This window comes from Streptomyces sp. NPDC058646, assembly GCF_042716875.1.
GTDB lineage: Bacteria > Actinomycetota > Actinomycetes > Streptomycetales > Streptomycetaceae > Streptomyces.
Map to the genome: position 1 here is coordinate 1 of NZ_JBHXRK010000021.1, position 56,781 is coordinate 56,781.

The window sequence follows — 56,781 nt, forward strand, 5'->3', positions numbered from 1 at the left end:
GCCCGGTTACATTCCGAACCCGGAAGCTAAGCCTTTCAGCGCCGATGGTACTGCAGGGGGGACCCTGTGGGAGAGTAGGACGCCGCCGAACAATCTTTCAAAGGACCCTTGGTCCAGCGTTCAACGCTGGACCAAGGGTCCTTTTGTTTTTCACCTCTTTACGCCGAAGCGCGGCCATGGGTTGGTTGCGCGAGAATGACTAGCGGTACCCCGAAGACAGGAGTCACACCCATGTCCAACTCTCCCGACGATCGTCCGGAGCGCGAGCCTCGGCGCAACGACGGCGGTGACAGGGGCGGCTACCGCGGGGGCCGTGACGACCGTGGCGGCGACCGTCCCCCGTTCCGCCGTGACGACCGTGGCGGCCGTCCTGCCGGTGGCGCTGGCGGCGGCTTCCGCCGCGATGACCGCGGTGGGCGTCCGGCCGGTGCCGGCGCCGGCGGCGGCTTCCGTCGCGACGACCGTGGTGGCGACCGTCCCTCGTACCCGCGTCGCGATGACGACCGCGGTGGACGTCCGGCCGGTGCCGGCGGCGGTGGTTTCCGCGGCCGTGACGACCGTGGTGGGGACCGTCCGTCCTTCCCGCGCCGTGACGACCGTGGTGACCGTCCCTCGGGTGGTGGCGGCGGCTTCCGTCGCGACGACCGTGGTGGGGACCGTCCCTCGTACCCGCGTCGCGATGACGACCGCGGTGGACGTCCGGCCGGCGGTGGCGGTGGTTTCCGCGGCCGTGACGACCGTGGTGGCGACCGTCCGTCCTTCCCGCGTCGTGACGACCGTGGTGGGGAGCGTCCGTCCTTCCCGCGCCGCGATGACCGTGGTGACCGTCCCTCGGGTGGTGGCGGCGGCTTCCGCCGTGACGACCGTGGTGGCGACCGTCCCTCGTACCCGCGCCGCGACGACGACCGCGGTGGACGTCCCTCGTACCCGCGTCGTGATGACGACCGCGGTGGGTTCCGTGGTGGCCGTGACGACCGTGGTGGCGACCGTCCCTCCTACCCGCGCCGCGATGACCGTGGTGGGGACCGTCCGTCCTTCCCGCGTCGTGACGACCGTGGTGGGGAGCGTCCGTCCTTCCCGCGTCGTGACGACCGTGGTGACCGTCCCTCGGGTGGTGGCGGCGGCTTCCGCCGTGACGACCGTGGCGGGGACCGTCCCTCGTACCCGCGTCGTGATGACGACCGCGGTGGGTTCCGTGGCGGCCGTGACGACCGTGGCGGCGACCGTCCCTCCTACCCGCGTCGTGACGACCGTGGTGGGGACCGTCCGTCCTTCCCCCGTCGTGATGACCGGGGCGACCGTCCTTCGGGTGGTGGCGGCGGCTTCCGCCGTGACGACCGTGGCGGCGACCGTCCCTCGTACCCGCGTCGTGATGACGACCGCGGTGGGTTCCGTGGCGGCCGTGACGACCGTGGCGGCGACCGTCCCTCCTACCCGCGCCGCGATGACCGTGGTGGGGACCGTCCGTCCTTCCCGCGTCGTGACGACCGTGGCGGGGACCGTCCCTCGTACCCGCGTCGTGATGACGACCGCGGTGGGTTCCGTGGTGGCCGTGACGACCGTGGTGGCGACCGCCCGTCCTTCCCGCGTCGTGACGACCGCGGTGGGGACCGCCCCTCGTACCCGCGTCGCGACGACCGCGGCGGCGACCGTGGCGGGTTCCGTGGTGGGCGTGACGATCGCGGTGGTGACCGCGGTGGCTACCGCGGCGGTCGCGATGAGCGCGGCGGCGACCGCGACTACCGTGCGGACCGCGACCGGGACCCGGTCAAGCGGCTTCCGATCGACGAGGACGTCACCGGCCTCGAGATCGACGCCGACGTGCGTCAGGAGCTCCTGAGCCTGCCCAAGGGCCTGGCCGAGGAAGTCTCCAAGAACCTCGTCATGGTCGCCCGGCTGATCGACGAGGACCCCGAGCAGGCGTACGCGTACTCGCGCATCGCCCTGCGGCTGGCCTCCCGTGTCGCTGCCGTCCGCGAAGCCGCCGGCTTCGCCGCGTACGCGACGCAGAAGTACAGCGAGGCGCTCGCGGAGTTCCGCGCCGCCAAGCGGATGACCGGTTCCGTCGAGCTGTGGCCCGTCATGGCCGACTGCGAGCGCGGCCTCGGCCGCCCGGAGCGGGCGCTGGCCATGGCCGGTGAGCCCGAGGTGCAGAAGCTGGACAAGGCCGGCCAGGTCGAGATGCGTCTGGTCGCCGCCGGTGCGCGCCGGGACATGGGGCAGCTCGAAGCCGCCATCGTGACCCTGCAGAGCCCGGAGCTGGCCTCCAGCTCCGTCCAGCCGTGGACCGCGCGCCTGCGGTACGCCTACGCCGACGCCCTGCTGGCGGCCGGCCGTGAGGACGAGGCGCGCGAGTGGTTCGCCAAGACCCTCGAGGCCGACAAGGACGGGGCGATGGACGCCTCGGACCGCCTCGCCGAGCTGGACGGGGTCGAGTTCGTCGACGCCTCGATGGACGACGGGGACGACGACGAGGATGCCGCGGAGGTCGCGGCGGCCGAGCGGGCGTCCGACGTGGCGGAGTACTACGACGAGGACGACGACGAGTACGAGCCCCTGGAGCAGTCCGAGGCCGACGTCGACGTCGAGGACGACATCGAGGCCGAGGCCGACATCGATGACGACATCGAGGACGAGGACGACGTCGAGGACGGCTTCGACGCCGATGCCGACACGGACCTCACCGACGAGGTCGTCGTCCCCGTGGACGACGACGAGCGGGACGCGGGCCGCGACAAGGCCTGAGTGACGTGAGAAAGGGCGGTACCCCCTCGGGGGTGCCGCCCTTTCGCATGTCCGGGGGAGGTCAGTCCAGGCTGCGCAGGACCAGGCCGGTGGCCGGCTTCGGGCCGAAGGAGGTGGACTTGCGGGGCATGGTGACGCCCTGGCGGGCGAGGTCCCGGACGACCTCCTCCCGTACGGGGTGCAGCAGGACGGCGGTCCCGTTGTGCCGCTCGGCCATGGCGACCGTGGCGGCGGCGTCGTGGATGTACGCGATGTGGTCGGGGGCGTCGGGGACGTCCCACAGGGCGTCGAGCAGGGTCGCGTGCAGCACGGTGGCGTCCAGCCGGCGCCAGGCTTCAGGGCGGTCGTGGCGGACAGTGCGGTCGAGGAGCGCCGGGGCGGGGTCGGTGACCAGGTGGAAGCCGCCGTCGCCCGTGAGGAGGAAGGCGTTGCCCCGCTCCGACGCGTCCGCGAGGACCTCCAGGGCGAGCGGCAGCGGCCCGTCCACGGGGCGCACCCGGAACTGGCCGTCGAGGGCGGCCAGGGCGTCCGCGACGGGCAGGCGCCGCAGCATCCGGTGGATGGCGCGGACCTGGAGCGGGTAGCGGGCGGTGTCCACGAGGAGGACCAGGCCGAAGTCCCAGGCGGTGGGGGAGGCGTGTTCCTCCTGCAGGCGCAGGTACGTCGCCCAGCGGTGGTGGCCGTCGGCGATGAGCGCCTGGCGGTCGCCGAGGTCGGCGGTGACGGCGGCCAGTTCCGCGGGGTCCGTGACGGCCCACAGGCGGTGGCGGAAGCCGTCCTCGGTGGTGGTCTCCAGCAGGGGGCTGCGCCGGGCCGCGGCCGCGACGACCTGGGCCGCGGCGGCGTCGGGCTCCTCGCTGCGGTAGGTGAGGAGGAGGGGTTCGAGGTTGGCGGAGGTGGCGCGCATCAGGCCGGCCCGGTCGGTGACCACGTCCGGCATCACGTCCTCGTGGGGGAGGACGACGCCCGCGTCGGCGCTGGACAGGGCCAGGGCGCCGATGAGGCCGCGCTGGAGCATGCCGGCCTTGCTCTGCTCGTACACGTAGAGCGCGGGTTCGGGGTCGGCGCTGAGGACGCCCGCGGCGAGCCAGTCGCGCAGGGTGCGCGCGGCCTGTTCGTTGCGGGCGGCGGGGGTGGCCGCCTGCGGGAGGATCAGGCGGACGATGTTGTGCGGGTCGGCGGATTCGAGGTAGTCGACTCCGTCGGGTCGCACGACCACGTCGTACGGCGGCGAGGTGACGGCTGCCAGACTGCCGACTCGCTCGGGGACGTAGCGCAGGCCAGGGAACGGGAGCAGGCGCAATCCGTGGTCCGCGGCGCCAGATGTGGTCATTGGTGCATGGTAAGACCCGCATTGCGGTGCGGGATGATCGGGTAGTACGGAAATCGGACAAGATCGATGCCACGAGGAGAGGCCAGATGACCCGGCAGAGCAGGACCAGTCCCGCGGCGAGTGAGCGGAATCTGCACCAGGCGTACGACACCGCCCTGCTGGACCTCGACGGGGTGGTGTACGCGGGCGGCGAGGCCATCGCGTACGCGGTGGAGTCCCTCGCCACGGCCCGTGCGGAGGGGATGCACCTCGCGTACGTGACCAACAACGCGCTGAGGACGCCGGACTCGGTCGCCGGGCACCTGACCGAGCTGGGCATCCCGACCGAGGCGGGCGAGGTCATCACCTCGGCGCAGGCGGTGGCCCGGCTGATCGCGGAGCAGGTGGCGCCGGGCTCGAAGGTGCTGGTGATCGGTGGCGAGGGGCTGCGGGTCGCCCTGCGCGAGCGGGACCTGGTGCCGGTGGAATCGGCCGAGGAGGACGGGCTCGCGGCGGTCGTGCAGGGGTACGGGGGGCCGGATCTGGCGTGGGGGCGGTTCGCGGAGGCCTCGTACGCGATCAACCGGGGGGTGCCCTGGTACGCATCCAACACCGACCTGACGATTCCGGGGGCGCGGGGGATCGCGCCGGGCAACGGGGCCGCGGTGGAAGTCGTGCGCATCGCCACGGGTGCGGAGCCCCAGGTGGCGGGCAAGCCGCTGCCACCGATGCACCGGGAGACGGTGCTGCGGACCGGGGCGAAGCGGCCGCTGGTGGTGGGGGACCGGCTGGACACCGACATCGAGGGCGCCTTCAACGGCGAGGTGGACTCGCTGCTGGTGCTGACCGGGGTGACCGACGCGCGGCAGCTGCTGCGGGCCGAGCCCCGGCACCGGCCGACCTATGTCGACCGGGACCTGAGGGGTCTGCTGACCGGGCAGCCGCCGGTACGGGAGCACGCCGGCGGCCGGCAGTGCGGTGGCTGGATCTCGACGGTGGTAGGAGGTGAGCTGGAGCTGCGCACGCTCGCGGAGGCGGGCGAGACGGAGGCGGCGGACGCGGCCCCGGCCGACGCCGATCCGATGGACGGGCTGCGGGCGCTGTGTGCGGCGGCCTGGACGGCGGCCGGGAACGGGGTCTGCGGACTGGACGCGGAGAAGGCGCTGGCCAGGCTGGGGCTCTGAGCGCCCAGAAGGACGAAAATCGGACAGGATAGGTTAGCCTAACCTGCGTGTTGCTCACGAGTCCCCCCGAACCCGAACAGGGCGCGGCGTCCGTCGCGGACGCCCGCCCGCGCCGTGTCGCGCGTACCGCCGGTCTGCCGGCGGCCCTCGCCGCGCTGGCCCTGGTCGCGGTGGCGAGCATCGCCGTGGGCGCCAAGCAGATGCCGCTCGACCAGGTCTGGCACGGCCTGTTCGCCTACGCGGGGACGCCGTCCGACGTGGTGGTGCGCGACCTTCGGGTGCCGCGGACCCTGCTGGGGCTGATGGTCGGACTCGGCCTCGGCCTGTCCGGTGCGGTGATGCAGGCGCTGACCCGCAACCCGCTGGCCGAGCCCGGCATCCTCGGCGTGAACGCGGGCGCGGCGGCGGCCGTGGTCTCCGCGATCAGCTTCCTCGGGGCGAACTCCCTGCGCGAGTTCGTGTGGTGGGCCTTCCTCGGCGCCGCCGTCGTCTCGGTCCTGGTGTACGTGCTCGGAGGCAGCCGCAGCGCCACCCCGGTGCGGCTCGCACTCGCCGGTACGGCGGCCAGCGCGGCCTTGGTCGGCTACATCAACGCGGTCCAGCTGATGGACAGTGCGGCCCTGGACAAGCTCCGCTTCTGGACGGTGGGTTCGCTGGCCTCGGCCACCATGGACACCGTCCGGCAGGTGGCTCCCTTCCTGCTGGCCGGCGCCGTCCTCGCGCTGTCGCTGGGCCGGCCGCTCAACGCGATGGCCCTGGGGGACGACACCGCGCGGGCCCTCGGCGCACACCTGACGCGGACCCGGATCGGCGCCATGGTCGCCATCACCCTGCTCTGCGGCGCGGCGACCGCCGCCTGCGGGCCGATCGTCTTCATCGGGCTGATGGTCCCGCACCTGGTACGGGCCTTCACGGGGCCGGACATGCGCTGGGTGCTCGCGTACTCGGCGCTGCTGTCGCCCGCCCTGCTGCTCGGAGCCGACGTCGTCGGCCGGGTCGTCACCCGGCCCGCGGAACTCCAGGTCGGCATCGTCACCGCGCTCATCGGCGGCCCCGTCTTCATCTACCTGGTGCGGCGCAAGAGGATGGCCCAGCTGTGACCACGAGCACCGCCCCCCGGAGGGAATCCCGGGAACGGACGCGACGGGCCGCGGCGAGGCCGCTGCGCCTGCCCGGCGGGAGGTCGCTGCGGGTGGAGCGGCGCGCCCTGCTGACGGGCGTGCTGCTCGCCGCCGCCGCGCTCGCGATGTCCGTCCTCCTCATCGGCACCGGGGACTTCCAGATCGCCCCGTGGGACGTCGTACGGACCCTGCTGGGCAGCGGGACCACCGCCCACACGTTCATCGTCAACGACCTGCGGCTGCCGAGGGTCTCGGTCGCGCTCCTCGTCGGCGCGGCCCTCGGGATGGCCGGAGCCGTCTTCCAGTCCGTCTCCCGCAACCCGCTCGGTTCCCCGGACCTGCTCGGCTTCGGCTACGGGTCGGCGGTCGGCGCGCTCGCCGTCATCATCCTCTTCAAGGGCGGGGCCACCGAGGTGGCCGCCGGCGCACTGATCGGCGGGCTGCTGGCCGGTGCCGCCGTCTACCTGATGGCGTACAAGCGGGGCATCCAGGGCTACCGGCTGGTGCTGGTCGGCATCGGCGCCTCGGCCGTGCTGATCGCCGTCATCCAGTACCTGCTCACCAAGGCCCAGGTGGTGGACGCCACCAGGGCCATGGTCTGGCTGACCGGTTCGCTGGCCGGCCGGGACCGGTCGCAGGTGGTGCCGTTGCTCGTGCTCTGCGCGGTGCTCTTCCCGCTGGTCCTCGGGCACGGCCGGGCCCTGCGGATGATGGAGATGGGCGACGACGCCGCGTACGCCCTGGGGGTACGGGTGGAGCGCACCCGGCTCCTGCTGATGCTCGCGGCGATCCTGCTCACCACCGGGGCGGCCGCCGCGGCCGGACCCATCAGCTTCGTCGCGCTGGCCGCGCCGCAGCTGGCCCGGCGGCTGACCCGCTCACCCGGGGCGAACCTGATGACCTCCGCGCTGATGGGCTCCGTGCTGCTGCTGGTGTCCGACTGGGCCTCGCAGCGGGCCTTCGGCGCCGATCAGCTGCCGGTGGGCGTGGTGACGGGGCTGGTCGGCGGTGTCTACCTGCTCTGGCTGCTCGTCACCGAGCGCAGGGCGGGACGCATATGAGCGCGCACCACCATCCGAAGCGGAATCTTTCGAGGAGCACCCCAGTGCAGCGGCTGACCGCGCAGAACGTGACCCTCGGCTACGACCAGCGGGTCATCGCCGAGAACCTGTCGGTGGAGATCCCCGACCGTTCCTTCACGGTGATCGTCGGGCCCAACGCCTGCGGGAAGTCCACGCTGCTGCGCGCCCTGTCGAGGATGCTGAAGCCGTCCGCGGGCCGGGTGCTGCTCGACGGGCAGGCCATCGCCTCGATGCCCGTGCGGAAGGTCGCCAGGACGCTGGGGCTGCTGCCGCAGTCCTCGATCGCGCCGGACGGCATCACCGTGGCCGACCTGGTCTCGCGGGGCCGGTACCCGCACCAGGGGCTGCTGCGGCAGTGGTCGCCCGAGGACGAGCGGATCGTGAAGGAGTCGATGGCTTCGACCGGGGTCGGCGAACTCGCCGACCGGGCCGTGGACGAGCTGTCGGGCGGCCAGCGGCAGCGCGTGTGGATCGCCATGGCGCTCGCCCAGCAGACCCCGCTGCTGCTCCTCGACGAGCCGACGACCTACCTCGACATCCAGCACCAGATCGACGTACTGGACCTGTGCGCCGAGCTGCACGAGAACCAGGGGCGGACCCTGGTCGCGGTGCTGCACGACCTCAACCACGCCGCCCGCTACGCCACGCACCTGATCGCGATGCGGGGCGGGGAGGTCGTCGCCGAGGGGCCGCCCGCCGAGGTGGTCACCGCGGAACTGGTGGAGGGGGTCTTCGGACTGCGCTGCCAGATCATCGACGACCCGCAGACGGGCACACCCCTCGTGATCCCGGCGGCCCGCGCGGCGCGTACCGGGACGTCCGGCCGAGGGGTCCTGGGGGCAGGGCCTACAGCAAGCTCTTCAGCCGCAGCAGGTCACGGAAGCCGGCTTCCAGCCTGACCCGGCCGGAGGCCCAGGCCTTGGCGAACTTCAGCTCGCCCGCGACCAGTGCGACCAGGTCGCCGCCGGTCATGGCCAGCCGGATCTCGGCCTTGTCCGGGGGCGGGCCCGGGGCGACGGAGTCCACCCGGATCCGGCCGTCGTCGAGACGGCCCGTGAAGGTCTGGTCGAGGTCGGTGATGTGGCAGCTCAGGGAGCGGTCGAGGGCGGCCGCGCCGGGCGCGCCGCCTTCGGCCCGTGCAAGATTGCCGGAGAGTCGGTCGAGTGCTTCGCGGCACTCCTGGATCGTAGCCATCGTGATCACGACCGTACCGCAGAGCCGTGCGTGGTCGCGGGGCGCTTCGGGGTAGCGTCGGGGCATGAGCGACGAAGCGCCCGACGCGGGACCGGACGACTCCGCGGCGACCGTTGCGGGGACCGGCCCCGGGCCCGTTCCCGGGACCGCCGCGGCCGCGGCCGGGGAGCCCGGATCGCAGACCGCGGAGCCCGCCGGTCCCGTGCCGCTGGGCGTCGTGCGGACCCCCACCGGGCACGCGCCGGTGGACGCGGAGCTGGCACGGCTGGCGGAGGCGGACCACCTCACGGCGGACGGACACCTCCCGGTGTACGAGGATGTCCACAAGGGGCTGCGCTCCGCGCTGACCGCGCTGGACGCACCGCCCGTCCCCGGTCCGTACGAAAACAGGAGCTGAACCGAACGTGGCAGGAGTGGCACGCCGCCGCCTGGACGCCGAACTGGTACGCCGCAGCATGGCCCGCTCGCGCGAGCACGCCGCGCAGCTGATCGCCGCGGGCCGGGTGACCGTGGGCGGCACCACCGCGACCAAGGCCGCCACCCAGGTCGAGACCAGCGCGGCCCTCGTGGTCCGCAAGGACGACAGCGACCCGGACTACGTCTCCCGCGGCGGACACAAGCTGGCGGGTGCGCTGGCCGCCTTCCAGCCGCAGGGGCTGCGCGTGGAGGGACGCCGGGCGCTGGACGCCGGGGCCTCCACCGGCGGGTTCACCGACGTGCTGCTGCGCGCCGGCGTGGCCCACGTGGTGGCCGTGGACGTCGGCTACGGGCAGCTGGCCTGGGCGCTGCAGAGCGATGAGCGGGTCACCGTCAAGGACCGTACGAACGTGCGCGAGCTGACGGTCGAGCAGATCGACGGGGTCCCGGCGGACCTGGTCGTGGGCGACCTGTCCTTCATCTCCATCGGCCTGGTGCTGCCGGCGCTCGTGCGGTGCACCGCTCCCGACGCCGACCTGGTGCTGATGGTGAAGCCGCAGTTCGAGGTCGGCAAGGACCGGCTCGGCAGCGGCGGGGTCGTGCGCAGCCCGGAGCTGCGGGCCGAGGCGGTGCGCGAGGTCGCCGCGCAGGCCGGCAGGCTCGGGCTGGGCGTCCTGGGGGTGACGGCGAGTCCGCTGCCGGGGCCGTCGGGCAATGTCGAGTACTTTCTGTGGCTGCGGGCGGGGGCACCGGCACTCGACCCGGGGGATGTTGACCGTGCCGTGGCGGAGGGGCCGCAGTGACTGATTCATCGGGTTCGGATTCATCTGGTTCGGCGGAGGCGACGGCGGAGCCGGACGGGCCGGGGGCGGTGCGTACCGTCTTCCTGCTCGCGCACACCGGGCGGCCGGCGGCCATCCGCAGCGCCGAGCTGGTCGTGAAGGGCCTGCTGCGCTGCGGGCTGGGGGTGCGGGTCTTCGCGCACGAGGCGGTGGACCTGCCGCTCCCGCCCGAGGTGGAGCTGGTCACGGGGTCCACCCCGGCGGTGCTCGACGGCTGCGAGCTGCTGATCGTGCTGGGCGGGGACGGGACCCTGTTGCGGGGCGCCGAGTTCGCGCGGGCCTCGGGCGTGCCGATGCTCGGCGTCAACCTGGGCCGCGTCGGCTTCCTCGCCGAGGCCGAGCGGGACGACCTGGACAAGGTCGTCGACCGGGTGGTGACGCGCGAGTACGAGGTCGAGGAGCGGATGACCCTCGACGTGATCGTGCGCACCAACGGGGACGTGGTCCACCAGGACTGGGCGCTGAACGAGGCCGCGGTCCAGAAGGTGTCCCCGGAGCGGATGCTCGAGGTGGTGCTGGAGATCGACGGGCGTCCGGTGACCGGCTTCGGCTGCGACGGGATCGTCTGCGCGACCCCGACCGGCTCGACCGCGTACGCCTTCTCCGCGGGCGGGCCGGTGGTCTGGCCCGAGGTGGAGGCCCTGCTGATGGTGCCGATCAGCGCGCACGCGCTGTTCGCGAAGCCGCTGGTGACCTCGCCGGACTCGGTGCTGGCGGTCGAGGTGCAGAGCGGCACCCCGCACGGGGTGCTGTGGTGCGACGGCCGGCGCATGCTGGAGCTGCCGTCCGGGGCCCGGGTGGAGGTCAGGCGGGGTGCGGTGCCCGTGCGGCTCGCCCGGCTGCACCACGCGTCCTTCACGGACCGGCTCGTCGCGAAGTTCGCCCTCCCGGTGTCCGGATGGCGTGGCGCGCCTCACTAGCCGCCGGTACGGCGTGCCTGCCCGCACCTGAATAGAACGTCCGTTCGGGAATCCGGGGCGGGTGACGTCACATGGCACCCGTGAACCTCGGTATCGTCGTCCCGTGCTTGAGGAGATGCGGATACGGTCGCTCGGGGTCATCGACGACGCGGTGGTCGAGCTGTCGCCCGGTTTCACCGCGGTGACCGGTGAGACCGGCGCGGGCAAGACGATGGTCGTCACCAGCCTCGGGCTGCTGCTCGGCGGGCGCGCCGACCCGGCCCTGGTACGGATCGGGGCCAAGGCCGCGGTCGTCGAGGGCCGCATCGTCATGCGCCCGGACGCGCCCGCCGCCGTACGCGCCGAGGAGGCCGGGGCCGAGCTGGACGACGGCGCCCTGCTCATCAGCAGGACGGTGTCCGCCGAGGGGCGCTCGCGCGCCCACGTCGGCGGCCGGTCCGTGCCCGTGGGCCTGCTCGGCGAACTCGCGGACGACCTCGTCGCCGTACACGGCCAGACCGACCAGCAGGGCCTGCTGCGGCCCGCCCGGCAGCGGCAGGCCCTCGACCGGTACGCCGGGGACGCCGTCGCCGTCCCGCTGGAGAAGTACGCGGCCGCCTACCGGCGGCTGCGCGCGGTCGCCGTCGAGCTCGACACCCTCACCACCCGGGCCCGGGAACGCGCCCAGGAGGCGGACCTGCTGCGCTTCGGGCTGGACGAGATCGCGGCGGTGGAACCCGTGCCCGGCGAGGACGCCGAACTCGCGGCGGAGGCGGAGCGGCTCGGGCACGCCGAATCGCTGGCCTCGGCCGCGCAGATCGGACACGCCGCGCTCGCGGGCAACCCGGAGGACCCGGAGGCCATCGACGCGAACAGCCTCGTCGCGGGCGCGCACCGGGCGCTGGAGTCCGTACGCGCCCACGACCCGGCGCTCGGCGCGCTCGCCGAGCGCATCGGGGAGCTGGGCATCCTGCTCGCCGACGTGGCCGGGGAGCTGGCGGGCTACGCCGACGACCTGGACGCCGATCCGCTGCGGCTGGCCGCGGTGGAGGAACGGCGGGCCGCCCTGACCCAGCTGACGCGCAAGTACGGCTCGGCGGGCACGGTGGACGCCGTACTGGAATGGGCCGAGCAGGGTTCGGCGCGGCTGCTGGAACTGGACGGCGACGACGAGCGGATCGCGGAGCTGACCGCCGAGCGGGACGGGCTGCGGTCCGAACTGTCGCTGCTGGCACAGGCCTTGACGGACGCCCGGGTGGAGGCGGCGACCCGGTTCGCCTCGGCGGTGACCGAGGAGCTCGCCTCCCTCGCCATGCCGCACGCGCGGGTGACCATCGACATCCGGCAGGCGGAGGACCCCGACGGCGTCGAGGTGGACGGCCGCCCCGTCGCCTACGGCCCTTCGGGCACGGACGAGGTCGAGCTGCTGCTCGCCCCGCACCCCGGGGCCCAGCCCCGGCCGATCGCCAAGGGCGCCTCCGGCGGTGAGCTCTCCCGGGTCATGCTGGCCGTGGAGGTGGTCTTCGCGGGCTCCGACCCGGTGCCGACCTACCTCTTCGACGAGGTGGACGCGGGCGTCGGCGGCAAGGCGGCGGTCGAGGTGGGCCGGCGGCTGGCCAAACTGGCCAAGTCGGCGCAGGTCGTGGTCGTCACGCACCTGCCCCAGGTCGCGGCCTTCGCGGACCGGCAGCTGCTGGTCGAGAAGACCAACGACGGCTCCGTGACCCGCAGCGGGGTCACCGTGCTGGAGGGCGAGGCCCGCATCCGCGAGCTGTCGCGCATGCTGGCGGGACACGAGGACTCGGTCTCGGCGCGCGCGCACGCCGAGGAACTGCTGGCGGCGGCGCGCGCGGACGCGTAGCGGCGCCGCAGCGCGGACGGGACGGCCCGGGGGCCCGGCGCACACGGCTGTGCCGGGCCTTCGCCGTGCCCCGCGGGGGTGACGCTGCGCTCACCCTTGTGGGTGAGGCTGACGGGAGTCCGGCGCCATCTTGCACCGGATCCGCACCCGTATGGTCCCGGAACGCGCGTGCGGACTGGCATCCTTGGCGACGTCTCTGACTCCCTCACCCAGGAGCTTCGGCCCGTGAGCAGCTCCCCGGTCTCCTCCCCGGTCCCCGCACAGCCCTACGGGCGGCCGCCCCTCCGTACCGTTCAAGTGCTCGGCGGCACGGGCGCGGGCAGCAGCGCGCACGTACGGTCGCTCGCGACCGGGCTCGCCGCGCGCGGGGTACGGGTCACGGTGTGTGCGCCCGTCGAGGCCGAGGGGGAGTACGACTTCACCGGGGCCGGGGCCCAGTTCGCCCCCGACGCGGTGAGCGCGCTGCGCGCCGCGTGCGCCGGGGCCGACGTGGTGCACGCGCACGGCGTACGGGCCGGCATGCGCGCCGCGCTGGCCCTGCGCGGGCACCGGGCCCCGCTCGTGGTGAGCTGGCACGGCGAAGGCCCCTCGGCCGGCGGTGCGCTCGGGCGGCTGAGCCGGCTGCTCGAACGCCATGTGGCGCGGACCGCCGCGGTGGTCCTGGGCGCCTCCTCGGACCAGGTGGACCTCGCGCGGCTGCGCGGGGCGCGCGACGCGCGGCTGGCGCCGGTGGCCGTACCGGCCGCCCCGGAGGCGGCCGGGGACGACGCGGCCAAGGCGCGGGTGGAACTCGGGGCGGTGGGAAGACCCTTGCTGATCGCGGTCGGGAGCCTGGTGCCGCACCGCGGGTACTCCGTACTGCTCGACGCGGCCCGCGCCTGGCGGACCCTGGACCCGCTGCCGCTGCTCGTCATCGCGGGCGAAGGCCCCCTGCGGACCGAAATGTCGCGGCGGATCGAGGCCGAAGGGCTGCCCGTACGGCTGCTGGGGCGGCGCCGGGACGCGGCGCAGCTGCTGGCGGCGGCCGACGTGGCGGTGCTGTCCAGCCGGTGGGAGGCGCGGGCCCTGCTGGCGCAGGAGGCCCTGCGGGCGGGCGTCCCGCTGGTGGCGACGGAGGTCGGGGGCGTGCCGGAGCTGGTGGGGGAGGGGGCCGTGCTCGTGCCGCCGGGGGACCCCGGGGCGCTCGCCTCGGCCGTGGCCGGGCTGCTGGCGGACCCCGGACGCCGGGCCGGACTGGCCGCCGCCGGACGGGCGCAGGCCGCGACGTGGCCCTCGGAGGACGACACCGTCGCGCAGGTGCTGTGCGTGTACGACGAGCTGATGGAGCGCTCCCGCGGGTAGCCGCCGGCGGGCCGGGGCCGGGGGACCCGTCAGGAGGGCGAGGGGACGTGGCGGCGGGCGCGGAGGGCCAGGCTCAGGGAGAGCACCGTCTCGGGGTCGTCCAGGTCCGTGCCCAGCAGCTCCGAGATGCGGGCCAGCCGGTTGTACAGCGTCTGCCGGTTCAGGTGCAGTTCGCGGGCCGTCTCCGCCTTGCGGCCCGCGTGGGCCAGGTACGTCTCCAGGGTCGGCAGCAGCGGCGGCCGCGAGGTCAGGTCGTGCGCGCGCAGCGGGCCGATCGCCCGGTCCACGAAGGCGGACAGGTCGGGGTGCTCGCGCAGCCGCCACAGCAGCAGGTCGATGTCCAGGCGCCGGGCGTCGTACCAGGGGCGCGCCGGGAGCCCGTGGGCCGCCGTGGCCGTCTCCGCGGCGTGCCGCAGGCCCGCCGAGGCCGCTGCCCAGCCGCCCGCGACACCGACGACCACGGCCGGCGGCGCTGCGGCCCGGTCCAGTCCGGCCCGCTCGACGCCGGCCCGCAGCGCGGTCGCGACCCGGTCCGCCACCGCCGCGCGTTCGGACTCCGCGCGCAGCGAGACGAGCAGCGGGACCCGGCCCTCGACCGGCCGGACGCCCAGCAGCACCGGCACCCCGACGGACGACAACTCCTCCAGGACCGCCCGGGCCAGAACGGCCCAGTTGCCCGCCGGGCCGCGGTCCGAGGAGAGCCGCATGACCACCGGCAGCAGCGGCCCCGGACCCGGCTTGAACCCGAGGACGCGGGCCTGCGCCGGGGCGTCCTCCGCCGAGATGCGGCCCTCGGCCAGGTCCGTCAGGAAGTCGCCGCGGCCGCGCGCCGCCAGCTCCTCCTCCTGCCGCGCCTGCATCAGCACCACCGCGAGCACGCCCGCCGCGCGCTCAGCCGCCATCCGGTGCACGGGGAGCAGCGGAGCCGACACCCCGAGGAGGACCAGCCGCGCCCGGACCGAGCCCGTGCCGTGCCCCCCGCCCGGCACGTCGACCACCACCACGTGGCCCGAGGGCTCGGCCTCGCGCTGGCCGCGCAGGCCCTCCCACACCTGGAGCGGGTCCGCGCCCGGGTCCCCGGCCGCGCTTGCGGCGGCGTACAGCAGCTGCCCGTCCGGGGTCTCCAGGAACACCGGGTTCCCGGTGAAGTCGGCCAGGATCCGCAGCACCTGCGGGATCCCGCCGCCGCCCAGCAGGGCCTCGGTACACCGGCGGTGGACCTCCTCCGCCCGCTGGAGCAGCGCGTAATGGTGGTTGACGATCTCGGTGTGGACCTCCTCCGTCACGGTGACGAAGGGGACCTCCCGGTGGAGCTGGACCAGCGGCAGACCCGCCGAGCGCGCCGTCTCCACGAGCGTCGCCGGCAGCCGGGTGAAGCGCGGGCCGAGCTCGACCACGAGCGCGGCGATCCCACGGTCCGCCAGACGCCGTACGAACGCCCGCTGTTCGGCGGGGCGGGTACCGAGGCCGAGGCCCGTGGTCAGCAGCAGCTCGCCGCCCTTGAGCAGCGAGGCGATGTTCGGCACCTCGCCGGCGTGCACCCAGCGGACGGTCCGGCCCAGGCGGTCCGCGCAGGCCACCACCTCGGGCAGCCCGCTGCGCAGCCCCGGCAGCTCCAGTGCCCGCTGAACCGTGATCCCGCCCTGGTTGTCCATATCGCGGGACGCTATCAGGGGGTCAGGAGGGCTGGATGTTGTGGTTGAAGCGGAAGACGTTGTCGGGGTCGTACTGCCGTTTCACGGCCCTCAGCCGGCGCATGTTCTCCTCGCCGAGGCCCGCCGCCACCCGCTCCGAGCCCTCGTCCCCGGTGAAGTTGAGGTAGACGTCGCCGCTGCTCCAGGGCCGCACGTCCTCCCGTACGTCCTTCACCCACCGGATGCACCCCTCGTCGTCCGCGGGGTCCGCCCAGACACCGAACGGGTGCACCGCCCAGCGGGAGCTCCGGTACGGGACGGGGTACTCCGCGGGGCCGTCCGCGATGGCTCCGCCCAGCGGGAAGAGGATGTGCTGGGAGCCCGTCGGGACCGGCATGGAGTGCGCGCGGGCGCAGAACACCTGGACCAGCTCGTCGGGCAGCCCGGTCAGGTACTCGGCGGACCAGTAGTTCCGCATCCCCGGCGGGTCGTCGATCATGCACTGGAGGTCCGCGTACGGGATCGCGTTGACGATCTCCACCTCGTGCGGCAGCCGCAGCAGCGGCTCGGCCAGCTTGCGCATCGGCTCCTCGGGCCCCGCGTAGGTCAGCAGGACGACGCACAGGAGGGTGCCGACGAGATGCGGCTGAACGAAGGGCTCGGGCGGGGCGGTCAGGTAGATCACGCCCCCGCTGGCCTCCACCGGGCCGCCCTCGACGATGTCCCGGAAGCGCCGGGCCGCCTCCGGCCCGTGCTCCGGGGCGTACATGAGCATCGCGATCGACATGTCGGGCAGCTCGTGCAGGCGCAACGTCAGGGAGGTCGCGATGCCGAAGTTCCCGCCGCCGCCGTGCAGGGCCCAGAACAGCTCGGGATGGTCCTCGGCGGTCGCGGTGACGGTCTCGCCGTCGGCGGTGACCAGGTCCACGCCGAGCAGATTGTCCACCGCCAGGCCGAACTTGCGGTCCAGCCAGCCGGACCCGCCGCCCAGGACGAAGCCCCCGACACCGGTCGTGGAGGCCCGGCCGCCGGTGGTGGCCAGACCGTACGGCTGACAGGCCCGGTCCAGATGGCTCATCGTGGCCCCGCCCTCGATGTGGGCCGCCCCGGCCGCCGGATGGACCGTCACCTCGTGCATCCGCCGCAGGTCCACGACGAGGCCGCCGTCGTTGAGGGACATGCCGGCGACGCTGTGCCCGCCGCCGCGCACGGCGACCTTCAGGTCCAGGTCCCGGGCGAAACGTACGGCGGTGACCACGTCGGCCGTGCTCTCGCACTGGGCGATGACGGCGGGCCTGCGGTCGATCATCCCGTTGAAGACCGTCCGGGCCTCGTCGTACCCCGCGTCGTCCGGTGTGAGGACCGCGCCGGCCAGATCCTCGCGGAGCGCGGCGAGCGCCGTCCCCGCCTTCGAGAGGGGCGCCATGGCCTCCCCCTTCCGAGAAGGGCATAGGACCCTTTCAGCGTAGGCGGAGGCGATCACCGGGGCACGGCGGGAGGAGAGCCCCCGCGCCCCGGCCGGGCCCGCTAGCCGCCGTACGCCCCGCTCGCGGTCAGCCGCAGGGCCGTGTCGATCAGCGGAACGTGGCTGAAGGCCTGCGGGAAGTTCCCCACCTGCCGCTGCAGCCGCGGATCCCACTCCTCCGCGAGCAGCCCGAGGTCGTTGCGGAGGGCGAGCAGCCGCTCGAAGAGCCGACGGGCCTCGTCCACCCGGCCGATCATCGCCAGGTCGTCGGCCATCCAGAACGAGCACGCGAGGAAGGCACCCTCGTCGCCCTCCAGGCCGTCCACACCGGCCTCCTCGCCGGCCGTCGGGTAGCGCAGGATGAAACCGTCGGGCGTGGACAGCTCGCGCTGGATCGCCTCGATGGTGCCGATGACCCGCTTGTCGTCCGGCGGCAGGAAGCCCATCTGCGGGATCAGCAGCAGGGAGGCGTCCAGCTCCTTCGACCCGTACGACTGGGTGAAGGTGTTGCGCTCCTTGTCGTAGCCCTTCTCGCAGACGTCCTGGTGGATCTCGTCGCGCAGTTCGCGCCAGCGCTCCAGCGGCCCGTCCGCGTCCCCGCTCTCGATCAGCTTGATCGTGCGGTCCACGGCCACCCAGGCCATCACCTTGGAGTGCACGAAGTGGCGGCGCGGGCCGCGCACCTCCCAGATGCCCTCGTCCGGCTGGTCCCAGTGGGTCTCCAGGTACCGGATCAGCTTGAGCTGGAGCAGCGAGGCGTAGTCGCTGCGGGCCAGACCGGTCATGTGGCCCAGGTGCAGGGCCTCGGTGACCTCGCCGTACACGTCGAGCTGGAGCTGGTGGGCGGCGCCGTTGCCGACGCGGACCGGCCGGGAGTTCTCGTAGCCGGGCAGCCAGTCCAGTTCGGTCTCGCCCAGCTCCCGCTCGCCCGCGATGCCGTACATGATCTGGAGGTTCTCGGGGTCGCCGGCCACCGCGCGCAGCAGCCACTCGCGCCAGGCACGGGCCTCCTCGCGGTAGCCGGTGCGCAGCAGCGAGGACAGGGTGATGGCCGCGTCCCGCAGCCAGGTGTAACGGTAGTCCCAGTTCCGGACCCCGCCGATCTCCTCCGGGAGGGAGGTGGTCGGCGCGGCCACGATCCCGCCGGTGGGGCCGTACGTCAGGGCCTTGAGCGTGATGAGGGAGCGCACCACGGCCTCGCGGTAGGGCCCGTGGTAGGTGCACTGCTCCACCCACTCGCGCCAGAACTCGGCCGTCGACTCCAGGGCGGCCTCGGCGTCGGGCGCCTCCGGCGCACCCCGGTGGGAGGGCTGCCAGCTGATGCTGAAGGCCACCCGGTCGCCCGGGCCCACCGTGAAGTCGGAGTAGGTCGTCAGGTCCTTGCCGTAGGTCTGGGCCTCGGTGTCCAGCCAGACGGAATCGGGGCCGGCTACGGCGACGGTGCGCCCGTCGACCTTGTGCACCCAGGGCACCACCCGGCCGTAGCTGAAGCGCATGCGCAGCGCGGAGTGCATCCGGACGCGCCCGCTGACGCCCTCCACGATGCGGATCAGCTGCGGGGCGTGGTCCTCGCGCGGCGGCATGAAATCGATCACGCGGACCGTGCCCCGCGGCGTGTCCCATTCCGACTCCAGCACCAGCGAGTCGCCGACGTAGCGGCGCCGGGTGGCCGGCGGGGCCTCGGTACCCGACGGGTAGGCCGGGCCGATCCGCCAGAACCCGTGGTCCTCGGTGCCGAGAATGCTCGCGAACACGGCATGGGAGTCGAAACGGGGCAGACACAACCAGTCCACTGCCCCGTCCCGGCAGACCAACGCCGCGGTCTGCATGTCCCCGATCAGTGCGTAATCCTCGATGCGCCCGGACACGTGCATCTCCAGTCGAACGGCCACGTCCGCCCCGAAGGGCGCTTGCATTGCGCGGTTGCGCGGTCTCCTGTGGGTGGGGATCTCCGCGTCGAGCCCATGATTCCGTATGCGGCGGTGTGCGGCCGTCTGCCGGACTGCTCGGCGGGGAGGTGTGCAATATCCGAGCAGGATATGACGGCACCCTAGTGATCTCGTCAACGCCCGGAAGAATACGGTGGGGCCGAACGGGTGACCTGGGCCGATGCCCGACGTGTGCGGACCGTGCCTCCGGCCGGGCCGCGTGGCCGGAGGCGGACCGGCCCGGGCGCTGATAGGCTGGTACCCCGTGGACCGGTGGTCTGCCTGTGCGAATCAGGAGCCCCGAAACCGCAGCTTCGGCGCCCCCTGAGACCCTTCCGGATCGACGGTGGCCGGCGCCGGACGCACCTCACTTCGCGACCACGGGAGCCCCCTCTTGGCGACGCCGCCCGCTGCTTTTCGAAACAGCACAGCCATGACGACCAAGCACATCTTCGTCACCGGGGGTGTCGCTTCGTCCCTCGGCAAGGGCCTGACGGCCTCCAGCCTGGGTGCGCTGCTGAAGGCGCGCGGTCTGCGGGTCACGATGCAGAAGCTCGACCCGTACCTGAACGTCGACCCGGGCACGATGAACCCCTTCCAGCACGGCGAGGTGTTCGTCACCAACGACGGCGCCGAGACCGACCTGGACATCGGCCACTACGAGCGCTTCCTCGACGTCGACCTCGACGGCTCGGCCAACGTCACCACCGGCCAGGTCTACTCGCAGGTCATCGCGAAGGAGCGGCGCGGCGAGTACCTCGGTGACACGGTGCAGGTCATCCCGCACATCACCAACGAGATCAAGCACCGCATCCGCCGCATGGCGACCGAAGACGTGGACGTCGTCATCACCGAGGTCGGCGGCACCGTCGGCGACATCGAGTCCCTGCCGTTCCTGGAGACCGTCCGCCAGGTCCGTCACGAGGTCGGCCGCGACAACGTCTTCGTCGTGCACATCTCGCTGCTGCCCTACATCGGCCCCTCCGGCGAGCTGAAGACCAAGCCCACCCAGCACTCGGTCGCCGCCCTGCGCAACATCGGCATCCAGCCCGACGCGATCGTGCTGCGCGCCGACCGTGACGTGCCCACCTCCATCAAGCGCAAGATCTCGCTCATGTGCGACGTGGACGAGGCGGCCGTGGTCGCGGCGATCGACGCGAAGTCGATCTACGACATCCCGAAGGTGCTGCACACCGAGGGCCTGGACGCGTACGTGGTGCGCAAGCTCGACCTGCCGTTCCGCGACGTGGACTGGACGGTCTGGGAGGACCTGCTGGACCGCGTCCACAACCCCGACCACGAGGTCAAGGTCGCGCTCGTCGGCAAGTACATCGACCTGCCCGACGCCTACCTGTCGGTGACCGAGGCGCTGCGCGCCGGCGGCTTCGCCAACAAGGCCCGCGTGCAGATCAAGTGGGTCACCTCCGACGACTGCAAGACCCCGGCCGGCGCCGCCGCGCAGCTGGCCGACGTGGACGCGATCTGCGTGCCCGGCGGCTTCGGCGACCGCGGTGTCAACGGCAAGGTGGGCGCGATCACCTTCGCCCGCGAGAACAAGATCCCGTTGCTCGGCCTGTGCCTGGGCCTGCAGTGCGTGGTCATCGAGGCCGCCCGGAACCTGGCGGGCATCGAGGACGCGAACTCCACCGAGTTCGACGCCTCCACCCCGCACCCGGTCATCTCGACCATGGAGGAGCAGCTGGCCTTCGTCGAGGGCGCGGGCGACCTGGGCGGCACCATGCGCCTGGGCATGTACCCGGCGAAGCTCGCCGAGGGCTCCATCGTGCGCGAGGTCTACGGCGACCAGGCGTACGTCGACGAGCGCCACCGCCACCGCTACGAGGTCAACAACGCGTACCGCGGCGAGCTGGAGAAGAAGGCGGGCCTCGTCTTCTCCGGCACCTCCCCGGACAACAAGCTCGTCGAGTACGTCGAGTACCCGCGCGAGGTGCACCCGTACCTGGTGGCCACCCAGGCCCACCCGGAGCTGCGCTCCCGCCCGACCCGCCCGCACCCGCTCTTCGCGGGCCTGGTCAAGGCGGCCGTGGAGCGGCAGCAGTCCGCGAAGTGAGGGCCTGACCGCATAACGTAGAGAGCCGGGGCACGGATCGTGCCCCGGCTGTCGCGTTTCTGGGGAAGGTACGGGCCATGGCCATGGGCAACGACATCGAGGACACGCCGGAGTCGTGGGAGGTCGTCGCCTCGCGCACCCCGTTCGAGGGCGCGAAGACATCCGTGAAGTCGGACCAGGTCCGGATGCCCGACTCCGCGGTGGTGCGCCGCGACTACCAGGTGCACCCGGGCTCGGTGTGCGTCCTCGCCCTCGACGAGCAGCAGCGGGTGCTGGTCCTGAAGCAGTTCCGGCACCCGGTCCGGCACCGCCTGTGGGAACTCCCGGCGGGGCTGCTGGACGTGGCGGGGGAGAACCCGCTGCACGCGGCTCAGCGGGAGCTGTACGAGGAGGCGTACGTCAAGGCGGAGGACTGGCGGGTACTGGCCGACTTCTACACCTCGCCGGGAGGCTCCGACGAGGCCGTACGGATCTTCCTCGCGCGGGACCTGGCGGATGCGGAGGGGGAGCGGTACACGGTCTCCGAGGAGGAGGCGGACATGGAGACCGCGCGGGTGCCGCTGGCGGAGCTGGTGGCCGGGGTGCTGGCGGGGCGGCTGCACAACCCGGGTCTGGTGACGGGCGTCCTGGCGCTCTCCGCCGCGCTGGCCTCCGGCGGGGTGGAGGCGCTGCGCCCGGCGCTGGCCCCGTGGCCGGCCCGGCCGTACGAGGCGTAGCCGCGGTCGGGCACGGCGCCCCTGCGGGGGCCCCGCCCGCACCCCGAACCGCCCGGCCACCGCTGGAGGCGCCCCCCGGCGGAGCCGCGGCCCCCGCGCTCGCCCTCCGGCCCCGGACCCCCGCGCCTCAAACGCCGGCGGGGCTGGATGGCCGGGGCCGTGCGTCGAGCGCGCGGTGGGGCTGGGTGGTCGGGCCCGTGCGTGGCGCCTGGGGGGCCGGGGGTGTCGCGGTGGTCGTCGGCCCGCGGGCCGGTTGCCGGGGGCCCGCCCCCGGAGCCCGCGCCTCAAACGCCGGCGGGGCTGGATGGTCCGGCCCCTGCGTCGAGCGCCCAGTGGGCTGGTGGTCCGGCCCCTGCGTCGAGCACCCGGCGGGGCTGGATGGTCCGGCCGGTGGGTCGAGCGCCCAGTGGGCTGGTGGTCGGGCGCGTGGGGCGAGCGCGCGGTGGGGCCGGGTGGTCGGGGCCTGCCGTGGCCCCGCGGCTTCGAGGCCGGCGCGGGCTGGGTCGCGTGGAGGGTGATTGCAGCCTCGCCGGCGATTGAGGCGCGGGCGCGGAGCGCCGTAAGGGGTCCGGGGCGGAGCCCCGGGGAGCGGGGGCAGGGACTCCGGGCCGTAGGGGCGGCCGGTCCTGCTCGTGCCTGAGCGGCGGCCGTGGAGGGATCCCGCCGGCGACGGAGGCGCACCGGACCGCAGTCCGGCGTGAGCGGTGCGTGGAAAATGGGACCATCCGCTGATCCGATTGGGGGATTTGCCCGCCGCGCTCCACACGGGTCGTCGCTCTGCGTGAACTACGCTCGCAACCCGAGGCAGGGAGAGGAGCGGATCCGTGACGGATTTCGTCGGGCGGCGGCGCGAGCTCAAGGAGCTGCGTGAAGACATCGCACGGACCGGGCTCGACACCCTCTCCGGCCGCAAGGCCAAGGCGCCGAGGGCGCGGGTCCTGCTCATCGCCGGGCGGCCGGGATCGGGGCGGACCGCCCTGGCCGAGACGTTCGTGCAGGAGGTCGCGGACCAGTACCCCGACGGGGTGCTCCGCACCCGGCTGACCACCCCCGGCGGGGAGACGGTCGCCACCGAACGGGCCGTCCGGGGCCTGCTCGAAGGGCTGGGGCACGTCACCCCGCCCGGAGCCGGCGAGGACGAACTCAGCTCCGCGCTGCGGGCCGCCCTCGCCGGCCGGAAGGCGATCATCCTCGTCGACGACGCCGCCGATCCGCACCAGGTCGACGCGCTGCTGCCCGACACCCCGGAATGCCTGGTCGTGGTCACCGCCGAAGGCCCGCTCACCGGCATCCCCGACGTGCGGCCCTGCACCCTCGGCGGGCTGGACACGCCGTCCGCCGTCGAGCTGCTGGCCCAGCGCATCGGCGACACCCGGGTCACCGCCGACCCCCGCGCCGCCGACGCCCTGGCCGAGGAGTGCGGGGGCCAGCCCGCCGCGCTCGGCCTCGTCGGCGGATGGCTCGCCGCCCACCCCAAGGCCGCCGTCGCGGACGTGGCCAAGCAGCTGCACGACATGCCCGGCACTGTCGGCGGGCCGCTGGCGCGGGGCTTCCGGCTGGTCTACGAGGCCCTGCCGCAGCCCGCCCAGCGGACCCTGCGGCTCCTGCCGCTCGCCCCGGCCGGGATCGTGGACTCGCACACCGCCTCCGCCCTCGCGGGCTGCTCCGTGGCCGCCGCCCAGTCCACGCTGGACGATTTCGCCGGGCTGGGCCTCGTACACCCCGCGCAGGACGGCCTGTACCGGCTGCCCGGCTGCCTCGCACCGCTGCTCCAGGCGCTGCTGGAGGCGAAGGAGCGCCCCGCCGAGGTCCAGCTGGCGCGGGCCCGGATGCTGGAGCGGACCGTACGGCTGCTGCACTCCTGCCGGGCCATGGCCGTGCCCGCGGAGGACACCGGCGACGGAGTGGACCCGCGGGAGAAGCTGGACGGCACGCCACGCGCCCTGCGGTTCCCCGACCGCAGGGCCGCCGCGACCTGGTTGGACACCCGGCTGCCCGCGCTGTCCGCGGCCGCCTCGCTGGCCGTGGCCGACGGGGAGCTGGACACGCTGGCCCGCCGGCTGGTCGCGGCCCTCGTACGGGCGCTGGCCGACCACCGCGGCACCGCCGAGGCCGCGCCGGAGCTGTACGGGCTGCACCGCCTGGTCCTGGACGTGGCCGAGCGCCGGGGCCTGCACCGGGAGCAGGCCGCCGCACTGCTGAACCTGGCCGACCTGGACGCCGAGACCGGCCGTACCCAGGACGCCCTGGAGCGCTACCGGGCCGCATTGGACGCCGGAAGGGCCGCGAACGACCCGTACGCGACGGGCCGGGCGATGGAATCCGTAGGCGGTGCGTACCAGGAGCTGGCCGACTGGCACCGCGCCTCCGACTGGTTCGGCCGGGCCCTGGCCCAGGCCCTCGCGCGGGGGGAGCGCGCGGACGAGGCCCGGCTGTACGGGCGGCTGGGCAACGTCCACACCTACGCGGGCCGGTACGGGGACGCGCTGCGGAGCTGGCGGGCCGCCGCTGGGGGGTACCGGAGGCTGGCCGATGTCCCGGGCCAGGCGAAGGCGTTGAGCGAGATGGCCCGGGTCCAGGAGTACGCCGGGCGCCCGGAGGAGTCGCTGCACACGTGCCGTGAGGCGGTGGAGCTGGCGCGCCGGGCCGGAGACCTGCGGCTTCAGGCAGCGCTCCAGGTGCGGCTCGCCGACACGCTCGACCGGCTGGGCGACCCCGCGGCCGCCCGGCTGCACCGGTCCGCAGCCGATCGATTGCTGGGAGATGACCCCGCAGCCTGCGAAATCCGTAGTGGTTCCGACTGAAGTTATTGGTTTGCAAGGCTAGACAGGGACTCATCCTTCATTAGACTGGCTCCACCACGTCATCCTGTGGTGCATCCCGTTGCGCGTTCTTGTGGGCGGGTATGTATGTAAGTGCCCCGTAATATCCCCTGAGCCAAGGACCGTGATCGACGATGAAGGTCGGCATCCCCCGCGAGGTCAAGAACAACGAGTTCCGGGTCGCCATCACGCCCGCCGGCGTGCATGAGCTGGTCCGCAACGGCCACCAGGTCTTCATCGAGCAGAACGCCGGTGCCGGCTCCTCGATCACGGACGCCGAGTACGTCGGCGCCGGTGCGGAGATCCTCGGCACGGCCGACGAGGTCTGGGCGACCGCCGATCTGCTGCTGAAGGTCAAGGAGCCGATCGCGGAGGAGTACCACCGCCTCCGCAAGGACCAGACCCTCTTCACCTACCTGCACCTGGCGGCCTCCCGCGCGTGCACGGACGCCCTGCTGGAGTCCGGCACCACCGCCATCGCGTACGAGACGGTCGAGCTCGCCAACCGCGCGCTCCCGCTGCTCGCCCCGATGTCCGAGGTCGCGGGCCGCCTGGCCCCGCAGGTCGGCGCCTACCACCTGATGCGCTCGGCCGGCGGCCGCGGCGTGCTCCCGGGCGGCGTGCCCGGCACCCACGCCGGCGAGTGCGTGGTCATCGGCGGCGGCGTCTCCGGCTGGAACGCCGCGCAGATCGCCATCGGCATGGGCTTCCACGTGACCCTGCTGGACCGCGACATCAACAAGCTCCGCGAGGCCGACAAGATCTTCGGCACGAAGATCAAGACGATCGTCTCCAACGCCTACGAGCTGGAGAAGGCCGTCCTCGAGGCCGACCTCGTCGTCGGTGCGGTGCTGATCCCGGGTGCGAAGGCCCCGAAGCTGGTCACCAACGAGCTCGTCTCCCGGATGAAGCCCGGAAGTGTACTTGTCGACATCGCCATCGACCAGGGCGGCTGCTTCGAGGACTCCCGTCCGACCACTCACGCCGAGCCGACCTTCCAGGTCCACAACTCGGTCTTCTACTGCGTCGCCAACATGCCGGGCGCGGTGCCGAACACCTCCACCTACGCGCTGACCAACGCCACGCTGCCCTACATCGTGCAGCTCGCGAACCTCGGCTGGGTCGAGGCGCTGCGTCGCGACCCGGCGCTCGCGCTGGGCCTCAACACCCATGACGGCCAGGTCGTTTACGGTCCGGTCGCCGAGGCCCACGGTCTCGAGACCCTCGAGCTGCACACGCTGCTCGGCTGAGGCGTCAACGACTGACGTCAATCTCACGTATCCGGCCGGACCTTGCCCGCAAGGTCCGGCCGGACGTGTTTGCGCGGCGGCCCGGGAGCCCGTTCAACTCGCCTCGAACGTAACCCTTTAGCCCTTTCGCACACCTGCGAAACTTCGCGGCGACAGTCCGCGCGCCCTTGACAGAGTGGTGTTCGGTTGCCGACACATCGTGCCGGGTCCGGTGGATTGTGTTGCCGCTGAGTGGTGACACGCCATAGAGTCGCCAACCGTCGGCATGGTGCCACGCTGACCTATCGATAAGTGTCCTGGTCACGTCCGAGGAGGTAAGACGACTTGTGAATGAGTCGACATTTGCTCCTGGGGGTGGTCGAGCAGACATGCCTGAGCGGGGCCCGAGCCCTGCCGGCCTCGAAGCCGTCGGCTCCGTCGCAGTACGCACCTTCGCAAACCACCAGCACATGACGACGCCCCGAAACAGCATGGACGGCCTAGACGTGAACTCCAGGGCCGGCGACCTGAGCGGCGAAAAGCCCGTGGGTTTCGCCGACTACGACAAGGTGCCCGAGGGGCACTTCTACGACCCCGACGCGGAGTACGAACCGGACCCCGAGTACGCGGCCACCCTCGCCCCCGACGCTGCCCGCCAGCGCCGGGAGCGGATCGGCCCGACCGGACGCCCGCTGCCGTACTTCCCCATCCCGGGTCCGCTGACCGACCACGGTCCGGCGAAGATCATCGCGATGTGCAACCAGAAGGGCGGCGTGGGCAAGACCACGTCGACCATCAACCTGGGTGCCGCGCTCGCCGAGTACGGGCGCCGCGTGCTGCTCGTCGACTTCGACCCGCAGGGCGCGCTGTCCGTGGGTCTCGGCGTGAACCCGATGGAACTCGACCTGACGGTCTACAACCTGCTCATGGAGCGGGGCATGTCGGCCGACGAGGTGCTGCTCAAGACCGCGGTCCCCAACATGGACCTGCTGCCGAGCAACATCGACCTGTCCGCTGCCGAAGTGCAGTTGGTCAGCGAGGTCGCGCGCGAGTCCACCCTGCAGCGGGCCCTGAAGCCCCTGATGGCCGACTACGACTACATCGTGATCGACTGTCAGCCCTCGCTCGGTCTGCTGACCGTGAACGCCCTGACAGCGGCTCACAAGGTCATCGTCCCGCTGGAGTGCGAGTTCTTCGCGCTGCGCGGCGTGGCGCTGCTGACCGAGACCATCGAGAAGGTGCAGGAGCGGCTGAACCCGGAGCTGGAGCTCGACGGCATCCTCGCCACGATGTACGACTCCCGTACGGTGCACAGCCGCGAGGTGCTGGCGCGCGTCGTCGAGGCCTTCGACGACCACGTCTACCACACGGTCATCGGCCGCACGGTCCGCTTCCCGGAGACCACGGTCGCCGGTGAGCCGATCACGACGTACGCCTCCAACTCCGTCGGCGCCGCCGCGTATCGCCAGCTGGCCAGGGAGGTGCTCGCCCGGTGTCACGCCGAGTGAGTCTGCCCGGAGCCGACGAACTGTTCCGTACGACCGGGGGGATGGCCCTCCAGTCGTCCTCGCCCCGGCGGGGAGCCGACGAGGCGTCCGCCGCGGAACACTCGGCCACCTCGGCCGAGGGAACGGCGGGGGAGGGCCGCAGCCGGGAGGCTGAGGCCGCGGGGTCCGGCGGCCCCGTCGTGGGGCAGCCGCGCAGGCCGCAGGAAGGTTCTGTCAGCCCCGCCGGTGCGGGTGCCGGTCCCGGCGCCCAGGCCGGCGGGCGCGGCAAGGGGCAGGGCCGGGGCGCGAACCGGCGGCCCAGCGGGCGCGAGCGGCACGACGAGAAGATCACCGTGTACGTCTCCGCCGAGGAACTGATGGACCTCGAACACGCGCGGCTGGTGCTGCGCGGCGAGCACGGGCTGGCGGTCGACCGCGGCCGCATCGTCCGCGAAGCGGTCGCGGTCGTCCTCGCCGACCTCGAATCCCGCGGCGACGCGAGCATCCTCGTACGACGCCTGCGCGGCCGCTGACCACCCCCGCGCCCCGGCCCACGGCACACCTCGTGGTCGGCGGTGCCGGGCGATCCGGGCCGGTCCGGCCCGATCGGCGGGGGGACGCCCTAGGCCCGTCGTCGAAGTGGCGCCTGGCCCGCGACGCCCGGCACCGCACCTCGCCGCGTTGTCGGGGCACCCGGGTACGTCCAGTACGCGGGCGCCCCTCCGCCTTGCGATGCCGGCGCCGGACGCCGCGGGCCTGACCGGCGCCACTGTGACGACAGGCTCTAGGCTGCTCGGGGCGCCGGGTCTCAGGCCGGCGCCCGTGCCGCCCCTCCGCACCACCCTGGACCGCGATGCCCCCCTCCGCCCCACCCGGCCGACCCGCCCGCCGCATGCTGGGACGCGGTCCCGGCGCGCCCGGGGCGGAGGGGCCGCAAGCCCCTGTGCCGCCCGCTGAGGGGCGTACGCCCACCCCGGGCGGGGCGGAGCCCCCGCAGGCCCCCGAGGCCGCGCACACACCCGCCGGCCGCCCTCAGGGGCCACCCGCCGCTGACGCCGTACCGGCCCCCGCCGCGGGCGACGGCCGGTTCACCCTGCGGCTCGACAACTTCGAGGGGCCCTTCGACCTGCTCCTCCAGCTCATCTCGCGGCACAAGCTCGACGTCACCGAGGTCGCGCTGTCCAAGGTCACCGACGAGTTCATGGCCCACATCCGCGCCATGGGCCCGGACTGGGACCTCGACCAGACCACCGAGTTCCTCGTCGTCGCCGCCACCCTGCTCGACCTGAAGGCCGCCCGGCTGCTCCCGGCCGCCGAGGTGGAGGACGAGGCCGACCTGGCCCTGCTGGAGGCCCGCGACCTGCTCTTCGCCCGGCTGCTCCAGTACAAGGCGTACAAGCAGATCGCCGAGATCTTCGAGCGGCGCGCGGAGGCGGAGGGCCGCCGCTACCCGCGCACCGTCGGCCTGGAGCCGCACCACGCGGAGCTGTTGCCCGAGGTGGTCATCAGCATCGGCGCGGAGGGATTCGCCCGCCTCGCCGTCAAGGCCATGCAGCCCAGGGCGAAGCCGCAGGTGTACGTGGACCACATCCACGCACCACTCGTCAGCGTCCGCGAGCAGGCGGGGTTCGTCGTGCGCATGCTCAAGACGCGCGGCGAGGCCACCTTCCAGGAGCTGACCGAGGACGCGCCGGACACCCTCACCGTGGTGGCCCGCTTCCTGGCCCTCCTGGAGCTCTACCGCGAGAAAGCGGTGGTCCTCGACCAGGCGGAGGCGCTGAGGACCCTGACCGTGCGCTGGAGCGGCGGGGACGGCGACGGCATGCCGACGGTGACCGACGAGTTCGACCGGATCGTGGAGGCGAAGGAATGAGCGACGTGAGTGCGGTGGCCGCGCTGGAGCTGAAGCCGGCGCTGGAGGCCGTGCTGATGGTCGTGGACGAGCCCGCGACCGAGGCGCACCTCGCCAAGGTGCTCGAGCGTACGCCGCGCGAGGTCGCGGACGCCCTGCGCGAGCTGGCCGACGAGTACGCGGCCGCCGGCCGGGGCTTCGAGCTGCGCCTCGTCGCCGGGGGCTGGCGCTTCTACAGCAGGGCGGACTGCGCCCCGGCGGTCGAGGCCTTCGTACTGGACGGCCAGCAGGCCCGCCTCACGCAGGCGGCGCTGGAGACGCTGGCGGTCGTCGCGTACCGCCAGCCGGTGAGCCGTTCCCGGGTGTCGGCGGTCCGCGGAGTCAACTGCGACGGGGTCATGCGGACCCTCCTCCAGCGGGGTCTGGTGGAGGAGGCGGGGACGGAACCCGAAACAGGTGCGATCCTGTACAGGACGACGAACCACTTTTTGGAGCGGATGGGCCTGCGCGGCCTGGACGAGCTCCCGGAGCTCGCGCCCTTCCTCCCCGAGGCGGACGCGATCGAAGCCGAGACGCAAGAAGGTGTGCCGTCGTTCGATCCGGACGCACCGGACACTGATGAAGACGACGACAAGACGACGGAACTTTGATGCGAAGCAGCGGCAACGGCAACGGTGGCGGCAACAGGAACAGCAGCAGCGGCGGCGGGCGCGGTAACGCCCGCGGCGGCAGCTCCGGCGGCGGTGGTTACGGCGGCGGCTCCGGCGGTGGCAGCTCCCGCGGTGGCAGCTCCCGCGGTGGCAGCTCCGGCGGCGGCGCCCGCGGCGGCAGCTCCGGCGGCGGTGGTTACCGCGGCGGCGGCTCCGGCGGTGGCAGCGGCTCCGGCGGTGGCTACCGTGGTGGCGGCTCCGGCGGCGGCGGCGCCCGCGGTGGCAGCTCCGGCGGCTACCGCAGCAGCGGCAGCGGCTCCGGCTACCAGGGCGGCGGATACCAGGGCGGCTCCGACTCGCGTGACCGCGAGCAGGCGCCCCGCATCCGCAACCCCCGCCCTGAGGAGCGACGCTACGACGTCGGCCCCGAGGGCGAGCGCAACGGCCGCGGCGGTGCCAAGGCCGGCGGCGGCGGTGCCCGTGGCGCGGCCGACGGCGTCCGGGGTGGCTCCGGTGCCCGTGGCGCAGCGGCGCGCGGTGGTGCCAAGGGCGGCCCCAAGACCTCCAAGACCCCCGGCATCGGCGGGGCCGGCGGCCCGCGCAGCGGCCCCGGCAGCCGCAGCGGCCAGTCCCGTCCGCGCGAGCTGGACGCGCGGATCGAGGAGCGCGTGCGCGACCGGTACGCCGACAAGCCCGTGATCAAGACGCCGAAGACCTTCCCGGGCGCCGAGGAGGAGGGGGAGCGCCTGCAGAAGGTGCTCGCCCGCGCCGGCATGGGCTCGCGCCGCGCCTGCGAGGAGCTCATCGAGCAGGCCCGCGTCGAGGTCAACGGCGAGATCGTGCTGGAGCAGGGCAAGCGCGTCCAGCCGAAGGACGAGATCAAGGTGGACGGCCTGACCGTCGCCACCCAGTCGTACCTGTTCTTCGCACTGAACAAGCCCGCCGGTGTCGTCTCCACCATGGAGGACCCGGACGGCCGCCAGTGCCTCGGTGACTACGTCACCAACCGTGAGACGCGTCTCTTCCACGTCGGCCGGCTCGACACCGAGACCGAGGGCATCATCCTGCTCACCAACCACGGCGAGCTGGCCCACCGCCTCACGCACCCGAAGTACGGCGTGAAGAAGACCTACGTCGCCGCCATCACCGGCCCGCTGCCGCGTGAGATCGGCAAGCGCCTCAAGGACGGCATCGAGCTGGAGGACGGGTACGCCCGCGCCGACCACTTCCGCGTCGTCGACCAGGTCGGCAAGAACTACCTGGTCGAGGTCACCCTCCACGAGGGCCGCAAGCACATCGTCCGCCGCATGATGGCGGAGGCGGGCTTCCCCGTCGAGAAGCTCGTCCGGACCTCCTTCGGCCCGATCGAGCTGGGCGACCAGAAGTCCGGCTGGCTGCGCCGCCTGACCAACACCGAGGTCGGCATGCTGATGCGCGAGGTCGGTCTGTAGGCCCCGCCTTCCCCGAAGAGCCCGCAGTGCCCACGGCGCTGCGGGCTCTTCCCTTGTCCGGAACCCCTCTCCCTGTTTATAGTCAACGTGACTATAAACGCGAGTGAGGGGCCGGCATGAACTGGACTTTGAGCTGGACCGAGGTGCTCGGGTTCGCCACCGGCGCCGTGTGCGTCTGGCTGGTGGCCCGGCAGCACGTCGCCAACTGGCCGGTCGGCATCGCCAACAACATCTTCTTCATCGTGCTCTTCGCCCAGGCGGGCCTCTACGCCGACGCCGGGCTCCAGATCGTCTTCATCGCCCTCGCCGCGTACGGCTGGTGGTCCTGGACCCACGGGGGTGGACCAGGAACCGCCGACGCGCTGCCGGTGCGCCGCACCACGCGCACTGAATGGGTGTGGCTGGCCGCGGCGGGGGCGGTGGGGGTGCTCGGCCTCACGCTGCTGCTCAGCCGTGCCACCGACTCGACCGTGCCCTTCTGGGACGCCGTCACCACCGGCCTCTCCCTCGCCGCCACCTACGGCCAGTGCCGCAAGCTGGTGGAGTCCTGGTGGCTGTGGATCGCCGCCGACCTCGTCTACATCCCCCTGTACGTCTCCAAGGGGCTCCACCTCACCGCCGTCCTGTACGTGGGCTTCCTCGCCCTGTGCGTGGCCGGCCTGCGCGGCTGGCGGCGCTCGCTGCCGGCGCCGGGCGCCCGTACGGCCCTGGGGGCGGCGGCATGAGGCGGTTCGGCCACGGGCTGGTGCTCGGCAAGTTCTACCCGCCGCACGCCGGCCACCACCACCTCGTGCGCACGGCCCAGGACCGCTGCGCGCGGCTGACCGTACTGGTCTGCGCGGCCTCCGTGGAATCGGTGCCCCTCGCCGACCGCGTCGCCTGGATGCGCGAGGCGCACCCGGGTGCGGACGTGATCGGCGCGGTGGACGACATCCCCGTCGACCTGCACGACCCGGCGGTCTGGGAAGCCCACATGGCGATCTTCCGGCGCGCCGTCGGCCGGCCCGTCGACGCCGTCTTCACCTCGGAGGAGTACGGGACCGAGCTTGCGCACCGGTTCGGCGCCGAAGAGGTCTGCGTGGACCCCGGCCGGACCCTGTTCCCCGTGTCGGGGACGGCCGTACGCACGGACCCGGCAGCCTGCTGGGGCTTCCTCGGGCCCGCCGTGCGGGCTTCCCTGGCCCGGCGGGTCGTCGTCCTCGGCGCCGAGTCCACCGGGACGACGACCCTGTCCCGGGACCTCGCCGCCCACTACCGGGCCCGCGGCGGGGTCTGGGCGGCGACCGGCTGGGTAGCCGAGTACGGACGCCGCTACAGCGAGGAGAAGCTCGCGGCCGCCCGGGCCGCCGACCCCGGCGCCACCTGGGCGGACATCTCCTTCGCCACGGAGGAGTTCCCCGTGATCGCCCGCCGCCAGGACGCCGAGGAGCAACGGGCGGCCCGTACGGGCTCCCCCGTGCTGATCTGCGACACCGACTCCTTCGCGACCGGCATCTGGCACGAGCGCTACCTCGGCGGCCGCAGCACCGAGGTCGAGGAGGTCGCCGCCCTGACCCGCCGGGACCTGTACCTGCTGACGGACCACGCCGACGTGCCCTTCGAGGACGACGGCCTCCGCGACGGGCCGCACCTCAGACCCTGGATGACCCGACGGTTCCGCGAGGAGCTGGAGGCGACCGGACGGCGCTTCCTCGTCGTGCGCGGGGACCGGCGGGAGCGGTTGGCCACGGCCGTGGCGGCGGTGGACGGACTGCTCGCCGAGGGCTGGCACTTCGCTGACCCCCTGCCGGAGGCCCGGTGAACGGGGAACCGGCGCCGGGCTACGACCCGTACGCCTTCGAGCCGTTCGCCGTGACCGTCGACCTCGCCGTGTTCACCGTCCGGGCCGGGGCCCTGCACGTGCTGCTGATCCGGCGGGGCCAGGACCCGTACGCGGGAGCCTGGGCGCTCCCCGGCGGCTTCGTCCTGCCCCGGGAGTCCGCGGAGACGGCCGCCCGCCGCGAGCTGGCCGAGGAGACCGGCCTCGCCCCGGACCTGGTGGCCGCCCTGCACCTGGAGCAGCTGCGCACCTACAGCGAACCGGACCGGGACCCGCGGATGAGGGTGGTCTCCGTGGCCTTCACCGCCCTCGTCCCCGACATGCCGGAACCGGCGGCGGAGGGCGGCGGCGACGCCGACGGCGCCGGCTGGCTGCCGGTGGGCACGGCCGACGGCCTGGCCTTCGACCACGCGGTGATCCTCGCCCACGCCCGCGAGCGGATCCGCTCGAAGCTGGAGTACACCTGCCTGGCCACTGCCTTCTGCCCGCCCGAGTTCACCCTCGGGGAGCTGCAGGCCGTCTACGAGACCGTCTGGGACACCTCCCTGGACCGTCCCAACTTCCGCCGCAAGGTCCTGGCCACCCCCGGCTTCGTCGAAGCCGTCCCGGGCGCGGCCCGGCTCACCGGCGGCCGCGGCAAACCGGCCGCGCTCTACCGGCCCGGACCGGCCACCGCCCTGCACCCGCCCCTGCTCCGCCCCACGGAAGGACACCCCCGATGACGAGCACCACCAAGCGCGCCGCGACCGGTGCCATGATCGGCCTCGCCCTGGGGGACGCCCTGGGATTCCCCACCGAGTTCGACGACGTGCCGTCGATCCTCGCCAAGACCGGCCCGTGGCGCGAGATGAAGCTGCCCCGCCCGGCGATCGTCACGGACGACACCCAGATGACCCTGGCCCTGGCGCGCGGCATGCGGACGGCCGCCGGGCGGGGCCGGGTCGGACCGCTGCGCCTGGCCCGGCCGGTCCGCGAGGAGTTCGTCGACTGGTACCACTCGCCGGAGAACAACCGGGCCCCCGGCCGGACCTGCCTGACCGCCTGCCGACTGCTGGACCACCCCGAGCGGGACTGGCGCGACGCCAGCCAGACCGGCTCCAAGGGCTGCGGCGCCAACATGCGGGTCGTCCCGGTCGGGCTGGTACCCGGCTGGACCGGGGAGGAGCGGGCGGGCGCCGCCCAGCTCCAGTCGGCCCTGACGCACGGTCACCCCACCGCTCTGGCCGCCTCCGACCTGACCGCGCGGGCGGTGCACCTGCTGGCCGAGGGCACCGAGGTGACCGGCCTGGTCGGGCAACTGCGTTCGTACGCCCTGGAGAACCGCACCCGCTACCACGAGCGCTGGCTCGGCGACCTGTGGATGCGCACGGCCTCCGACGCCTCGCCGGAGTCCTTCATCGCCCGGGGCTGGGACGAATGCCTGGCGGCCCTGGACCGGCTCGCGGCGGCCCTGCGCAACCCGTCCCCCGAGACCGACCCCTGCCTGCTGACCGGCGAGGGCTGGATCGCGGAGGAAGCCCTGGCCACGGCCCTGCACTGCTTCCTGCTCTTCCCGGAGGACCCCCTGACGGCCCTGCGCCGCGCCGCCTGCACCGCCGGGGACTCGGACTCCCTCGCCTGCCTGGCGGGCGCCTTCGCGGGCGCCCACCTCGGCGCGGACGTCTGGCCGCGCGAATGGGAGGGCCGCATCGAGTACCGCGACGAGCTCCTGGCCTTCGGCACACTCTGGGATGCTTGACCCATGCTGGATGCACTGAGTCTCGACCTGACGCCCGTCGTGGCCGAACAGCCCGACCCCCTGCTCTTCGCCACGGTGTCGGGCGCGCACCTGTACGGCTTCCCCTCCCGGGACTCCGACATCGACCTGCGCGGCGCCCACCTGCTCCCGGCGCGGTCCCTCCTGGGGCTGCGCGAACCGGAGGAGACCCGCAGCCGCATGTGGGACCGGGACGGGGTCGAGATGGACCTCGTCACGCACGACCTGCGCAAGTTCGTCCGGCTGATGCTCAACCGCAACGGCTACGTACTGGAGCAGCTGCTGTCCCCGCTGGTGGTGCACACCACCCCGGCGCACGAGGAGCTGATCGCGCTGGCCCCGGGCGTCCTGACCTCCCACCACGCCCACCACTACCGGGGCTTCGCCACCACCCAGTGGCGGCTCTTCGAGAAGGCGGCCGAGCTGAAGCCGCTGCTCTACGCCTTCCGGGCGCTGCTCACGGGCATCCACCTGATGCGCTCGGGCGAGGTGCAGGCCCACCTGCCGACCCTGCTGGCCGAGGTGCCGGAGGCGCCTGGCCGGCTCGCCGGCCTGATCGAGGCCAAGGCGGCCGCCGAGCACGCCGCCTGCACGGAGCCCTCGCCCGCCCGGCTGCGGGAGGAGTTCGAGACGCTGCAGAGGGTGCTCGACGCGGCGCAGCAGGCCTCCGCCCTGCCGGAGTACGGATCGGCGTACGACGCCCTCGACGCCTTCGTCGTCCGCCGGCGCACCTCCTAGGAGCCCCGGTCAGGCCGACGCGCGGCGGGCGCGGACCAGGAAGTCCTCGACGCGGGCTGCATCGGGCTCCTCGGGGAGGGGCGTCGTGGACAGGGCGGTCTCCGTCTCCTCCGTCAGGCGGGTCATCCAGGCGTCGACCTCGTCCCAGCTCAGCTCGCCGCGCCGGACCGCGAGGAGGCGGTCGCGGTGCGGGCCCGCTTCGATCGTCAGGCGGCCCGTGCGCAGGAGGTCGCGGCAGGACAGCAGCAGGCGCAGCAGGTGCATGGCGTGCTTCCAGCGCGGGGCGCCGTAGGTGCGGACGTCCGCGAGGAGTTTGCCGTGCTGGGAGGCCGCGTACCGGCTGAAGCTGGTGTGCGCCCGGCGGGAGAGGAAGGCCTCGCGGAGGGAGAGCAGCTCCTCGCCGACCGGGGTGATCCTCTCCACGAGGGGGGAGTGCAGGCACTCCAGGATGTTCGGGTTGGCGCGCAGGGCGAGCGCGCAGAAACGCTCCAGCTCCCAGGAGAACTCCTCGGCCCGAGGGCCCTCCACGTGCGTGGGGGGCTTCTCGAACCGCCAGAACAGCGGCGTCGGGGCGAGGTAGACACCGCGCCGGTCGGTGTCGCTCGCCTCCGTCGCCAGGCCGAACGCCCGGGAGCCCATCACGCACTGATAGACCGTGTGGTCCCGTACCAGCGTCAGATCGTCCATCGGGGGAGCGTATGCACCCCGCCCGCGGCTAGGCGAGCGAGATACTGCCGTCCGCCGCGACGGTGATCTTCTTCTCGGCCAGGGGGGTGGTGGCCGGGCCCTTGGTCACCGCTCCGTCGGTGTCCTTGAACTTGCTGTCGTGGCAGGGGCAGTCGATGGTGCCGTCCGCCACCTTGTTCACGAGGCAGCCCTGGTGGGGGCAGACCGCCGTGAAGCAGCGGAAGTTCCCGGCCGTGGGCTGGGTGATCACCAGCTTCTGCTCCTTGAGGACCGTGCCGCCGCCGACGGGGACGTCCGCCGCCTTGGCGATCGCCTTCTGGGCCGCCTGGGGCGCGGGCGCCGAGGGCCGGGTGGCGCTGCCCGACTCGCCCGCCGGATCCTTCCCGCCGTCACCGCAGGCGGCCAGCACTCCCCCCGCGAGGGCGGTGGCTCCTGCTGCCAGGACGGTGCGCCGGGCGGTGTGCGTGGTGTCGCTCATGACTGTCTCCTCGCTGAGTGGCCGGATGACGTGCAGCATCCTGGCCCGCGGAGGGCCTCGGAAGAAGCCCGCCGCGCCGGTTCATGCACCCGGCTGCCATGGGACCAGTGAGGCAGGACCGCCGGGTGTGCGTACGACTTCCCACACGTGGACCACGGCCTCCCGGTTCAGCGGACCGTGGACGTGCGGGTAGCGGCCCCCGGAGTCACCCGCCCGGCGGACTTCCGCGGTCAGGGCTTCCTCGTCGAGTTCCACCGCGAGCAGGGTCCCCCGTACCCCGCGGTAGTGCGCGTCGGCGATCGCGAGCGCCGTCGGGCGGTCCGCCGAACAGTGCACGAACCCCTCGGAGTCGAGGGAGGGCGGGGCGTACGGGGAGTCCGGTGCGGCGGTCCAGTCGGCCAGCGGGACGAGGTGGAAGATCATGCCGATCGTTCTACCGCAGCGCCGCCCGGCGGCCGTCCGCCAGGTGGCGGCACCCACCGGTTCAGGTGACATTGTCCGTGTCTCGAAGCCGGGTACGCCGCTGCCGCGCGCGGCCCGGCCCCCCCTTCGAAAGGCATGACCATGGCGGGCAACGACCTCGGCTCTCTCCTCGGCGGTCTCCTCGGAGGCGGCGGCAGCGGCAGCCAGGGCGGTGGGGGCGGCAACGTCCTCGGTTCACTGCTCGGCGGTGGCGGCGCGGGCGGTGCCCAGGCGGCAGGCGGCGCGAACAACCCGCTGGGCGGGCTGCTGGACATGCTGGCCAGGTCGGGGCTGGCCGACCAGGCCCAGTCCTGGATCGGCACCGGTGACAACCAGCCCGTCAGCGGCGACCAGATCAAGGAGGCCCTGCCGGCCGACACCCTGCAGAAGGTCGCCCAGCAGGCGGGCGTCAGCCCGGAGAAGGCCGCCGACGAGATCGCCCGGACGCTCCCCTCGGCGGTCGACAAGCTGACCCCGGGAGGACAGGTGCCCGCGGGCTCCCTCGAGGACATCATCCGGCAGCAGAAGTTCTGACGTCCCGACGGACTTCCGGCACCGCCGCGAGGGCCCGGCCGCCGTTCCACGGGACGGGCCGCCGGGCCTTCGCGCCGACCGCCCTGGATACCCTGGGCGGACAGCCCGCCGCCGTCGCGTACGCACACCTGGAGCGCACCCTTGAGAACCGCCGTCGTCATCGGAACCGGACTGATCGGCACCTCGGCGGCGCTCGCCCTGTCGGCCCGCGGGATCACCGTCCACCTCGTCGACCACGACCAGGCGCAGGCCCGCACTGCGGCCGCCCTCGGCGCCGGATCCGACGAGCCGCTGGAGGGCCAGGTCGACCTCGCGATCGTCGCCGTCCCGCCGGCCCACGTCGCGGCCACGCTGGCCGGGGTGATCGGCGGCGGCGTGGCCCGGGCGTACGTGGACGTGGCCAGCGTCAAGGGCGGCCCGCGGCGGGAACTGGCCGCGCTGGGCGTGGACCTCACCGCCTACATCGGCACCCACCCCATGGCGGGCAAGGAGCGCTCGGGCCCCCTCGCGGCCACCGCCGACCTCTTCGAGGGCCGCCCGTGGGTGCTCACCCCGACCCGGGACACCGACCACGAGGTCCTGAACCTGGCGCTGGAGCTGGTGGCCCTGTGCCGGGCCGTACCCGTGGTGATGGACGCGGACGCCCACGACCGGGCGGTGGCGCTGGTCTCGCACACCCCCCAGCTGGTGTCGAGCATGGTCGCGGCACGCCTGGAGGAGGCCGACGAGACGGCCGTCCGGCTGTGCGGGCAGGGCATCCGGGACGTGACGCGGATCGCGGCCTCCGATCCGCGGATGTGGGTGGAGATCCTCTCGGCGAACCCGGGGCCGGTCGCCGACGTCCTCAGCGGGATCGCCGCGGACCTCGCGGAGACGGTCGAGGCCCTGCGCGGCCTCCAGTCGGCCGACGAGGAGAAGCGGCGCGGCGGCGCGGCCGGCATCGAGGACGTGCTGCGGCGCGGGAACGCGGGCCGGGTGCGGGTGCCGGGCAAGCACGGCGCGGCGCCGACCGTGTACGAGACGGTGGCCGTGCTCATCAGCGACCAGCCGGGCGAGCTGGCCCGGATCTTCGCCGACGCCGGGCGGGCCGGGGTCAACATCGAGGACGTGCGGATCGAGCACGCGACGGGCCAGCAGGCCGGTCTGGTCCAGCTGATGGTGGAGCCGCGGGCGGTGGCCGCACTGACCGCGGAGCTGCGCGAGCGGGGCTGGGCACTGCGCCAGCAGTAGCCCCGGACCGGCGCCGCCCCGCGCGCCCCGCTCCGGGCGGCGGCTCCGGCGACGGCTCCGAGGCCGCACGGGGCCGCCCGGGGGCCGCCCGGAGACGGGCGGGGCCGGGGGCCGCCGGGGGCCGGTAACCTTGGGGAGGGGCGCTTTGGCGCGCCCGGACACGTACGCGCAACCAGGAAGGTGCCCGCACCGTGGAAACCGCAGCTCCGTCCGCCGTGATCGTCGCCATCGACGGTCCCTCCGGCACGGGCAAGTCCAGCACCTCCAAGGCCGTGGCCGCCAAGCTCGGGCTGCGCTACCTGGACACCGGTGCCCAGTACCGGGCCATCACCTGGTGGATGATCACCAACGGCGTCGACACCGACGACCCGCACGCCGTCGCGGTCGCCGCGGGCAAGCCGGACATCGTCTCGGGCACCGACCCGGCCGCCCCCACGATCACCGTGGACGGTCTGGACGCCTCCGGTCCCATCCGCACCCAGGAGGTCACCTCCAGGGTCAGCGCCGTCAGCGCCGTCCCCGAGGTGCGCAGCATCATCACCGGGCTCCAGCGCTCCATCGCCGCCGCGGCCGAGGGCGGGATCGTCGTCGAGGGCCGGGACATCGGCACCACCGTCCTGCCCGACGCCGACCTCAAGATCTTCCTCACGGCGTCCGCCGAGGCCCGCGCCGCCCGCCGCAGCGGCGAACTGCGCGGCAAGGAGGCCGCCGACCTCGCGGCCACCAAGGAAGCCCTGATCAAGCGCGACGCGGCCGACTCCGGCCGCAAGGCCTCCCCGCTGGCCAAGGCCGACGACGCCGTCGAGGTCGACACCACCGACCTCACGATGGACCAGGTCATCGAGTGCGTGGTCACACTGGTCGAAGAGCGGCGCAGCCGATGAGCGAAACGCCCTCCCTCAGGGGTGCGGCGGTCGGCAGGCGCATCGGCATCGGGCTCATGTACGGCTTGTGGAAGCCGCGCGTACTGGGCGCCTGGAAGGTGCCCGCCTCGGGCCCCGTGATCCTCGCCGTGAACCACTCGCACAACATCGACGGCCCGATGGTGATGGGCACCGCGCCGCGGCCGCTGCACTTCCTGATCAAGAAGGAAGCGTACGTCGGCCCGCTCGGCCCCTTCCTCGAAGGGATCGGGCAGGTCAAGGTGGACCGCAGCGGTACCGACCGTACGGCCATAGGCCGTGCCCTCGGCGTGCTCGACAGCGGCGGGGTCCTGGGGATCTTCCCCGAGGGCACCCGGGGCGAGGGCGACTTCGCCTCGCTGCGCGCGGGACTCGCGTACTTCGCGGTCCGCAGCGGCGCACCGATCGTGCCCGTCGCCGTCCTGGGCAGCGGCGACACCCGCGGGCGGCTCGTCAAGGGCCTGCCGGCCCTCAAGAGCCGGGTCGACGTCGTCTTCGGCTCGGCCTTCGATGCGGGGGACGGCAGTGGCCGCCGCACCCGCACCGCGCTGGACGAGGCCACCGCACGCATACAGCACCGGCTGACCGCCCACCTGGCCGACGCCAAGCGCCTGACCGGGCGCTGAGCGAGACTTGACCTAGTAGTGGAACCGCGCTGCGCGGGTGCCACCGATCACCACGAACGACGAGGAACGGACTTCATGAACGACCAGCACGACCACGGAGCACTTGGCGATGCCGAGTACGCGGAGTTCATGGAGCTCGCCGCGGAAGAGGGCTTCGACATCGAGGACGTCGAAGGCGCGATCGAGGAGGCCGGTTCCGGCCCCCTCCCCGTCCTCGCCGTCGTCGGCCGGCCCAATGTCGGCAAGTCGACCCTGGTGAACCGCATCATCGGCCGCCGCGAGGCGGTCGTGGAGGACAAGCCCGGCGTCACCCGCGACCGCGTCACGTACGAGGCCGAGTGGGCCGGCCGCCGCTTCAAGGTCGTCGACACCGGCGGCTGGGAGCAGGACGTCCTCGGCATCGACGCCTCCGTCGCCGCCCAGGCCGAGTACGCCATCGAGGCCGCCGACGCGGTCGTCTTCGTCGTGGACGCCAAGGTCGGCGCCACCGACACCGACGAGGCCGTCGTCAGGCTGCTGCGCAAGGCGAAGAAGCCCGTCGTCCTGTGCGCCAACAAGGTCGACGGCCAGAGCGGGGAGTCCGACGCGGCCTCCCTGTGGTCGCTGGGCCTCGGCATGCCGCACCCGGTCTCCTCGCTGCACGGCCGAGGCACCGGCGACATGCTCGACGCGGTCCTGGAGGCCCTTCCCGAGGCCCCCGCGCAGACCTTCGGCACCGCGGTCGGAGGCCCGCGCCGCATCGCGCTGATCGGCCGCCCGAACGTCGGCAAGTCCTCGCTGCTGAACAAGGTCGCGAAGGAGGACCGCGTCGTCGTCAACGAGCTGGCCGGCACCACCCGCGACCCGGTCGACGAGCTGATCGAACTCGGCGGCGTCACCTGGAAGTTCGTCGACACCGCGGGCATCCGCAAGAAGGTGCACCTCCAGCAGGGCGCCGACTACTACGCCTCCCTGCGGACGGCCGCCGCCGTCGAGAAGGCGGAGGTCGCGGTCATCCTGATCGACACCACCGAGTCGATCAGCGTCCAGGACCAGCGCATCATCACCATGGCCGTCGAGGCCGGCCGCGCGATCGTGATCGCCTACAACAAGTGGGACGAGCTCGACGAGGAGCGCCGCTACTACCTGGAACGCGAGATCGAGACCGAGATGCAGCAGGTCTCCTGGGCGCCCCGGGTGAACGTCTCGGCGCTCACCGGCCGTCACATGGAGAAGCTGGTCCCGGCGATCGAGACCGCCCTCGCGGGATGGGAGACGCGCGTCCCCACCGGCCGCCTGAACGCCTTCCTCGGCGAGGTCGTCGCCGCACACCCGCACCCGATCCGCGGCGGAAAGCAGCCCCGCATCCTGTTCGGTACCCAGGCGGGAAGCAAGCCGCCGCGGTTCGTCCTCTTCGCCTCCGGCTTCCTGGAGCACGGCTACCGGCGCTTCATCGAGCGCCGGCTGCGCGAGGAGTTCGGCTTCGAGGGCACTCCGATCCACATCTCCGTGCGGGTGCGCGAGAAGCGCGGAGCCCAGCACAAGAAGAAGTAGTCCGGCGCGGGGTCAGTACCCCCGGCGCGGAGCGGGCGGCAGAGCCGCCGGGATGTGCTGCATCCCGGTCGCGTTCTGCCGCCCGCCGGCGTATCCGGGACCGTCGGCCCCCTGGCCGGCGTAGGAGTACGACGGCTGCGGGGCGTACGAGGGCTGCCAGCTGTCGGCCGGCTGCCATGCCGAACCGTTCCACCCGCTTCCGGTCCCACCGCTGTACGAGGACCCCCCGACGCCGTACGAGAACGCCGTGAAGCCGAGGCCTTCCTCGCCCGTGCGGTCCCCGGGCAGGGCCCGGAAGGCGCGCAGGTACTCCGAGTACAGCATGTCGTAGATCGGGGTGTGCGAGGCGGCCGGAGCGCTGTCCCGGTCCCGTGCGGGACGCAGCGGGGGGACGGTGCTCGGATAGGACGGGGCGCGGGAGGAGTCGTATGGATGCACGTATCAGCCAACGAAACGGGCGCCCTGCGGATGCGGGGTGACCGGGGCGAAAAACGCAGATCGCCGGGGGTGCGCGGGACGGACCGCGCACCCCCGGCGCACGCCGCCGGGATCCCTGGCGGGAGGCCCGGCGGCAGTTCAGGCGGGGGGAGGGGAGAGTCGGAGGGCGACAGGAGCCCCGGAGGTGAACGAGCCCCCTGAAGGGGCGTCAGGCGCCCGGCGTACCGGCCAGCGGCATCGAGGCGGCCACCAGCTTGCCCCCGGCGGCGGCCTTGTCGAGCGCGTCGCGCAGCAGGTCCTCACGGGGCTGCTGGCCGATGGAGCCGACCGGAGCGGCGTAGATGAGGACCCGCTGGGTCTTGTTGACGGCCGCCCGCCAGCCGTCGGTGACCGACAGCGCCTGGTGCGCCTGCCACCAGGCGACCGGGCTGCCGCCGTCGGCGCCCGGCTGCAGTACGGCATGCAGCTGGCCCGCCGCGAGGAGGACCGACCAGCCGTTCAGCGGGGAGGGCAGCTCGGCCGTGTCCGTGACCGGGATGAAGCCCTGCTCGATGAGGAGCGGCAGGAAGTCGTCGCCCGGGCCGGTGGTGCCGGGGCGGGCGATCGGCGCGGTCGGCTCGACGACGAGGGCGGGGTGCAGCGCGCCGTCGATCAGGATCAGGCCGCTCGTGATGCCGAGTACGGCCTGGCCGCCGGGCACGTTCTGCGGGCCCGGACCGGCGTCGGAGGACCCCGGGGCCGGGCTGTCGCCGGTGATGCTGCGGACCGCGCCCTGGAGCTGCTCCTCGGAGACGGAGACGACCTGCGAGGGGATGCAGGTCGCGTGGGCGAACGCGAGGACGGCGGTCTCCTCGCCGACGAACAGCACCGTGCTGGTGCGGTCGTTCTCGGGGTCGCCCGGGGTGCGGCAGGAGGTGCAGTCGTAACTGCGCGGCGCGTCCTCGCCGACGAGCAGCCTGTCGGCTTCTTCGTCACCGATCTCGGCACGTACCTCATCACTGACGTCGAGCATGCGCGGCACGGGGTGGCTCCTCGGCATAGGTGCGGGGACCGGGGTGTTCCCGGCTCGCCGGGATCAACGGGAAAGTGGCGGCGGGGGTCACGCCGTCGGAGGGAACGGAATCGAACCGGACACCCGGGAGGGTGAACGGGCCGGCCGGAGCTTTGGTTTGTGTCAACTCTTTTATGGTTGTGCGCAGTTGCCGGCCGGGGATGGCCGTTCGGGGGTGGGTCGGCGGTCGGCCGACCGGGTGGGGTCCGGCGGCGCGCCGTGTGGCGGGCCGGGAGGGCGGCGGGGGCTGCGTAGCGTGGCCCGATGCCCCACCTCCGGATCCCGCGGGCCGTGGCTGCCTCCGCCGCTGCCGTACTGGTTCTCGTACTCCCCGCCGGTGCGGCGGCCGCGGCCCCGCCGCCGCCCGCGCCCGGGCCGGCCGGGGCGGCGCACCCCGGTTCGCCGGGCCTGATCGGGACCGGGCCGGGGGACTGCGGGCCGGGCGGGCAGTGGCCCTGGGACTGCGTGGCCGACTGCGAGAGCAGCGGCCGCTGGGCGGTCGACACGGGGAACGGTTTCTATGGCGGCCTGCAGTTCCGGCAGCCGACCTGGGAGGAGCACGGCGGGCTGCGGTTCGCTCCGCGGGCCGACCTCGCGAGCCGGGAGCAGCAGATCCTGGTCGCGGAGGAGGTGCTCGCCACCCAGGGGTGGGACGCGTGGCCCGGGTGCTCGAAGCGGTACGGGCTGGCCGGGCGGATGCACGTGGTGCGCAGCGGGGACACGCTCGTGTCGATCGCGCGGGCGCGGCGGGTGAAGGGCGGGTGGCAGGCGCTGTACGCGGCGAACCGGGAGGTCGTCGGGGAGCGGCCGGGGGTCCTCGCGGTGGGCATGCTGCTGGTGCTGCCGCCGGTCGACCCGGCGCTGCCGGCCGTACCGGCCGTACCGGCCGTACCGGCCCCGGCCGCCCCGGTCCCGGCCCCTGCGCCCGACCCGGCTGCGCCGAAGCCCGTTCCGGCGCCGGCGCCCTGACCCGTCCGGGTGCGGCGCCGCTGCCGGGGCTCCGCCCCGGACCCCGCGCCTCAAACGCCGGCGGGGCTGGAGTTGGGCTCTGCCCGGGCCTGAGCCCGGGCCCTGGGCCCCGGACGTCGGCGGGGGCTGGGGTTGGGCTGTGCCCGGGCCCCGGGCCCCGAGCCCCCGGGCCTCGGACGTCGGCGGGGGCTGGGGTTGGGCTCTGCCCGGGCCTGAGTCCGGGCCCTGGACCCCGGACGTCGGCGGGGGCTGGGTCGGGCGGAGGGGTGAAGGTTCGGGGTGGGCGGGGGTGGGGAGGCGGCAGACTGCTGGCATGCTCGAGACCTCCGCACGACTCCTGCGCCTGCTGTCCCTGCTGCAGGCCCACCGCGACTGGACCGGGGCCGATCTCGCGGAGCGGCTCGGGGTGACCCCGCGGACGGTCCGGCGGGACGTGGACCGGCTCAGGGAGCTGGGGTACCCGGTGCACGCCAGCCCCGGCACCGGGGGCGGTTACCAGCTGGGCGCGGGGGCCGAGCTGCCGCCGCTCCTGCTGGACGACGACGAGGCCGTGGCGGTCGCCGTCGGGCTGCGGACCGCTGCCGGGAACGGGGTCGAGGGGATCGGGGACGCCTCCGTACGGGCCCTGGCCAAGCTGGAGCAGGTGCTGCCCTCCCGGCTGCGGCGCAGGGTCTCCGCACTCAACGAGTTCACCGTGCCGATGCTGCGCGGGCCGCTGCGGTCCACCGTGGACGCGGCCGTGCTGACCGAACTCGCCGCCGTCTGCCGTGACAGCGAGCGGCTGCGCTTCGGCTACCGGGACCACGAGGGCAACGTCACCCGGCGGGCCGTCGAGCCGCACCGGCTGGTCTGCACCGAGCGCCGCTGGTACCTGGTCGCCTGGGACCTGGACCGGGAGGCGTGGCGGACCTTCCGCGCCGACCGGATCGAGCCGAGACCTCCGCACGGCCCGCGGTTCGTCCCGCGCCCGGCCCCGGCCGAGGACCTCGCCGCCTACGTCTCCCAGGGGGTGGGGCAACGCGCGTACGCCGCCCGCGCGGTGGTACGGCTGAAGGTCTCGGCGGAGGAGGCGGCAGGGGTCGTCGGGCCGAGCGACGGAGCCCTGGAAGCCGTCGACGCGCAGAGCTGCCTGCTGCGCACCGGGGCGGTGAACCTGGACGTTCTGGTGATTCACGTCATGCTGCTCGGCTGTGAGTTCGAAGTCGTCGAACCGCCGGAGCTGACCGACCGGATCCGAGCCGCCCGGGATCTCCTGACGCGGGCGGTGGAGCCCGTCCCGGTGAAGGAGATGTAACGAATCTGAGGGGGATTCATCTGGTCTGGTCCAGGCAGTGGTGGCAATCTCCGACGGAATTCGAGCTTTCTCGGGGGAATTACCGAAGAGTGCTCCAGGCGGAGCTGCGGCGCATCCGAAAACGAATACTCAGGCCCCGCCCGGACGGCGGGGAGTTGTCGACATCCCGTGACACAAGCGTGACCCGGGACGGACGAACGTCCGGGCGTGGCGCTGACGGGAGCGGGGGTCGCGGCCGGGAACGGCGAAGGCGGGCCGGGTCGGTGACCCGGCCCGCCTGGGCCTTGCGCGTGCCGCGGGGTGAGGCTGTGCGTACCGCCCCGCGGCGGTGGTTCAGCCGCCGGCGACCGGGCGGGCGGCCGCCGCTGTCCCGCGGGCCGCAGGGGCCCGCTCGGTGTGCGGAGGACGGCGGCTGCCGACCGGGGCGGCCGGGGTCCGCTCGGACCGGATCACGTGCGGCCGGGCCGGCAGCAGCGCGGCCGGCCTCGGTGCCGGGGAGTGCCCGGTGAGGACGGCGCCCGCGGTGGCCGGGACGACCGGCTCCGGGACGACGGGCTCCGGCGCGACGGGCTCGGGGGCCGCAGCGGCGTCGGGGACCCGCTGCAGCTGCCACTTGCCGCCCGCGGAGAGCAGCGGGGTGAGCGCGACCGCGACCGGTGCGGGCATCCGCCCGGTCTCGGCGCGGCGGCGCAGCAGCTCGCGCAGCTCGAAGACGTACGCCTCCGCCCGTGCGATCAGCGGCTCGAACCAGGGCAGCGCCAGCAGGATCAGCAGGCCCGCGGACCAGCCGAGCAGGACGTCGCTGACCCAGTGGGTGCCGAGGTACACGGTGGTGGCGCCGACGCTCAGGGAGACGACCGCGGACACCACGGACAGCACCCGCCGGGTGACTGCGGTGGAAGCCAGGTAGGCCAGGATTCCCCAGGTCACGACGGCGTTGGCGGTGTGGCCGGAAGGGAATATATCGCCGCCCGCGAAGAGTTCGGCGGATCCGATCTCGGTGGCGTAGTGCGGGCCGAGCCGGCCGAGGCCGAGCTTGACGGCCCCGACGGTGACGTTGAGCAGGAGCAGGGCCACGCCGAGGGTGATCAGCGGGCGGAGGGTGTGCTGGCGCCAGGAGCGCCAGCCGAGCCAGGCCGCGACCATGACCGCGGTGGGTCCGCGCTGCCCCAGGACGACGAGGTAGTCGAGGAAGGCGTGCAGCTGGGGCCACTGCTCGTACGGCCGGAAGAACATGATCTGCCAGTCCAGCCGGACGAGCCAGGACGTGGTCAGTACGGCGACCACGATCGCGAGGTAGAAGACGAGGGTCGATCCGAGGAGCACGACGCGGTGCCGGCTCATCTGCGGGGTTTGCAGATGAGCCGGTCGCTCTGGTTCCCGGTCCAGCCGGGCGAACACCCGCTCCAGACGGGTCAGGATTTGGTCGGTACGCACTCAATCGACGTTACCGCGCGCATCAGCGCAGCCCGGGCGAATCGCGGGCTTTGTGATGACCATGTGATGTGGAGTTGGTCTCACGCGGTACTTAATTCCCAATATTCCTGCCGCCGTTGGGCCGCTTCGGAAGCACTGTCCGGCAATTGTTTCGCACACTTACCCGGCCGTATTGCCCCAGGTCAATTCCTTTGCCGAAAGAAGGAAGGGAATGATCCCTTCCGTGATGCCGGTTCCGGGCCCCGCCGTCCCCGGGCCCCGCCCCCGTGTCACGGAGGGCCCGAGCCGTTCAGCCAGAACGCCCCGTAGACCGCGGACAGCAGGGCCGCCGCACCCAGCACCGGTGCGGCCCGCCGGACCGGCCACCGGGCCATCGCGACGGCCGCGGGCAGCAGCAGCGGGAAGGCGGGCAGCAGCAGCCGGGGCTTCGAGCCGAAGTACCCGGACGCGCACAGTGCGAGCGCCACCACGATCCCGCAGTAGACGAGCAGCGCGGCCGGCTGCCGCTGCCGTACGCACAGCCGGCAGAGCCACAGCACCAGCGCGACCCCGAGCAGCAGACCGGCCCCGGCCGCGAAGGCGGGGGAGGCCAGCTTCGCCCCGATGAAACGGGCGAAGGCCCAGCCCCCGTCGAAGCCGTTGCCCCAGCCGCCCTGCACGTCCAGGTACCCGAGCGGACCGCCGCCCGTCCGCGCGCCGACCCACAGCACGTACGCCGCGGCGCCCAGCGGGGCCAGCGCCACCCCCGCCGCCGTCCGCCACGAGCCCTCCCCGCGCCGCCACGCCAGGACCGCCGCCACCCAGACCGCCGCGACCACCGCGGCCCCGACCGGCCGGGTCAGCCCCGCCCCCGCCGCGAGCAGCCCCGCCGTCAGCCACCGGCCGCGCAGCACCCCGTACAGCGCCCACGCGGCCAGCGCGGTGAACAGCGACTCGCTGTACGCCATCGACTGCACGATCCCCACGGGCAGCGCGGCCCAGGCGGCGACCGCCAGCACCCCGGCCCTGCGGCCGTGGAGGAGATCGGCCACCGCGAAGATCCCCCAGGCCGCGGCGAGCCCCGCGAGCGCCGACACCACCAGGCCCGCGGAGCCGTACGACAGCCCCGTCGCCGCCGCGACCAGCCGCTCCAGCCAGGGCAGCAGGGGGAAGAACGCCAGGTTCGAGTGGACGTCGCCGTTCGGCAGCACCACCTCGTACCCGTACCCCTCCGCGGCGATGCGGGCGTACCAGAGCGAGTCCCAGCGGGCCGACAGCAGCGTGTGCGGGCTGCTGCCCGCCGCCGCCCCCCACGCGCCGAGCACGGCCAGCCCGAGCAGCCGGACCGCCGCGAAGACGGCCAGTGCGGGTGCGGCCCGGCGCAATCCAAGATCTTTCACGGGCATGATTATCGGTGGCGGGAGCCGGGCCGGGCCCGGGAACCACGCGCCGTGAGCGTGCGTGCACGCGGGGGGAGGGCAGAGGCGGGACGAGTGGCGCACACCACACGGCGGCCGCCGCCGGGATGAGAGCTTGACCACGCGTGGGGCAGACGAACTCGCGTACGCTGATCGCTCACTCGCGTGTCGATGCCGGACCCCGTAGGACGCCGCACAGTGCACCACCCCGCGGCTCCACAAGACGCTGGTCCGCCGAGTGCGAGGGATCACCTGGGAGGTACATGCATGTCGGGGACGAACGTGGCCGGCGACAGGAACCCTTCCCCCTGGCAGCGGATCTCCGCGGCCTCCGGCGGGGCCAACCGCTGGGTCGTCCTGGCGGTCCTCTGCGTCAGCCTGGTCCTCGTCGCGCTCGACGCGACGATCCTCCACGTGGCGGTCCCCTCCGTCACCGAGGACCTGCGCCCCGGCTCCATCGAGCTCCTGTGGATCGTCGACGCCTACCCGCTGGTCTGCGCCGCGCTGCTGATCCTCTTCGGCACCCTCGGAGACCGGGTCGGCCGCCGCCGGATCCTCCTCCTCGGCTACGGACTCTTCGGCATCGCCTCGGCCGTCGCGGCCTTCGCCGACAACGCCCAGGTACTGATCGCCGCGCGCGCCCTGCTGGGCATCGGCGGCGCGATGATCATGCCCGCCACCCTGTCGATCCTGCGCCAGGTCTTCCCCGACCGGCGCGAGCGCGCCCTCGCCATCGGCATCTGGACCGCCGTCGCCGCGATAGGCGCCGCCAGCGGGCCCGTGCTCGGCGGCTTCCTCGTCCAGCACTACTGGTGGGGCTCGGTCTTCCTCATCAACATCCCGCTGATGGCACTGATCCTGCCGCTGGGCCGCTGGCTGCTGCCCGAGTCGAAGGGCAAGCCCGAGGGGCCGTGGGACGTGCTCGGCGCGCTGATGGCCGCCGCGGGCGTGCTCGGTGCGGTGTTCGGGGTCAAGCGGCTGGGCGCCGAGCGGGAGCTGTTCGACGCCGAGGCGCTGGTCCCGCTGGTGATCGGCGCGTCCCTGCTGATCCTCTTCGTCCGGCGGCAGAAGCGGCTGGCGCACCCGCTGATCGACATGCGGATGTTCTCCCGCGTCGCCTTCTCGACGTCGGTCGGCTGCATCGTGCTCGCCATGCTGGCCCTGGTCGGCCTGGAGCTGATCGCCGTTCAGTACCTCCAGCTGGTGCTGCACCTCAGCCCGCTGGAGACCGGCCTGCGGCTGCTGCCGCTCACCTTCGCCGCCATGGCCGCCGGAGCCACCGGGTCCTACACCCTGGCCAGGATCGGGCCGCGCACGATGGTCTCGCTCGGCTTCCTGCTCACCGCGTTCGCCGTGCTCCTGCTGACGTTCATGGGCCAGGAGGACCGGCCGCTGCTGCTCACCGTCGGCTTCATCCTGCTCGGGTTCGGGCTCCAGACCACGCTGTTCGCCGCGTACGAGTCCATGCTGAGCGAGGCCCCCGCGGCCACCGCCGGTGCGGCCGCCTCGATCGGCGAGACCTCGTACCAGCTCGGCGCGGGCATGGGCATCGCCCTGCTGGGCAGCGTGATGAACGCCGCGTACGCGCCCGGGCTCGCGCGCGTCGCCGGGGTCTCGGAGGCCGATTCCGCGGGGGCCGCGAACTCTCTGGGCGAGGCCTATCAGATCGCCGCGCAGCTCGGCGGGCCGGCGGGGGAGTCCCTCTACGCCGCCGCGCGGTACTCCTTCGTGCACGGGCTGCACGTGACGCTGGTCGTCAGCGCGGGGCTGTTGCTGGCGGGAGCGGTGATGGCGCTGAAGCTTCCGCGGGTGATGGAGTGCGAGGCCGTGGCCGTGACCGGCGGCGGGGACGGGGAGGCTGCGCCGGTCGCGGTGGCGCTGCCCGCGCAGGCTGTGGGGCGGCGGGATGCCGGGGAGCCCAGCCCGGCTCCGTCTCCGGTGGAGCACGCGGGCTGAGCCCAGGTCCGGTGGCCGGGCCGTCTGCGCGGCGTCATTGCCGGGGCTCTGCCCCGGGCCCCGCCGCAATCGCCGGCGGGGCTGGGTTCTGCGGGCCTCGTGGGCCGGCGGGCTGGGTCTGCCCGGCTTCGGGGCCTGGTGGGTTCGCGGGGCTGGTTCCGGTGGGGCCGCGCGGGTTCGCGGCGGGGCTGGATCCCGTGGGGGTGGACGGGTGGGGAAGTCGGCGTCTAGCGTCGGCGGCGCAGCGCACGAACCGCGCTGCCGCGTTCTGCCGGCCGGGCCGGTCGTGCCGACGGACGCCGGGTCCGCGATCCCGGCGGCCCCCACGGCCGCCTCCGTAGCCCCCGGCAGGGCACCGCTCCGACCGTCTCAGGCCGCCGGGAGGCCCTTCGTGCCGTCATTCGTCCCCACCGATCCGCTCGGGCTCGACGAGCTCCTCGGACCCGAGGACCTCGCCATCCGCGACACCGTCCGCGACTGGGCCGCCGACCGGGTGCTGCCGCACGTCGCCGAGTGGTACGAGAACGGCGAGCTGCCCGGGATCCGGGAGCTGGCCCGCGAGCTCGGGGCGATCGGAGCCCTCGGGATGTCCCTCACCGGGTACGGGTGCGCGGGCGCCACCGCCGTGCAGTACGGCCTGGCCTGCCTGGAGCTGGAGGCCGCCGACTCCGGCATCCGCTCGCTGGTCTCCGTGCAGGGATCGCTCGCCATGTACGCGATCTGGAAGTACGGCTCCGAGGAGCAGAAGCAGCGCTGGCTGCCGGGCATGGCGGCCGGCGAGCTCATCGGCTGCTTCGGGCTCACCGAGCCCGACGTCGGCTCCGACCCCGCGGCCATGCGCACGTACGCCAAGCGCGACGGCGGCGACTGGGTGCTGAACGGCCGCAAGATGTGGATCACCAACGGGTCGGTGGCCTCGGTCGCCGTCGTGTGGGCGCAGACCGACGACGGGATCCGCGGGTTCGCGGTGCCCACCGACAGCGCCGGCTTCTCGGCGCCCGAGATCAAGCACAAGTGGTCACTGCGGGCGTCCGTGACGAGCGAGCTGGTGATGGACGACGTACGGCTGCCCGCGGACGCGGTGCTGCCGGGCGTCACCGGGCTGAAGGGGCCGCTCGGCTGCCTCAGCCACGCGCGGTACGGGATCGTCTGGGGGTCCATGGGCGCGGCGCGCGCCAGTTTCGAGTCCGCGCTCGACTACGCGAGGACGCGGGAGCAGTTCGGCAGGCCCATCGGCGGCTTCCAGCTCACCCAGGCCAAACTGGCCGACATGGCCCTGGAGCTCCACAAGGGCATCCTGCTCGCCCACCACCTGGGCCGGCGGATGGACGCGGGCACCCTGCGCCCGGAGCAGATCAGCTTCGGCAAGCTCAACAACGTCCGCGAGGCCATCGAGATCTGTCGCACCGCGCGGACCATCCTGGGTGCCAACGGGATCTCCCTCGAATACCCCGTCATGCGGCACGCCACCAACCTCGAATCGGTCCTCACCTACGAGGGCACCGTCGAGATGCACCAACTGGTGCTGGGCAAGGCGCTCACCGGGCTCGACGCCTTCCGGTGAGCGTCCCCCAGCTGCCGCTGGGGGCTCAGCTCTGGTTGAAGAAGTCGCGCGAGCGGCCGCCGGGCTCGCCGCTCACGATCTGGGTGTCGGCCGGGGTCAGCAGGAAGACCCTGGTCGCCACCCGCTCGATCGAGCCGCGCAGCCCGAAGGTCAGGCCCGCCGCGAAGTCGACCACGCGCTTCGCGTCGCCCGGGTCCATCGACGACAGGTTCACGATGACCGGGACGCCCTCGCGGAACAGCTCGCCGATGCCGCGCGCGTCACGGAAGCCGTCCGGGGTGACGGTGGCGATCCGGCGGCCCTGCTCCACGGCGGACTCCGAGGCGACCCGGACGCGGGGGTCGGTGACCCACTGGTCGCCGGGGCCGGTCACCGAGCCCTGGGCCGCCTCCGCGTAGTCGTCGTCGTAGTAACGCTCGTCGTCGCTGTCTTCCACGAGACCCAGCCAGGCACTCGCCTTGCGCACCGAACCCATGGACGCCTCCTTTCACCGCGGTCAGTCTGTCTTCTCTCCGCTGCCCCTATGGTCGTCCATGATGCTGACAACGCGCCAAGTGGATAGTCGCCGCGCAGGGGTTTCGTGACGGTACTGGTGCAGAACATCCGTTGCACGGTCAAGGGTCCTGGCAGCTACCACTGCTGACTGAGTGAAAATACGACCGCCGCCTCCGTACGGGTGACCGCCGGGGGCGTACGGGTGAGGAGCGGGGCTCGGTACGATGCCCGGCAGGCACGCGCACGACACACGGGGGAAGCAGCTTGTTCGGCATAGTCAGACCTTGTACGCACCGGCTGGGAGAGCGGTTCAAAGCCGAGTGGATGGCCCATCTGTGCGGGCTGTGCCTGGCACTTCGGGGCGACCACGGACAGTTCGCCCGGATCGTCACGAACTATGATGGTCTGCTCGTCTCCGTCCTGACGGAAGCTCAGTCCGGCCCCGCCCCCGGCTCCCGCCGCACCGCCGGGCCCTGCCCGCTGCGCGGCATGCGCACCGCACCCGTGGCCAACGGCGAGGGCGCGCGGCTCGCCGCCGCCGTCTCCCTCGTCCTGGCCTCCGCGAAGGTGCGGGACCACGTCGCCGACCGGGACGGGCTGTTGGCCCGCGCCCCCATCGCCCTGGCGGCCCGCAAGGTGGCGCGCGGCTGGGACCGGGCCGGTGCCCGGACGGGCGCCTCGCTCGGCTTCGACACGGCGGTGCTCGTCGACGCCGTCGACCGTCAGACGGGCATCGAGACACTGGCCGGTCCCGGCACGCCCGTGCTCGTGGTCACCGAGCCGACCGAGACGGCGACCGCGGCCGCCTTCGCGCATACCTCGGTCCTCGCGGGACGGCCGGGCAACGCCCCCGCGCTGGCGGAGGCCGGCCGGTACTTCGGCCGGCTCGCCCACCTGCTGGACGCCGTGGAGGACCAGGCCGAGGACGCCGCGGCCGGCGCCTGGAACCCGCTCACCGCCACCGGCACCTCCCTCACCGAGGCCAGGAGGCTGTGCGACGACGCCCTCCAGGGCATCAGGCTGGCGCTGGCCGAGGTGGAGTTCGCGGACGCGGGCCTCGCCCACCGGCTGCTGGTGCACGAGCTGCGCACCTCGGTGGACCGGGCCTTCGGGACGGGCACCTGCCGGCACGGCGTGTCGAACGCCGCCGGCCAGGGCGTGGGACAGCCCCAGGGGCCCCAGGGGTACGACCCGCACGCCAACCCCTACGGCAACGGCGCCCCCTACGGCCAGGGCGGTCCCTACGGCCAGGGCGCCCCGTACGGCCAGGGCGGTCCCTACGGCGGCAACCCGTACGGGCAGCCCGCCCCCGGCGGCCCGGCGGGTCCGCCGCCCGCGGGCCCGGGCGGGCCCTGGGGCGGCGGAGGGCACGGCGGCGGCGGTCAGGGCGGTGGTCACGGGCACGGGCCCGGCGGGCCCAGGCCGCGCCGCGGCCTGCTGGCCGGCTGTGCGGTGGCCATCGGCCTCTTCTGCACCTGCCAGATCTGCTGCACCGACTACGAGGGGCCCTGGTCCCGCCAGAAGCGCGACGCGTGGTGCGAGGCCTGTGAGTGCTGCAACTGCTGCGGGCCGAACTCCTCCTCGGCCGGTGGCAGCGGCGGGGGCGGTGGCGGCGGCGGCGGTGGCGGGGGCGGTGGCGGTGGCGACGGCTGCTGCGACTGCAACTGCTGCGGCTGCGACTGCTGAGGCCCTTTCAGATTCCGCAGGTCCGGACGGCGTACACCGGGATTCCCGTCCGGACCGGTGTGGAAGGGGTGAGCGGCATGAGCGATGACGCAGACGATCCCCCCGCCGCCTGGCGGAAATGGCACGAGCACCGGGTGGCGGCCGTGTCCGCCCCGTACGGCCCTCTGGCGCTGACCGGCACCCACTGGCTGGCCGATTACCCGGAAGGTCGAATTCCGGCCGTTCCGGGGCTCTGGCGCCCGGCCGGGGGCGGGGTGGCCCTCTCCGCGGACGCCGAGGAGGGCATCCGCCTCGACGGCGAGCCCTTCGCCGGTGAGACGGTACTCGCCACCGACGGGGCCCCGCCCGCGCATTCCCGGCTGAGCGCCGGGCAGACGCGGCTCGTGCTGATCCGGCGCGAGGGCGAATGGGCGGTACGCGTCTTCGACCCGGATTCCAAGGCCCGCGCCGCCTTCACCGGCATCGAGGCGACCCCGTACGATCCCGCCTTCGTGCTGCCGGGGCAGTTCCGCCCGTACGACGAGGACCGGACCGTCCAGGTGGAGAACGCGGACGGACGGGCGCGCGGCCTCGGTCTCGGCGGAGAGCTGGGCTTCCGCTTCGAGGGGGTCGAGTTCACCCTCCAGGCCGCCGTCGACGAGGAGGACGGCAGCCTCTGGGCCGTCTTCGGCGATGCCACCGGCGGGCGTTCCAGCTACCGGTTCCGTTTCCTGCGGCCCGGCGCCCCGGACGCGTCGGGCGCCGTCGGCGTGGACTTCAACCGGGCCCTGCTGCCCCCCTGCGCCTTCGCGGACCATTTCATCTGCCCCTTCCCGCCGCCCGGCAACACGCTGCCCTTCGAGGTGGCGGCGGGCGAGCGACGGCTGAAAGACGCCCTTGCGACCGGTATCTGACAACAGGACACTCCCGACAGCGCTTGTCAGGGGCACGGCCAAAACTCATGCGCCGGTCATGCCCCCGGCTGCGCCTCACGGGCCGCGGCACCCCCACGTCCGCCGGGCCCCAGACCCTCTCCAGGAGGATGAGAAGTGAGGATCAAGCGCATCACCCGTACCAGGCTGCTCGCGGCGGCCACCGGCCTGGCCGCCGTCGCAGCACTTGCCGCGCCCACCGCGGCGAGCGCGGACACGAGCCGGGACGGCGAGGACACGGCGATCAGTGCCGACCGCCTCGCCTCGGCCGGAGCGTCCGTCCTGCGCGCCGACGTCGCCGGTACCGCCTGGCACACCGACCCCGCCAACGGGACCCTCGTGGTCTCCGCCGACTCCACCGTCTCCGCCGCCGGCATCGCGAGAATCAAGCGCGAGGCCGGAGCCGATGCCGGAGCGCTGCGCATCGAGCGCATCCCGGGCAAGCTCACCAAGCTGGCCTCCGGTGGTGACGCCATCTACGCGAACAGCTGGCGCTGCTCGCTCGGCTTCAACGTGCGCAGCGGCAGCAACTACTACGCGCTGACCGCCGGGCACTGCACCGAGGGCGCCGGCACCTGGTGGACCAACTCCGCCCGCACCACCGTGCTCGGCTCCACCACCGGATCCAGCTTCCCGACCAACGACTACGGCCTGATCAAGTACGCCAGCAACACCCCGGTCCCACCGGGCACCGTCGGCGGCCAGGACATCACCAGCGCCGTGAACGCGACGGTCAACATGTCCGTGACCCGCCGCGGCTCCACCACCGGAACCCACAGCGGCCGGGTCACCGGCCTCAACGCCACCGTCAACTACGGCGGCGGCGACGTCGTCTACGGCATGATCCGCACCAACGTCTGCGCCGAGCCCGGCGACAGCGGAGGCCCGCTCTACTCCGGCACCCGCGCGGTCGGCCTCACCTCCGGCGGCAGCGGCAACTGCTCCTCGGGCGGCACCACCTTCTTCCAGCCCGTCGTCGAAGCGCTCAACGCGTACGGGGTCAGCGTCTACTGACCGTGACCCACGCGCCCCCGCCGTACCCCTGGACGTCCTCCCGCCTTCTGGGAGGATGTCCAGGGTGACCGTGTCCACGGGGGAGGCAGGTTTCCGGATGAAGCGGATCGGCGTGACCGGGCACCGGGTCATCCCGGGCGAGGTGCTCGGCCATGTGGAGGACTCCCTGCGGGCCGTCCTGGGCGGCCACCAGGGGCCCCTGGAGGCCTTCTCCAGCCTCGCCGAGGGGGCGGACCAGCTGTTCGCCGTCATCGCGCTGGAGTACGGCGCCGACCTCACCGTGGTGATCCCCAGCGGGGACTACGAGGACGGCTTCGAGGACGCCGAGGCCCTGGCCCGCTACCGGGGGCTCAGGCTCCGGGCCGCCCAGGAGGTCCGGATGGACTTCGCCCGCTCGACGGACGAGGCCTACTACGCCGCCGGCACCTACATCGCCGACTCCTGCGACCGCCTCGTCGCCGTCTGGGACGGCCGGCCCGCCCGCGGACACGGCGGCACCGC

The 56,781-nt window shown here is 73.5% G+C and carries 50 protein-coding genes, 1 rRNA gene and 1 pseudogene (1 of these 52 only partly in view); 39 read left to right on the forward strand and 13 right to left on the reverse strand.

All coding sequences use genetic code 11. The annotated features are described in order from the left end of the window. From rrf to ACFWUZ_RS24355, 3 genes are all read left to right on the forward strand, one after another. Window positions 1-91 (forward strand): 5S ribosomal RNA (rrf, locus tag ACFWUZ_RS24345); the annotation flags it as partial. 222 nt (window positions 92-313) lie between these two features. After that, window positions 314-1,840, forward strand: a complete 1,527-nt coding sequence (locus tag ACFWUZ_RS24350) for a hypothetical protein (RefSeq protein WP_384376608.1) — start codon at window positions 314-316, stop codon at window positions 1,838-1,840. After that, complete coding sequence (locus ACFWUZ_RS24355; RefSeq protein ID WP_384376611.1) at window positions 1,822-2,745, forward strand: hypothetical protein; 924 nt, start codon at window positions 1,822-1,824, stop codon at window positions 2,743-2,745. Before ACFWUZ_RS24350 ends, ACFWUZ_RS24355 begins: the two co-directional genes overlap by 19 nt. Window positions 2,746-2,806: 61 nt before the next feature. Here ACFWUZ_RS24355 and ACFWUZ_RS24360 read toward each other — a convergent pair whose 3' ends face one another. Beyond that, window positions 2,807-4,078 (reverse strand): DUF1015 family protein, encoded by a 1,272-nt coding sequence (locus ACFWUZ_RS24360; RefSeq protein WP_384376614.1) that lies wholly within the window; start codon window positions 4,076-4,078, stop codon window positions 2,807-2,809. A gap of 86 nt (window positions 4,079-4,164) precedes the next feature. Between ACFWUZ_RS24360 and ACFWUZ_RS24365 the strand changes: the two genes are divergently transcribed. The 4 genes from ACFWUZ_RS24365 to ACFWUZ_RS24380 are packed head-to-tail and all read left to right on the forward strand — an operon-like array spanning window position 4,165 to window position 8,343. Next, the gene (locus ACFWUZ_RS24365) at window positions 4,165-5,241 is read left to right on the forward strand and encodes an HAD hydrolase-like protein (protein WP_384376616.1); all 1,077 of its coding nucleotides are present in this window, start codon (window positions 4,165-4,167) and stop codon (window positions 5,239-5,241) included. Between the two features lie 47 nt (window positions 5,242-5,288). After that, on the forward strand, window positions 5,289-6,341 hold the full coding sequence (locus tag ACFWUZ_RS24370; RefSeq protein WP_384376619.1) for a FecCD family ABC transporter permease: 1,053 nt from the start codon (window positions 5,289-5,291) through the stop codon (window positions 6,339-6,341). Beyond that, window positions 6,338-7,423: a FecCD family ABC transporter permease gene (locus tag ACFWUZ_RS24375; RefSeq protein WP_384376622.1), complete on the forward strand. Its 1,086-nt coding sequence runs from the start codon at window positions 6,338-6,340 to the stop codon at window positions 7,421-7,423. Before ACFWUZ_RS24370 ends, ACFWUZ_RS24375 begins: the two co-directional genes overlap by 4 nt. Window positions 7,424-7,467: 44 nt before the next feature. After that, the gene (locus ACFWUZ_RS24380) at window positions 7,468-8,343 is read left to right on the forward strand and encodes an ABC transporter ATP-binding protein (RefSeq protein ID WP_384376625.1); all 876 of its coding nucleotides are present in this window, start codon (window positions 7,468-7,470) and stop codon (window positions 8,341-8,343) included. Here ACFWUZ_RS24380 and ACFWUZ_RS24385 read toward each other — a convergent pair. Next, window positions 8,291-8,638, reverse strand: a complete 348-nt coding sequence (locus ACFWUZ_RS24385) for an SCP2 sterol-binding domain-containing protein (protein WP_384376628.1) — start codon at window positions 8,636-8,638, stop codon at window positions 8,291-8,293. The two genes, ACFWUZ_RS24380 and ACFWUZ_RS24385, sit on opposite strands and share 53 nt — an antisense overlap. 64 nt (window positions 8,639-8,702) lie before the next feature. On the opposite strand from ACFWUZ_RS24385, the gene ACFWUZ_RS24390 reads away from it, so the two are divergent. From ACFWUZ_RS24390 to ACFWUZ_RS24410, 5 genes are all read left to right on the forward strand, one after another. After that, window positions 8,703-9,035 carry a hypothetical protein gene (locus tag ACFWUZ_RS24390; protein ID WP_384376631.1) on the forward strand — a complete coding sequence of 111 codons (333 nt, stop codon included), beginning with the start codon at window positions 8,703-8,705 and terminating at the stop codon, window positions 9,033-9,035. 7 nt (window positions 9,036-9,042) lie between these two features. Continuing rightward, window positions 9,043-9,858 carry a TlyA family RNA methyltransferase gene (locus tag ACFWUZ_RS24395; RefSeq protein WP_384376634.1) on the forward strand — a complete coding sequence of 272 codons (816 nt, stop codon included), beginning with the start codon at window positions 9,043-9,045 and terminating at the stop codon, window positions 9,856-9,858. A 68-nt stretch (window positions 9,859-9,926) separates the two neighbouring features. Further along, window positions 9,927-10,817 (forward strand): NAD kinase, encoded by an 891-nt coding sequence (locus ACFWUZ_RS24400; RefSeq protein WP_384376965.1) that lies wholly within the window; start codon window positions 9,927-9,929, stop codon window positions 10,815-10,817. 115 nt (window positions 10,818-10,932) lie between these two features. Then, window positions 10,933-12,657 (forward strand): DNA repair protein RecN, encoded by a 1,725-nt coding sequence (gene recN, locus ACFWUZ_RS24405; RefSeq protein WP_384376968.1) that lies wholly within the window; start codon window positions 10,933-10,935, stop codon window positions 12,655-12,657. Between the two features lie 225 nt (window positions 12,658-12,882). Continuing rightward, a complete protein-coding gene (locus ACFWUZ_RS24410; RefSeq protein ID WP_384376637.1) occupies window positions 12,883-13,998 on the forward strand; it encodes a glycosyltransferase family 4 protein in 1,116 nt (371 codons plus the stop codon). Window positions 13,999-14,027: 29 nt separating this feature from the next. Here the strand turns inward: ACFWUZ_RS24410 and ACFWUZ_RS24415 are convergent, their stop codons facing one another. From ACFWUZ_RS24415 to ACFWUZ_RS24425, 3 genes are all read right to left on the reverse strand, one after another. Next, entirely contained in the window at window positions 14,028-15,653 is a 1,626-nt protein-coding gene (locus tag ACFWUZ_RS24415; protein ID WP_384376640.1) for a PucR family transcriptional regulator, read from the reverse strand. A gap of 22 nt (window positions 15,654-15,675) precedes the next feature. After that, the gene (locus ACFWUZ_RS24420) at window positions 15,676-17,058 is read right to left on the reverse strand and encodes an FAD-binding oxidoreductase (protein ID WP_384376643.1); all 1,383 of its coding nucleotides are present in this window, start codon (window positions 17,056-17,058) and stop codon (window positions 15,676-15,678) included. 101 nt (window positions 17,059-17,159) lie between these two features. Beyond that, the gene (locus tag ACFWUZ_RS24425) at window positions 17,160-18,971 is read right to left on the reverse strand and encodes a glycoside hydrolase family 15 protein (RefSeq protein WP_384376971.1); all 1,812 of its coding nucleotides are present in this window, start codon (window positions 18,969-18,971) and stop codon (window positions 17,160-17,162) included. A 487-nt stretch (window positions 18,972-19,458) separates the two neighbouring features. On the opposite strand from ACFWUZ_RS24425, the gene ACFWUZ_RS24430 reads away from it, so the two are divergent. The 14 genes from ACFWUZ_RS24430 (at window position 19,459) to ACFWUZ_RS24495 (ending at window position 35,616) form a co-directional block, all read left to right on the forward strand. Continuing rightward, a complete protein-coding gene (locus ACFWUZ_RS24430) occupies window positions 19,459-21,096 on the forward strand; it encodes a CTP synthase (RefSeq protein ID WP_384376646.1) in 1,638 nt (545 codons plus the stop codon). A gap of 83 nt (window positions 21,097-21,179) precedes the next feature. Continuing rightward, the gene (locus tag ACFWUZ_RS24435) at window positions 21,180-21,812 is read left to right on the forward strand and encodes an NUDIX domain-containing protein (protein WP_384376974.1); all 633 of its coding nucleotides are present in this window, start codon (window positions 21,180-21,182) and stop codon (window positions 21,810-21,812) included. A gap of 824 nt (window positions 21,813-22,636) precedes the next feature. After that, window positions 22,637-24,616, forward strand: coding sequence for a tetratricopeptide repeat protein (locus tag ACFWUZ_RS24440; protein WP_384376649.1), 1,980 nt, complete (start codon window positions 22,637-22,639; stop codon window positions 24,614-24,616). 152 nt (window positions 24,617-24,768) lie between these two features. Next, a complete protein-coding gene (gene ald, locus ACFWUZ_RS24445) occupies window positions 24,769-25,884 on the forward strand; it encodes an alanine dehydrogenase (protein WP_384376652.1) in 1,116 nt (371 codons plus the stop codon). A gap of 368 nt (window positions 25,885-26,252) precedes the next feature. Continuing rightward, complete coding sequence (locus tag ACFWUZ_RS24450) at window positions 26,253-27,371, forward strand: ParA family protein (protein ID WP_384376655.1); 1,119 nt, start codon at window positions 26,253-26,255, stop codon at window positions 27,369-27,371. Continuing rightward, window positions 27,356-27,883 (forward strand): hypothetical protein, encoded by a 528-nt coding sequence (locus ACFWUZ_RS24455; RefSeq protein ID WP_384376658.1) that lies wholly within the window; start codon window positions 27,356-27,358, stop codon window positions 27,881-27,883. The genes ACFWUZ_RS24450 and ACFWUZ_RS24455 overlap by 16 nt, the downstream gene beginning before the upstream one ends. 320 nt (window positions 27,884-28,203) lie before the next feature. Next, window positions 28,204-29,223 carry a segregation/condensation protein A gene (locus ACFWUZ_RS24460; RefSeq protein ID WP_384376661.1) on the forward strand — a complete coding sequence of 340 codons (1,020 nt, stop codon included), beginning with the start codon at window positions 28,204-28,206 and terminating at the stop codon, window positions 29,221-29,223. After that, window positions 29,220-29,852, forward strand: coding sequence for an SMC-Scp complex subunit ScpB (scpB, locus tag ACFWUZ_RS24465; protein WP_384376664.1), 633 nt, complete (start codon window positions 29,220-29,222; stop codon window positions 29,850-29,852). The genes ACFWUZ_RS24460 and scpB overlap by 4 nt, the downstream gene beginning before the upstream one ends. After that, entirely contained in the window at window positions 29,852-31,303 is a 1,452-nt protein-coding gene (locus ACFWUZ_RS24470) for a pseudouridine synthase (RefSeq protein ID WP_384376668.1), read from the forward strand. The genes scpB and ACFWUZ_RS24470 overlap by 1 nt, the downstream gene beginning before the upstream one ends. Window positions 31,304-31,419: 116 nt before the next feature. Beyond that, entirely contained in the window at window positions 31,420-32,028 is a 609-nt protein-coding gene (pnuC, locus tag ACFWUZ_RS24475) for a nicotinamide riboside transporter PnuC (protein WP_384376670.1), read from the forward strand. Continuing rightward, on the forward strand, window positions 32,025-33,104 hold the full coding sequence (locus tag ACFWUZ_RS24480) for an AAA family ATPase (protein WP_384376673.1): 1,080 nt from the start codon (window positions 32,025-32,027) through the stop codon (window positions 33,102-33,104). The genes pnuC and ACFWUZ_RS24480 overlap by 4 nt, the downstream gene beginning before the upstream one ends. Beyond that, a complete protein-coding gene (locus tag ACFWUZ_RS24485; protein WP_384376676.1) occupies window positions 33,101-33,844 on the forward strand; it encodes an NUDIX domain-containing protein in 744 nt (247 codons plus the stop codon). Before ACFWUZ_RS24480 ends, ACFWUZ_RS24485 begins: the two co-directional genes overlap by 4 nt. Beyond that, window positions 33,841-34,860 (forward strand): ADP-ribosylglycohydrolase family protein, encoded by a 1,020-nt coding sequence (locus ACFWUZ_RS24490; protein WP_384376678.1) that lies wholly within the window; start codon window positions 33,841-33,843, stop codon window positions 34,858-34,860. The genes ACFWUZ_RS24485 and ACFWUZ_RS24490 overlap by 4 nt, the downstream gene beginning before the upstream one ends. A gap of 3 nt (window positions 34,861-34,863) precedes the next feature. Continuing rightward, window positions 34,864-35,616 carry a DNA polymerase beta superfamily protein gene (locus ACFWUZ_RS24495; RefSeq protein ID WP_384376681.1) on the forward strand — a complete coding sequence of 251 codons (753 nt, stop codon included), beginning with the start codon at window positions 34,864-34,866 and terminating at the stop codon, window positions 35,614-35,616. A gap of 9 nt (window positions 35,617-35,625) precedes the next feature. Here the strand turns inward: ACFWUZ_RS24495 and ACFWUZ_RS24500 are convergent, their stop codons facing one another. From ACFWUZ_RS24500 to ACFWUZ_RS24510, 3 genes are all read right to left on the reverse strand, one after another. Further along, entirely contained in the window at window positions 35,626-36,303 is a 678-nt protein-coding gene (locus ACFWUZ_RS24500; protein ID WP_384376684.1) for a DNA polymerase beta superfamily protein, read from the reverse strand. A 28-nt stretch (window positions 36,304-36,331) separates the two neighbouring features. Next, entirely contained in the window at window positions 36,332-36,781 is a 450-nt protein-coding gene (locus ACFWUZ_RS24505; RefSeq protein WP_384376688.1) for a Rieske (2Fe-2S) protein, read from the reverse strand. Window positions 36,782-36,862: 81 nt separating this feature from the next. Then, entirely contained in the window at window positions 36,863-37,204 is a 342-nt protein-coding gene (locus ACFWUZ_RS24510) for a DUF952 domain-containing protein (protein WP_384376691.1), read from the reverse strand. Between the two features lie 114 nt (window positions 37,205-37,318). Between ACFWUZ_RS24510 and ACFWUZ_RS24515 the strand changes: the two are divergent. The 5 genes and pseudogenes from ACFWUZ_RS24515 to der all read left to right on the forward strand — a co-directional run. Beyond that, window positions 37,319-37,777: pseudogene (locus ACFWUZ_RS24515) on the forward strand (YidB family protein); the annotation flags it as partial. A 141-nt stretch (window positions 37,778-37,918) separates the two neighbouring features. Then, window positions 37,919-39,007: a prephenate dehydrogenase gene (locus ACFWUZ_RS24520; protein WP_384376694.1), complete on the forward strand. Its 1,089-nt coding sequence runs from the start codon at window positions 37,919-37,921 to the stop codon at window positions 39,005-39,007. 191 nt (window positions 39,008-39,198) lie between these two features. Further along, a complete protein-coding gene (gene cmk, locus ACFWUZ_RS24525) occupies window positions 39,199-39,891 on the forward strand; it encodes a (d)CMP kinase (RefSeq protein ID WP_384376697.1) in 693 nt (230 codons plus the stop codon). Further along, the gene (locus tag ACFWUZ_RS24530) at window positions 39,888-40,535 is read left to right on the forward strand and encodes a lysophospholipid acyltransferase family protein (RefSeq protein ID WP_384376700.1); all 648 of its coding nucleotides are present in this window, start codon (window positions 39,888-39,890) and stop codon (window positions 40,533-40,535) included. The genes cmk and ACFWUZ_RS24530 overlap by 4 nt, the downstream gene beginning before the upstream one ends. Before the next feature lie 75 nt (window positions 40,536-40,610). Further along, window positions 40,611-42,068 carry a ribosome biogenesis GTPase Der gene (gene der / locus ACFWUZ_RS24535; RefSeq protein WP_384376703.1) on the forward strand — a complete coding sequence of 486 codons (1,458 nt, stop codon included), beginning with the start codon at window positions 40,611-40,613 and terminating at the stop codon, window positions 42,066-42,068. A 12-nt stretch (window positions 42,069-42,080) separates the two neighbouring features. Here the strand turns inward: der and ACFWUZ_RS24540 are convergent, their stop codons facing one another. Both ACFWUZ_RS24540 and ACFWUZ_RS24545 read right to left on the reverse strand, forming a co-directional pair. After that, a complete protein-coding gene (locus tag ACFWUZ_RS24540; protein ID WP_384376706.1) occupies window positions 42,081-42,506 on the reverse strand; it encodes a hypothetical protein in 426 nt (141 codons plus the stop codon). A gap of 208 nt (window positions 42,507-42,714) precedes the next feature. Beyond that, complete coding sequence (locus ACFWUZ_RS24545; protein ID WP_384376709.1) at window positions 42,715-43,527, reverse strand: hypothetical protein; 813 nt, start codon at window positions 43,525-43,527, stop codon at window positions 42,715-42,717. A gap of 294 nt (window positions 43,528-43,821) precedes the next feature. Here ACFWUZ_RS24545 and ACFWUZ_RS24550 point away from each other — a divergent pair, with 294 nt between their 5' ends. Both ACFWUZ_RS24550 and ACFWUZ_RS24555 read left to right on the forward strand, forming a co-directional pair. Then, window positions 43,822-44,526, forward strand: coding sequence for a transglycosylase family protein (locus ACFWUZ_RS24550; protein ID WP_384376713.1), 705 nt, complete (start codon window positions 43,822-43,824; stop codon window positions 44,524-44,526). 313 nt (window positions 44,527-44,839) lie between these two features. After that, entirely contained in the window at window positions 44,840-45,820 is a 981-nt protein-coding gene (locus ACFWUZ_RS24555; RefSeq protein WP_384376716.1) for a helix-turn-helix transcriptional regulator, read from the forward strand. 333 nt (window positions 45,821-46,153) lie between these two features. Here ACFWUZ_RS24555 and ACFWUZ_RS24560 read toward each other — a convergent pair whose 3' ends face one another. Together ACFWUZ_RS24560 and ACFWUZ_RS24565 are read right to left on the reverse strand one after the other, a co-directional pair. Continuing rightward, a complete protein-coding gene (locus tag ACFWUZ_RS24560; protein ID WP_384376719.1) occupies window positions 46,154-47,257 on the reverse strand; it encodes a phosphatase PAP2 family protein in 1,104 nt (367 codons plus the stop codon). A gap of 269 nt (window positions 47,258-47,526) precedes the next feature. Next, entirely contained in the window at window positions 47,527-48,642 is a 1,116-nt protein-coding gene (locus ACFWUZ_RS24565; protein WP_384376722.1) for a hypothetical protein, read from the reverse strand. Between the two features lie 279 nt (window positions 48,643-48,921). On the opposite strand from ACFWUZ_RS24565, the gene ACFWUZ_RS24570 reads away from it, so the two are divergent. Then, the gene (locus tag ACFWUZ_RS24570) at window positions 48,922-50,610 is read left to right on the forward strand and encodes an MFS transporter (protein WP_384376725.1); all 1,689 of its coding nucleotides are present in this window, start codon (window positions 48,922-48,924) and stop codon (window positions 50,608-50,610) included. A gap of 391 nt (window positions 50,611-51,001) precedes the next feature. Beyond that, window positions 51,002-52,174 (forward strand): acyl-CoA dehydrogenase family protein, encoded by a 1,173-nt coding sequence (locus tag ACFWUZ_RS24575; RefSeq protein WP_384376728.1) that lies wholly within the window; start codon window positions 51,002-51,004, stop codon window positions 52,172-52,174. Window positions 52,175-52,199: 25 nt separating this feature from the next. Here the strand turns inward: ACFWUZ_RS24575 and ACFWUZ_RS24580 are convergent, their stop codons facing one another. After that, window positions 52,200-52,649, reverse strand: coding sequence for a cell division protein SepF (locus tag ACFWUZ_RS24580; protein ID WP_384376731.1), 450 nt, complete (start codon window positions 52,647-52,649; stop codon window positions 52,200-52,202). Between the two features lie 284 nt (window positions 52,650-52,933). Here ACFWUZ_RS24580 and ACFWUZ_RS24585 point away from each other — a divergent pair, with 284 nt between their 5' ends. The 4 genes from ACFWUZ_RS24585 to ACFWUZ_RS24600 all read left to right on the forward strand — a co-directional run. Next, entirely contained in the window at window positions 52,934-54,355 is a 1,422-nt protein-coding gene (locus ACFWUZ_RS24585) for a DUF5685 family protein (RefSeq protein WP_384376734.1), read from the forward strand. 77 nt (window positions 54,356-54,432) lie between these two features. Further along, window positions 54,433-55,248 (forward strand): DUF1684 domain-containing protein, encoded by an 816-nt coding sequence (locus ACFWUZ_RS24590; protein WP_384376737.1) that lies wholly within the window; start codon window positions 54,433-54,435, stop codon window positions 55,246-55,248. Between the two features lie 135 nt (window positions 55,249-55,383). Then, complete coding sequence (locus tag ACFWUZ_RS24595; protein ID WP_384376740.1) at window positions 55,384-56,280, forward strand: S1 family peptidase; 897 nt, start codon at window positions 55,384-55,386, stop codon at window positions 56,278-56,280. 97 nt (window positions 56,281-56,377) lie between these two features. Further along, window positions 56,378-56,781, forward strand: the 5' portion of a protein-coding gene (locus ACFWUZ_RS24600; RefSeq protein WP_384376977.1) for a hypothetical protein. Its footprint extends 76 nt past the window's final position; 404 of the gene's 480 nt are visible here — the first part of the coding sequence; it begins with the start codon at window positions 56,378-56,380; the stop codon falls past the right edge of the window.

Bases quoted from the DNA above. Each gene is read 5' to 3' on its own strand.
- ACFWUZ_RS24360 (WP_384376614.1), bottom strand. From the start codon at position 4,078: ATGACCACATCTGGCGCCGCGGACCACGGATTGCGCCTGCTCCCGTTC.
- ACFWUZ_RS24365 (WP_384376616.1), top strand. From the start codon at position 4,165: ATGACCCGGCAGAGCAGGACCAGTCCCGCGGCGAGTGAGCGGAATCTG.
- ACFWUZ_RS24385 (WP_384376628.1), bottom strand. From the start codon at position 8,638: ATGGCTACGATCCAGGAGTGCCGCGAAGCACTCGACCGACTCTCCGGC.
- ACFWUZ_RS24390 (WP_384376631.1), top strand. From the start codon at position 8,703: ATGAGCGACGAAGCGCCCGACGCGGGACCGGACGACTCCGCGGCGACC.
- recN (WP_384376968.1), top strand. From the start codon at position 10,933: ATGCGGATACGGTCGCTCGGGGTCATCGACGACGCGGTGGTCGAGCTG.
- ACFWUZ_RS24415 (WP_384376640.1), bottom strand. From the start codon at position 15,653: ATGGACAACCAGGGCGGGATCACGGTTCAGCGGGCACTGGAGCTGCCG.
- ACFWUZ_RS24420 (WP_384376643.1), bottom strand. From the start codon at position 17,058: ATGGCGCCCCTCTCGAAGGCGGGGACGGCGCTCGCCGCGCTCCGCGAG.
- ACFWUZ_RS24425 (WP_384376971.1), bottom strand. From the start codon at position 18,971: ATGCACGTGTCCGGGCGCATCGAGGATTACGCACTGATCGGGGACATG.
- ACFWUZ_RS24430 (WP_384376646.1), top strand. From the start codon at position 19,459: ATGACGACCAAGCACATCTTCGTCACCGGGGGTGTCGCTTCGTCCCTC.
- ACFWUZ_RS24435 (WP_384376974.1), top strand. From the start codon at position 21,180: ATGGGCAACGACATCGAGGACACGCCGGAGTCGTGGGAGGTCGTCGCC.
- ald (WP_384376652.1), top strand. From the start codon at position 24,769: ATGAAGGTCGGCATCCCCCGCGAGGTCAAGAACAACGAGTTCCGGGTC.
- ACFWUZ_RS24450 (WP_384376655.1), top strand. From the start codon at position 26,253: ATGCCTGAGCGGGGCCCGAGCCCTGCCGGCCTCGAAGCCGTCGGCTCC.
- ACFWUZ_RS24460 (WP_384376661.1), top strand. From the start codon at position 28,204: ATGCCCCCCTCCGCCCCACCCGGCCGACCCGCCCGCCGCATGCTGGGA.
- scpB (WP_384376664.1), top strand. From the start codon at position 29,220: ATGAGCGACGTGAGTGCGGTGGCCGCGCTGGAGCTGAAGCCGGCGCTG.
- ACFWUZ_RS24470 (WP_384376668.1), top strand. From the start codon at position 29,852: ATGCGAAGCAGCGGCAACGGCAACGGTGGCGGCAACAGGAACAGCAGC.
- pnuC (WP_384376670.1), top strand. From the start codon at position 31,420: ATGAACTGGACTTTGAGCTGGACCGAGGTGCTCGGGTTCGCCACCGGC.
- ACFWUZ_RS24480 (WP_384376673.1), top strand. From the start codon at position 32,025: ATGAGGCGGTTCGGCCACGGGCTGGTGCTCGGCAAGTTCTACCCGCCG.
- ACFWUZ_RS24490 (WP_384376678.1), top strand. From the start codon at position 33,841: ATGACGAGCACCACCAAGCGCGCCGCGACCGGTGCCATGATCGGCCTC.
- ACFWUZ_RS24495 (WP_384376681.1), top strand. From the start codon at position 34,864: ATGCTGGATGCACTGAGTCTCGACCTGACGCCCGTCGTGGCCGAACAG.
- ACFWUZ_RS24500 (WP_384376684.1), bottom strand. From the start codon at position 36,303: ATGGACGATCTGACGCTGGTACGGGACCACACGGTCTATCAGTGCGTG.
- ACFWUZ_RS24505 (WP_384376688.1), bottom strand. From the start codon at position 36,781: ATGAGCGACACCACGCACACCGCCCGGCGCACCGTCCTGGCAGCAGGA.
- ACFWUZ_RS24510 (WP_384376691.1), bottom strand. From the start codon at position 37,204: ATGATCTTCCACCTCGTCCCGCTGGCCGACTGGACCGCCGCACCGGAC.
- ACFWUZ_RS24530 (WP_384376700.1), top strand. From the start codon at position 39,888: ATGAGCGAAACGCCCTCCCTCAGGGGTGCGGCGGTCGGCAGGCGCATC.
- der (WP_384376703.1), top strand. From the start codon at position 40,611: ATGAACGACCAGCACGACCACGGAGCACTTGGCGATGCCGAGTACGCG.
- ACFWUZ_RS24550 (WP_384376713.1), top strand. From the start codon at position 43,822: ATGCCCCACCTCCGGATCCCGCGGGCCGTGGCTGCCTCCGCCGCTGCC.
- ACFWUZ_RS24555 (WP_384376716.1), top strand. From the start codon at position 44,840: ATGCTCGAGACCTCCGCACGACTCCTGCGCCTGCTGTCCCTGCTGCAG.
- ACFWUZ_RS24565 (WP_384376722.1), bottom strand. From the start codon at position 48,642: ATGCCCGTGAAAGATCTTGGATTGCGCCGGGCCGCACCCGCACTGGCC.
- ACFWUZ_RS24570 (WP_384376725.1), top strand. From the start codon at position 48,922: ATGTCGGGGACGAACGTGGCCGGCGACAGGAACCCTTCCCCCTGGCAG.
- ACFWUZ_RS24580 (WP_384376731.1), bottom strand. From the start codon at position 52,649: ATGGGTTCGGTGCGCAAGGCGAGTGCCTGGCTGGGTCTCGTGGAAGAC.
- ACFWUZ_RS24590 (WP_384376737.1), top strand. From the start codon at position 54,433: ATGAGCGATGACGCAGACGATCCCCCCGCCGCCTGGCGGAAATGGCAC.